This window comes from Pseudomonas sp. GYB4201 (genome assembly GCF_056312595.1).
Genome location: NZ_JBWGIG010000011.1, coordinates 57,135 through 110,460, shown reverse-complemented (window position 1 = coordinate 110,460; position 53,326 = coordinate 57,135). Strand labels below are relative to the sequence as shown.

Sequence of the window (53,326 nt, the reverse complement as noted above, 5' to 3'; positions counted from 1 at the left end):
CGCCACGCTGGTGCCATGGTTGATGGCCCGCCGCGGCCTGTGGCGGTTCTGGCTGACTATTACCTCCAGCGTGATGATGTTCCTGGGCCTGATGGAGCTGGACTTCTTCCGCGAGTTCCACCAACGCCTCAACGGCCTGGTGTTCCAGTACGTAAAGGAAGACCCCAAGACCGTGCTGAGCATGCTCTGGTACGGCTACCCGGTGGTGCGCTACCTGCTGGCCTGGGCCTTGGTGACCTGGCTGCTCAGCCTGGTGTTCAAGGGCATCGACCGCCTGACGCGCCCGCGCGTGGACTACGTGGCCAGCGGCCGCCGCCCGGTGGCGCCGTGGTATGGCCGCGTGGCCGTGTTCGTGGTGCTGCTGGCCGTGGCCGTGGTCGCCGCCCGTGGCACCCTGCGCCAGGGCCCGCCGCTGCGTTGGGGTGATGCCTACACCACCGATTCCAACTTTGCCAACCAGCTGGGCCTCAATGGCACCCTGAGCCTGATCGGCGCGGCGAAAAGCAGCTTCTCCGACGAGCGCGACAACATCTGGAAGGCCACCATCCCCCAGGATGACGCCCAACAGACCGTGCGCAACATGCTGCTGACCGCCAACGACAAGCTGGTGGACGCCGACACCGCCGCGGTGCGCCGTGACTTCACGCCGCCGGCGCAGAACGTCATGGGCTACAAGAACGTCGTGGTCATCCTGATGGAAAGCTTTGCCGGTCACTCGGTGGGCGCCCTGGGTGCACCCGGCAACATCACCCCGTACTTCGACAAGCTGGCGAAGGAAGGCGTGCTGTTCGACCACTTCTTCTCCAACGGCACCCATACCCACCAGGGCATGTTCGCCACCATGGGTTGCTTCCCCAACCTGCCAGGTTTCGAATACCTGATGCAGACCCCCGAGGGCGCGCACAAGCTGTCGGGCCTGCCGGAGCTGCTCAGCGCGCGCAACTACGATGACGTGTACGTGTACAACGGTGACTTCGCCTGGGACAACCAGTCCGGCTTCTTCGCCAACCAGGGCATGACCACCTTCATCGGCCGCAACGACTTCGTCAACCCGGTGTTCTCCGACCCCACCTGGGGCGTGTCCGACCAGGACATGTTCGACCGTGGCGCCCAGGAACTGGCCAAGCGCGACAAGGCCGGCAAGCCGTTCTACGCGTTGCTGCAAACCCTGTCCAACCACACCCCGTACGCCATCCCGTCGCCGCTGCCGGTACCCCAGGTCACCGACCGTGGCCCGCTGAACCAGCACCTCACGGCCATGCGCTACTCCGACTGGGCCCTGGGCCAGTTCTTCGAGAAGGCCAAGAAGGAACCGTACTTCAAGGACACCCTGTTCATCGTGGTGGGTGACCATGGCTTCGGCAACGAACAGCAGATCACCGAGATGGACCTGGGCCGCTTCAACGTGCCCATGCTGATGATTGGCGAAGGCCTGCAGCAGAAGTTCGGCGCGGTGAACCACACCGTGGGTACCCAGATCGATATCGTGCCCACAATCATGGGCCGTGTCGGTGGCGAAACCCGCAACCAGTGCTGGGGTCGTGACCTGCTGAACCTGCCGGATGGCGACAAGGGCTTCGGCGTGATCAAGCCTTCGGGCAACGAGCAGACCGTGGCCATCATCACCGGTGACCGCATCCTGGTACAGCCCAAGGACATGCCACCGCGCATGTTCCGCTTCCAGCTGGGCAGCGACCCGAAAGCCGAGCCGATCGCCGATCAGCCCGACCAGGCCGACCTGCTGCACAAGCTTGACTCGTTCATCCAGACGGCCACCAAGAGCCTGCTGGACAACACGGCGGGCGTGGCGGACTCGAAGAAGTAAGCTGACACCTGCAATGTAAAAAACCGATGCCAGCGATGGCATCGGTTTTTTTGTGCAAGCGATTACCGGGGCGTTGATGCCCCCGGCCGTTGGATCACCAGCCGGTTGAGGTAGATGCGCGAGCTTGCCAGGGTCTCGCCCACGTCCGCGATCACGATGGCGGGCACCAGCTGGTTCGCGGTGTATGCCCGCCGGATTGCCCGGCGCAGGTCGCCACGTGGCACGTTGCGCAGGATGTAGTGCGCCCAGGAACGATCAACCAGCCCCATCATCGGGCCGGTGAGGGTGATGGAGCCGAAATCCCAGAACATCAGCCGCGGGTAGACGATATACAGCGCCTGGGAAGAGGGGTGGCGGCACACCGGTATCTTGATGCCGCGGATGTCGATGTCGCCGAGCAGCGCGTAGCCTTGCTGGGCCAGCAACTGCCGGGCCAGCCGGGCATTGACCCGGCGTTGGCTGACCAGGTCCCGTTGGCCCAGCAGGGCGTTGTTGCGCAGGGTGCGCAGCCGGGCAAGGTCGCCGTCGTAGGCCAGCATCTGTTCTGCCGGGACTTGGAAGGGGTGGCGCAGGCCTTCGAGGGCAAACCGCGACACGTTGAGCTGGTCGATGGTCAGCAACCCAGGGGTCAATACCAGCGGTTCGCCGGCCTGCAGCAGGTCCGGGCGGGGCGGCGCAGGTGCCAACACTTCCTCTTCGTTGAACTGGAACTGGCCCTGCTCAAGCCAGTGCGCCGCCTCGGCAAACGCCGCTTCGTCCTCGGGTTCCAGCCCGGCCTGGGCCAGCAGTTGCGGCTCGACCCAGTGCTGCGGCTGCTCGACCACGGGCTGCTCAACCACGGGAGGTTCGGCCACGGGCAATTCGACCTCGGGCGCCCACAAGGCGGCCACGTGGGTGCGCCAGGCCAGGGAGTCGCTGCGCCGGACGGGCTGGCGCAGGGCATCGGGCTGCCGCGCGTCAAGGGCGCGGTAGCTGCCATGCACGGCGCTGTAGTCCACCTCGTGCTGGCGCACCTGGGTGGGGCTGTCGATGTGCCGTATGTAGTGGCGCCCGGCGTGGTGGTAGACGCCGTCGCTGTCGGGGCTGGCGTGGGCCAGGTCGACCTTGGCCTCGGCCAGGGCAGGCAGCGCTTCGGCAATTGGGCGAGGGCCGACTAGCCGCGCTTGCAGCACCTCGGGGCCGTGCCTGAACAGTGCCACGGGCGTGTGCGCCGGCCCCGGCAGGTGGCCGACGGGCACCAGCCCGGCCAGCGCGCCGCCGATTTCATCCACCGCCTGCTCGTGGTCGCCGCGCTTCCAGGCCCGCACGCCATCGGCCACGGCCCGGGCGCTGAGCAGGCCGTTGACGGCAAGGCCCAGCCACGGGTTGACGGCCATGGCCACGGCCGACACCGCGATGGTGCACAGGGTGACGGCCACGTGCAGGTCGCTTTCCCGGTCGCTGGTGGACGCTGCGTCCGCCGAGGCCATCAAGGTGTCGACCTGGGCCTCGAAACCGGCGTCCAGCGCGGCTTCGGTCAGCAGGCCGTCCTGCAGGGTCGGCTGCCAGGCGGGGTCGGGTGGGGCACCCATGCGGGTGCGCTGGCGGTGCACGGCATGGCGGGCACGCTGCAGCAGGGCAAAGGCGGTGTGAAATTGCAGCTGGGCGGCGTTGTCGATCTGCCCGCGGATAAAGGCCGGGTAGCTGCCGCCCACGTCCACCTCGCGCACCACCTCGCGGATCAGGTCGGCCTCAAGGCCTGGGACGATGTTGCGGTGCTGGTCCACCACCAGCCCGGTGAGCCGGTAGTCCAGGTCCAGCGGGCTGATGTTGGCCAGGGCCTTGTCGACGATCGGGGTCACGTCGCGGCCGCGCTTCACCTCGCTGTAGATCAGCCAGGGCAGGCCTTTCCATAAATTGGGGATGACGCCCAGCACCCGTGCCTCGCTGATGTACAGCTGGTCCACGTCGATGCGCCGCTTCAGCCGGCGTCGCAGTTCGCCTTCTACGCGGGCCTTGGCGAAGCCCTTGAGGCTGGGCAACCGGTGCATCAACTGCTGAAAGCGCAGGTGATGGCTGATCAGCGTGCGGGTACGGGTGGCGAGCGCTTCACGGGCCTGGGGCGTGGCCTGGGCCAGCCAAGGGGGTTCGATGGCACGCAGCAGGCTGGCAGTGCGGCGGGTGAAAAAGCCGTTGGGGCTGAACGCTTCGTGCAGGTCGGTGGCGCGGGTCAGGCCGATTACCCATTCCTCGCCCTGCAGCGGGCTGAGGTCGCGGTGGTGCAGGTGGTAATTGAAGTCGTCCAGCTGCTTGTCATGCCAGTGCTGCAACAACTGGGCAAACAGGTGCCCGGTTATTTCGCTGAAGGTCACCGGTGCATGGGGTTCGCGCTCCAGGTGTTTGTGGCCGCGGATGGGCACGCCGGGGCGCAGGGTGTCGAGGTTTTGCAGGCGCTGGCGCAGGCCGGCCAGGTCCGCGAAGGCTTCCAGGCCGCCACCGGGGGTGAACAGTAGCAACAGGCCGACTTCCTCGGCCTGGGCCAGGTTGACCAGCGGCACCCGCGCCGACTGTGCCAGCACGAAGCTGCCGATGGCTTGCACGCGTGTGTCGCTGGTATCCAGGTACAGGGCGTACGCGCGGGTGACGCGACCGTAATAGCGCGTACGCTCGGCCAGGTCAGGCCATTGGTAGACGCTTTTGGCCATCAGCCAGTGCTCTTTGCCCAGCAGGCCGTCGGCATGCAACAGTTCGGCCTGGGAATAGAAGTGGCTGCCCAGGGCGGTAGCGGCCACCGCTGCGTGAGCCTGGCCGCTTTCCGTGCGCCGGTAGTCGCGGCAGCGGCTGGGGTAGGCCTTGGGCAGTTTGTCCAGCGGTGTGCGTGGATCGTCGGGCTCAAGGCGCTGCCCCATGCGCCGGAACACCGACAGCGGCGTGGGAACCTGGGCCAGGGCGCCCAGCAGGGTGTGATAGTGAGCGAGCACATCATCGTAGTGCTTCATGGCAGCTAGGGTATCGGTCATGACCGTCTCCTTGGGTGGAAACGCTGCATTTCGCCCGTTCATCTGCTCGCCAAGGTGTTATCTAAATGAATCATTGCCACTGGTGGGCACCCGGCCGGAACGATGCCGGCCCTGGCCGGTCAAGTGAAGTAAGGCGCAAGCCTTGTGTCGTCGACTCCGTTCTGCCGAGGAGATCTAGATGAAAAAGTGGCAAATCACGTTTATCGATGAACATGGCCAGCAGTTGAACCTGCTGGTCGATGCGCAGGAGCGTCCCGACAAGGACGAGGCGGCCAGGCATGTGCGTGCCTATTACCGCCCGGTGCTGGAAAAGGCCGACCTCAACGATTTTGATAACCGTGCCGCGGAACCGGCGGCCAAGGCGCTCAAGGAGATGAATGCCATGGAAATCGTTTCTGTGACGCCAGTCGACTGATCCGCAATTGGTGCGCCTGACCCTCTGGCACAGGCGCCGCCTTCGCGCTACTCTGCAATCGAGAGCGGCCTGCCCCCTTTGGCCGTGCCCTCGTCTTGTTGTCAGCTCCATGCTTGTTTCCGGGTGACCCTTGAGTCGCGTAGTCCCATTGCAGTCGTTTTTCTGCTAACGGAGGTCCTGGAAGTACTGAAAGTCTATCCATCAATGATGAGGAGGACGATTCATGAGCACAGCCTATCAAGAAGACATCAGCACCCACGTGCTGCGCCGCATGAAGGAAGGCGGCTTCGATTTTGCCAGCATCCACCCCATCGAGTTCTATGCCGTGTTCCCGGACGAAAAGCGTGCGCGCACGGCAGCGGGCAAGTTCCAGGGCGAATCACTCAATGCCCAGGTCAGCGAACGTGACGATGGGGCCTGGTACCTGGAGTTGAGCAAGGTGATGTTCGCCACCTATGGCGGCATTGGCGAGTTCGAGCAGGACTTCGAAGCCGTGATCGAACCGCTGGGCGGGGAGATAGAAGGGTGGGGTGTGAAGCATCAGGTGCAGCGCCTGCAGGCTTGACTGACCCCCGCAGTACATGACGGCTGGCCCATGGGCTGGCCGTTTTAGTTTGCAGGCCATCCATCACACTACCTCCAGTTATTGCTGTTGCCCTGGCTTGTGATCTTGATCTGGCTTTTGATCTGGCTTTTGATCTGGCTTTTGATCTGGCTTTTGACTTGGCTTTTGACTTGGCTTTTGACTTGGCTTTTGATCTTGATTGTATGCCCCGTAAAGCGCCCGGGCCGACTGGAGGCGTCGATCAACGGGCTGCCCGAAGGGCCGAGGCCGTAGGCCGAAGAGACGGTAACCCGCAGGCTTCTATAGCGGGTGCCGTCTGCCCGTTGAGCGGCGCCGGAAGGAGGGGACCCGTAGCGCAGCGAAGGGCCCAAGCAGGGGCAAGCGTTTTTTGGTTACTTTTTTTGGCGTTTGAAAAAAAGTGACCCGCCGTAAGGGCGGAAAGGTGATTGTGCATCACCCGTGATAATGGATGTGGTCACGATAGTTGGATCCTGCTTTTGATGGTTTTGGACATATCCATTTTCGTGGTGCGCCCACCGACCGTTTCGCCCTTACGGCGACTCACTTTTTGGCAGTCGCCCCAAAAAGTAAGCAAAAAGGGCTTGCCCCTGCTTGGGCCCTCCGCTGCGCTACGGGTCCCCTCCCTCCGGCGTCGCTCAAGCGGACGACGGCCCGGAATAGAAGCGCCTCCGGTTCCGTCTCCCTCGGCTACGCCTCGGCCCGCTCGATCAACGCCTCCAGTCGGCCCGGGCGCTTAACGGGGCCAAGATCAAAATCAAAAGCCAGATCAAAAGCCAGATCAAGATCAAGAGCTTCAAGATCGAAAACTATGGGCGGCGGGTTGAATATTCATTAAAAAAACTGTCTGGCGCAGCGTTGCCGAAATCATCTCTGTCTATGCTGGTCATAGCAATTAGCCTTGAACTACCGCTTCGCAATGAAGCGTCCGGGGACGGGTTGGGGTCAATGACGCACAGGAATGGTGCGAGCGCGAATCGGGCGTTATCCAACCTGTTGTTATTTAAGCGTTTCTGCCGCTGGCACGAGCCTTGCGATGGGCTTGGTGTCCGGGTGACAAGGAGTACGGCATGATCCGCACCTTTTATGATGAGATGTACGATGCCGGCGGCGTGGTCCGCCCGCATTACCGGGAGTTCGCGCGCTGGCTGGCCGACACCCCCGAAGAGCTCCTGGCCCAACGGCGCCGGGAAGCCGATCTGCTGTTCCACCGGGCTGGCATCACTTTCACGCTCTATGGCGACGAGCAGGGCACCGAGCGGCTGATTCCGTTCGATACCATTCCGCGCAGTATCCCGGCCAGCGAGTGGCGGGTGGTGGAGCGCGGCTGTATCCAGCGGGTCAAGGCACTGAACATGTTCCTGGCCGACCTGTACCACGACCAGCGCATCATCAAGGCCGGCATCATCCCCGCCGAACAGGTGCTGGCCAACGAGCAGTACCAGCTGGCCATGCAGGGCCTGAACCTGCACCGTGACATCTACTCGCACATTTCCGGCGTCGACCTGGTGCGCGACGGCGATGGCAGCTACTACGTGCTGGAAGACAACCTGCGCACGCCCAGCGGCGTGAGCTACATGCTTGAAGACCGCAAGATGATGATGCGCCTGTTCCCCGAGCTGTTCGCGGCCCAGCGCATCGCCCCCATCGACCATTACCCGAGCATGCTGCTCGACACCCTGAAAAGCTCCAGCCACCTGGACAACCCCAGCGTGGTGGTGCTGACCCCCGGGCGCTTCAACAGTGCATTTTTCGAGCATGCGTTCCTGGCCCGCGAGATGGGCGTGGAACTGGTGGAGGGCGCCGACCTGTTCGTGCGCGACGACCGCGTGTTCATGCGCACCACCGACGGCCCCAAGGCCGTGGACGTGATCTACCGCCGCCTCGACGATGCCTTCCTCGACCCGCTGGCGTTCAACCCCGAATCGATGCTGGGCGTGCCCGGCCTGCTGGCGGCGTACCGCTCGGGCAACGTGGTGCTGGCCAACGCCATCGGCACCGGCGTGGCAGACGACAAGTCGGTGTACCCCTACGTCACCGACATGATCCGTTTCTACCTGGACGAGGAGCCGATCCTCAAGAACGTGCCGACGTGGCAGTGCCGCAACCCCAAGGAACTGTCCCACGTGCTGGCCAACCTGCCCGACCTGGTGGTCAAGGAGACCCAGGGGTCGGGCGGCTACGGCATGCTGGTGGGCCCTGCCGCCAGTGCGGCCGAGATCGAGAACTTCCGTGCCCGCCTCAAGGCGCGGCCCCATGCCTACATCGCGCAGCCGACGCTGTCGTTGTCGACCTGCCCGACCTTCGTCGAGAACGGCATTGCCCCGCGCCATATCGACCTGCGCCCGTTCGTCCTGGCCGGCCGCGAAACCCGCGTGGTGCCTGGCGGGTTGACCCGCGTGGCGCTGCGCGAGGGCTCGCTGGTGGTCAACTCGTCACAGGGTGGCGGAACCAAGGACACTTGGGTGGTCGAGGATTAAGGATGCCTGCCAAATGCTGAGTAGAACTGCCTCTGATCTGTATTGGATGTCACGTTACCTGGAGCGCGCGGAGAACCTGGCGCGCATGCTCGAAGTCAGCTATTCGCTGTCGCTGATGCCCCAGGATGGCCGTGGCGACGGCCTTGAAGAAATGGCCATGCCGCTGTTGATCACCGGCACCCTCGACGACTACCTGGAGCGCCACGGCAAGCTGCACGCCGAACGGCTGCTGCACTTCTTCGCCCTGGACGCCAGCAACCCGGCCAGCCTCTACAGCTGCCTGGGCGCCGCCCGCGCCAGTGCCCATGCCGTGCGTGGGCGCATTACCGCCGACATGTGGGAAAACATCAACGCCACCTGGCTGGAGATTCGCGGCATCGCCGAGCAGGGCCTGGGGCGCTACGGCCTGAGCCGCTTCTGCGAGTGGATCAAGGAACGCTCGCACCTGTTCCGTGGCGCCACCTACGGCACCATCATGCGCAATGACGCGTTCCGCTTCATTCGCCTGGGCACCTTCATCGAGCGCGCCGACAACACCCTGCGCCTGGTGGACGCGCGCTACGAGATGCTGGGCGACGAGGCCGAGCTGGTGGACGAAAGCTCGGCGCGCAGTTACTACCAGTGGAGCGCGCTGCTGCGGGCGCTGTCGTCGTTCGAGGCCTACACGGAGATCTACCGCGACGCGCCCTCGGCCAACAACGTGGCGGAGATGTTGCTGCTGCGCGCCGACGTGCCGCGGTCGCTGCGCGCCTGCACCGAGGAAATCGACCAGATCCTGGCCTCGCTGCCCGGCCTCAACGGCCGCCCGGCCCAGCGCCTGGCCGCCGAGCTGGACGCGCGCCTGCGCTACACCGGCATCGGCGAAATTCTCGACGAGGGGCTGCACGCCTGGCTCACCGAATTCATCCCGCTGGTGGCACAGCTGGGCAACGCCATTCACAGTTCCTACCTGGAGGCAGTATGAGACTCTCCATCAGCCACGAGACCGCCTACCACTACGATGACGAAGTGCGCGCCAGCATCCAGTACCTGCGCCTGACGCCCCACGACAGCGAGCGCCAGCACGTGATCAGTTGGCAGCTGGACCTGCCACGCCATGTGCGCGCGCAGATCGACCCGTTCGGCAACATCCTCCACGTGCTGACCCTGGACGAGCCGCACCACGACATCATCATCGGCGCCCGCGGCCAGGTCGACATCGACGAGACCCGCGAGGCCGAGCACGAATCGCAGTCGCCGTTGCCGTTCCGCCGCTTTACCCGCCTGACCGAGGCCGACGAGGCGCTACGTACGTTCGCCGCGAAAGAATGCGGGCAGCGTACTGACCGTACGGCGCTGATCGACCTGATGCAGGCGCTGAACCAGCACATCACCTACACCCCCGGCGCCACCGAGGTGGACACCAGCGCCGCCCAGGCCTTCGCCGCCCGTGCCGGCGTGTGCCAGGACCACACCCACGCGTTCCTGGCCTGTGCGCGCAGCCTGGGCGTGCCGGCGCGTTATGTGTCGGGGTACCTGTTCAGTGGGGACAGCGAGCACCTGGCCAGCCACGCCTGGGCCGAGGCCTGGCTGGACGACGCCTGGTACAGCTTCGACGTGACCAACCAGCTGGCGCGCCCCGAGCGCCACCTGAAGCTGGCCGTGGGCCTGGACTACCTGGACGCCTGCCCGGTGCGCGGCATGCGCCGTGGTGGTGGCTTCGAGCAGATGCACGCCAAGGTCCACGTGACCCCGACGCCTATGGTGCAAGTGCAGGTGCAGTAACCTGCGCCCGTAGCCGCTGCCGCCAGGCTGCGGCTACGCCAATTCCGCTGATCCCGCCCGCCTCAGCAGTAGAAACTGTCCTTCTGGCACAGCCGGAACAGCGCCGAGTTCAAGTCCATGTAATTGCCGCCGTTGACGATGGCCAGGAACCCGGCTTTCTTCAGCGCCGCTTCCGCCTTGTTGGCGTTCGCGTCGGTGTCGCTGTACAGCACCACGACCTGGGCCTTGTTCTGGATCGCCTTGCCCAGCTGGTAGGCCAGGCCGCGGGCGTCGGTGTCGCTGGAGGAGAGCGGGCGCAGCGACATGTCGACTTGCAGCGCATTATTGATGTGGCCAGCAGAGTACTGGTCATCGGTGCGCACATCGAGAATCATCACGCCATTTCCGATCTGGTCCACCGCCTCGTCAATGTCGACGTAGGCGTGGGCCTGGGTGCTGATCAGCAGTGAAAGGGAAAAGGGGGCAATCCATCTGCGCATGGGCCAATCTCCAGGAATTCAACCTGAAGATTGGCACAGATGCGCAGCGCCCGGTAGCAACGGGTGGCAAATTTTATTCGGCAACCGGTCGGTTGTGTTCAGCCGAACAACCGGGTGAGGTTGGGGAGGATGAGTAGCAGGGTGGTGATGGCGACGATAATGCCCGCCTGGCGTACTTTGTCGTGTTTGAACATGGTTGGCTGCCTTCTTGTTATTCTTCCTTTGCGCCGACTGCGGGCCTTGGGGCCGGGCGAAGACGTGCACCTTTACCGCGATCGCCCGGCGTGCTCGAAAAAGGCCTCGGGCAGCTGAAGCGATATTTCTAACAGTAGGGCCCGGGAAGGCGGTGGCTTAGAACGCTTTGGTCTGGCTTATGCGATAAACAATCGCCAATTTGTCTAGCAGTGGCCTGAACATCTGCTTGATACCCATGCTAGAGAGGCTGCCTGCCTCCGAAGTCAGGTTTGGTGGCTCCCCACCGTTCGTCAGGCGCCGCCCAACGGTACAAAAAGCGCGGTGATCAGCCTTCATGGTCTTGCAAGGCTGCGTCGATTCGCGCAGTCTCAGCGCCGTGCACTGTTGCCTCTAATCGTGTCGGGTATTCTTTCTATGTCGTTACGCATCTGCATCCTGGAAACCGATGTCCTGCGGCCTGAGCTGGTCGAGCAATACCAGGGCTACGGCCGGATGTTCGAACAGCTGTTCGCGCGCCAGCCCGTTGCCGCGCAGTTTTCCATCTATAACGTGCTGAACGGCGAGTACCCGCCCGGGGGCGAGGTGTTCGACGCCTACCTGGTCACCGGCAGCAAGGCCGACTCCTTCGGCACCGACCCTTGGATCCAGACCCTCAAGACTTTCCTGCTGGACCGTTACAAGCGCGGTGACAAGCTGCTGGGCGTGTGCTTCGGCCACCAACTGCTGGCGCTGCTGCTGGGCGGCCATGCTGAGCGAGCCAACCAGGGCTGGGGCGTGGGCGTACATGACTACCAGGTGGACACTACCGCCGAGTGGATGAACCCGCCCGCCAGCGAGCTGGCGCTGTTGATCAGCCACCAGGACCAGGTTACCGCGCTGCCCGAAGGCGCCACCGTGGTGGCCTCCAGCGCGTTCTGCCCGAACGCCGCCTACCATATCGGTGACCAGGTGCTGTGCTTCCAGGGCCACCCGGAGTTCATGCACGACTATTCCCGCGCGCTGCTTGACCTGCGCGTGCAAAGCTTGGGTGAAGAAGTGCACGGCAAAGCCGTGGCTAGCCTGGCGCGCGAACACCAGGGGACCCTGGTAGGCGAATGGATGATGCGCTTCGTCGCGCAGGGCCGCTAACGTTACGATCCCCCACCCATGCGTAGCCGCTGCCGCAGGCTGCGCTGGCTTCTGAGTACGCTGAAGATCTCCAGCGAGGCACAGGGCCAGCGCAGCCTGCGGCAGCGGCTACGCAGAGCGCGCGGCTTCTATAGCCAGCCAGAACGCTTGAAGCTGGCGTACAACGCCCCACACCCCACCGCAATCGCCCCCAGCACCACGAAGTAGCCGTACTGCCAGTGCAGCTCCGGCATGTTCTGGAAGTTCATTCCGTAGATGCCCGCCACCGCCGTGGGAAACGCCAGGATCGCCGCCCAGGCGGCGAACTTGCGCTGCACGATGCTTTGCCGCGACGACTCCAGCAGCATGCCCACCTCGATGGTCTGGCTGGCGATGTCGCGCATGGTGCCCAGGTCTTCCATCTGGCGCGTCACGTGGATCTCCACGTCGCGGAAGTAAGGGCGCATGTTCCGGTCGATGAACGGGAAGTCCAGGCGCTGCAGTTCCTCGCTGATCTCCACCATGGGCGCCACGTAGCGGCGCAGGCGCAGCAGCTCCCGACGCAGGCTGTGCAGGCGCTGCACGTCGGCCTCGCGCAGGCAGTCGGCGAGCACCGCGGCCTCGATCTGCTCGATCTCGGCGTGGATGGCCTCGCTCACCGGCTGGTAGTTCTCGGTGACGAAGTCCAGCAGGGCATACAGCACGAAGTCCTCGCCGTGCTCCAGCAGCAACGGCCGCGCCTCGCAGCGCTGGCGCACCAGCGAGTACGACGCCGAGTGGCCGTTGCGGGCGGTGATGATGTAGCCCTTGCCGGCAAAAATGTGGGTTTCGATGAACTCCAGCTTGCCGTCCTGGCGCACCGGCGAATAGGTGACGATGAACAGCGCGTCGCCGAAGGTTTCCAGCTTCGGCCGGCTGTGTTTTTCCAGCGCGTCTTCTATGGCCAGTTCGTGCAGGCCGAACTGGCGCTGCAGGTTGGCCAGTTCCGCGGCATTGGGCTGTTCCAGCCCGATCCACACGAAGTGCCCGGGCTTCTTGGCCCAGGCAGCGCCTTGATCAAGGCTGATATCAACGACTTTCTTCCCGGCGCTGTAGACCGCCGCGGCAACGACTCGACCCATGGTTTGGCTCTTGTTCTGGTGGCAGTGAATGCAGCTTGGCCTCAGTGTTGAGAGTCGGCAAGCGGCGCGGGGTTCAAGCGCTGCGCACGTCCTGGTCGAGGCCGTCGATGCACTGCTGCATCTGTTCGCGGCACTGGCGCATGAGTTCCGGGATGTCCTTGCTGGTCAGCCCCTGGGTGGAAATGGCCGGCAGCGAGCGCACGGCAACGCGCCCGGCGCGCCAGCGGTTCAGGCGCACGCTGCGGGTGTAGCGGCTCACGCACAGCGGCACGATGGGCACGCCGGCGTCGATGGCCATCTGGAACGCGCCCTTCTTGAACGGCAGCAGGTCGTTGCTGGCGTTGCGCGTGCCTTCGGGGAACACCCAGATCGAGGTGTCGCGCTGCAGGGTGCGGGTGGTGGTCTGCAACGCGCGGCGCGCCTGGTAGGCGTTGCTGCGGTTGATCAGCACGTTGCCGCCCAACCAGAACAGCTGGCCGAAGAACGGCACCCACTTCAGGCTCTTCTTGCCGATGCACACCGTGCGGCGTGGCACCACTTTGCCAAGCATGAACAGGTCGTAGTTGGACTGGTGGTTGGCGATGATCACGCAGCCGGGCGGCTGGTCGAACAGCGGGCCCACCTGGGCGTCCAGGTCGACCCCGAGGATCTTGAGGGCCGGTCGCGAATACAGGCGGGCGAACACCCGGCTGTTGTCGGGATGAAAGGGGCGGCACAGCCCTATCACCAGGCCCACGCCACCCACTGCAAGGAAATGCAGCCCCATCAGAAACATGCGAACGATAAAAAGCATCCAGCGACTCACCTTTGGCAGAGCGCTGGAGTTTAAGGGCGGGGCTGCGGTTGGATCAATTAACTATATGGATAGCCCTGACGCGGCCTGCGGCCGCTGCTACAGCGTAGCAGCGGTCGCAAGGCCGCGTCCGGCCACACCTCAACCTCATGCCGTAACCGAATGCTCCTGGTCGCGGATGATCGCGTCGTCCAGCAACTCCAGCAGCGCCTTGCGTACTTTCAGCTTGGTCTTGCGATGGGCGCTCATGTTGATCTTCTTCAATTGCTGCGCCGCCGCCAGCGCCTGCTCGCGCAGTTGCTCGGCCGGCACCACCACGTCGAGGAAGCCTGCGTCCACGGCGGTCTTGGGCGTGAACATCTCGCCATTGATCACCGAGCGGTGGAAAGCCGCCTTGCCCAGGCGGTCGCGGGCCAGCTCGATACCGGCGTGGTGCATGGTCATGCCGATCTGCACCTCATTCAGGCCAATGCTGAACGGCCCCTCGACGCCGATGCGGTAATCCACCGACAACAGCAGGAACGCACCCTTGGCCACGGCATGGCCCGGGCAGGCGACGACGACGGGGAAGGGGTGCGACAGCAACCGGCGCGCCAGGGTCGAGCCCGACGTGACCAGGCCGATGGCCTGCTGCGGGCCGGCGGTCATGACCTTGAGGTCATAGCCGCCGCTCAGGATGCCAGGCTGGCCGGTGATGATGACCACGGCGCGATCCTGCTCGGCACGGTCCAGCGCTGCATTGAAGGCGGCGATGACCTCCGGGGAAATCGCGTTGACCTTGCCGTTGCTCAGCGTCAGCGTGGCAATGCCATCTTCCAGGTGGTAATCGATCAACTCGCTCATGACGGTGTTCCTTGTTAGGGTTTTGCCGCTGACGTTACCCAGCCCGCAGGGCCAGGTAAAGCGCCGTGACTGACCCGCCAGTCACGCTTGCCGCCGCCACCCGCACCGGCCGGGCAACCCCCGCCCGCCATGGCCGGTTTGCCCCGAACACAGGCCGTTTTCCCCGGATCGGCATAACTGCATGAAAAAATTGAAAAAAATGTTTGCCATCAGAAAAGCTTTCGACTACATTAGCGCGCCTCGACAGACAGAACATGTTTGAAGAGAAAACGGTGAAGTGTCCGAGTGGCTGAAGGAGCACGCCTGGAAAGTGTGTATACAGGAAACTGTATCAAGGGTTCGAATCCCTTCTTCACCGCCATATTCGATACGCAAGAGACCCCTGAAACGGCAACGTTTCAGGGGTTTTTTGTTTGTGCTTGGTTTTCGATGCGGGCAATCGCTTACGTTCTTCCCCTGCATGAGCCCCATTTTTGACTAAGCGTCGATTTCCACCTGGAAATCGGCGTTTTTTGTTTCTGGGTATTGATGTAGGATTGAATGGGTGTAGCCTTTGGGCTACGGTCCGCCCATGACTGATATTCTCAAAAGCGACAGCTTCGTCCATTGGCTGGATGATCTGGCTGACCGGCGTGCTCGGGCGCGCATCCAGGTCCGAATCGATCGCATGGCTTCCGGCGCTATGGGGGACATGAAATCACTGGGGGCGGGCATCCATGAAGCTCGTATCGACTACGGCCCTGGCTACCGGCTGTATTTTCTGCAGCGTGGCGAGTTGTTCATTGTGTTGCTGTGCGGTGGTGACAAAAGCAGCCAGGCGCGCGATATCACACAGGCCAGGCTCATTGCGAAGACCTGGAAGGAGTTGTACCCATGACCGAAGCATTTACTCGCTGGGACTCGGCAGAGCACCTCAAGACCGAGGAAGACATGGCCTTCTACCTGGATGCTTGTATCGAGGAGGCGGGGGACGACCCCGCATTCATTGCCAGGGCGCTGGGCACTATTGCTCGGGCGAGGGGGATGACCCAGGTAGCGCGGGATGCAGGCCTTTCGCGGGAAAGTCTTTATCGCGCGTTGTCGGGAGAGGGGAACCCTGAGCTCGGTACCATTCTCAAGGTGATCAAGGCACTGGGATTGAAACTGCATTTCACCGCGCTGCACTCCTGAAAGCAGCCCCCCTCTCAATGACGGGGGCCACCACCCACTTCAAGCATGCAACCCCTGCAACCTCCCATTCAACTTCGAAAACGTCCGGCTATCCGCCACCGCCGTCAGCTTGCGGCCGTCCTTCAAGGTGGCGATGAACGTCACCTGTTCTTCCTTGCCGCCCAGCCACAGGCCTGCCACCAGCCCGATGGGGCCGGCGACCAGGGCGCCGGCGAAGCCCCAGCCGATGGCGCCGCCCAGGCTGCGGTTGACCTCGTGGTTGGCGACGGTGATGTTCTTGATGCGGTTGAGGGGGATCCGTTCCCCGGGGGAAGGGTGGTTGGCAGTCTTGAGTGTGAGCGATCCATTGCTGTACTCGCCTTCGCACTGCAAGAAATCACCGGCTTTTATTGTCAGCTTCATGGTGGGGATTTCCAGGTTGAATGCATTCATTTTCAAACCTTTGGAATAGCTCAACGCTGACGCAAGTCAATGTCGCGCGACGAGAGGCGACGATTTCGGGCTGCTGCGCCACAGCCACAGGCCGAGGGCCAGCAGGCTGATGGCGGCGCCTGCGGTGACGATGCCCGGCCAGCCGAAGCGGGCGAACAATTGCGTGCCGAGGGCCGAGCCCATGGCGCCGCCAATGAAGTAGCAGGTGATGTAGCCGGCGTTCAGGCGGTTGCGCGCCTGGGGGCGCAGGGCGTAGACGGCGTTCTGGTTGCTGACGTGGGTCAGTTGCACGGCCAGGTCGAGGATCAGCACGCCGGCCAGCAGGGCCCACAGTGATTGCCCGGCGAGTGCCAGGGGCAGCCAGGCCGCGAGCAGGGCGGCGAGGCCGATGAGGGTGGCCAGGTTGCCCTTGCCGCGGTCGGCCAGGCGGCCGGCAGCGCTGGCCGCCAGGGCGCCGGCGGCACCCGCCAGGCCAAACAGGCCGATGGCGGCATCTGAATAGCCGTAGGGCGGGGCGGCCAGCAGGAACGCCAGGGGTGTCCAGAACAGGCCGAACAGGCAGAACGACAGCAGGCCCAGCCAGGCGCGCAGGCGCAGCACCGGTTCTTCCACGAACAGGGTCAGCACCGAGGCCAGCAGTTGCGGGTAGCTGAGCCCGGCCGACTGTTGCCGGCGCGGTAGCGACAGCCCCAGGGCAATGGCGCACAGGCTCAGCAAGGCGGCAGCCAGCAGGTAGATGGTGCGCCAGTCGGCCAGTGAAGACACCAGCCCGGCCGCCGTGCGCGCCAGCAGGATGCCCAGCAGCAGGCCGCTCATCAGCGTGCCCACCACCCGGCCGCGATGCTCGGGTGCCGCCAGGCTGGCGGCCATGGGCACCAGCACCTGGGCCACCACCGAGAACAGGCCGGTCATGGCGGTGCCCAGCAACAGCAGCGGCAGGTTGGGGGCGAACGCGCTGATCAGCAGCCCGGCGGCGCTGAGCAGGGTCATGGTGACGATCAGGCGGCGCTGCTCCAGCAGGTCACCCAGGGGCACCAGCAGGAACAGCCCGGCGCCGTAGCTCAGCTGCGCGGTGATGACGATGGTGCCGGCGCTGGCGGCGCTCAGGCCCAGGTGCTGGGCAATGGTGTGCAGCAACGGCTGGGCGTAATAGTTGCTGGCTACTGTAAGGCCGGTGGCGATGGCCATCAGCAGGATCAGGGCGCTGCTCAACGGTTTTTCACGGGGCGAAGACATGGCGGCTTTCCAAGGCAGTGGCAGTCGGGGCAAGTATCGGTACTGGCTATCCATGACACCAATGTATTGTTGTCATCGAAATGATCGTGAAACGAGATGGGTGCCATGAACCTCAAGCAGATCGAATACGCCCTGGCGGTGGCCGACGAAGGCAGCTTCACGCGCGCGGCGGCGCGCTGCCACACGGTGCAGTCGGCGCTCAGCCACCAGATCGCGCGGTTGGAGCGCCAGCTGGGTGCGCAGTTGTTCGAGCGCACCTCGCGGCGGGTGGCGTTGACCCCGGCGGGCGAGGCGTTCGTGCGCAGCGCCCGTGCCGCGCTGGACGCCACCCGGCGCATTGGCGACGACGTGGCGGCGGCCTGTGGCCAGGTGCGCGGCCGGCTGAGCCTGGGCATGATCTCGTCGCTGACCGGCCTGGACCTGGTGGAGCACATCGCCGCTTTTCACCAGCAATATCCCCAGGTGGATATCCACCTGAATGTGGGGCGCAGTGAATGGATGGTGGAGGAGGTGCGCGGGCGGCGCATGGACGTGGCGATGATCGGCGTGTGGCCGGGTGCGCCAGTGGAGGGGGTGGCGCTCAGGGCGTTGGTGGATGAAGAACTGGTGGCGGTGCTGGCGCCGGGGCATCCGTTGGCGGCCGCGCAGCGCTTGCCGTTGGCGCAGTTGGCGGATCAGCCGTTGGTGGATTTTGCGGCGGGTACCGGCGCGCGGCGGCAGACCGACGAGACGTTTGCGGCCGCCAACCTGGCGCATCGGGTGCAATTCGAGATCACCGACATGCGCCTGGTGGAGCAATTCGTGCGCCGTGGCCTGGCAGTAGGGCTGGTGCCTGCTGCCGTGGCCCAGGGGTTCGAAGGGGTGGTGGCGGTGCCGATCAGCGATGCGCCGGTGCGCCGCGTCTACGCCATCTGGTCGAACACCCCGACCCCGGCCGCCCAGGCCTTTGTCGCGATGCTCGAACAGACCTTGGCCGATCAGGCGCCGAAGCCACCGTCGATGGTCAGGCTGGCGCCAGTGATGTAGCCCGCTTCCGGGCCGGCCAGGTAGCTGACGAAGCTGGCGATCTCGTCGGCATGGCCGTAGCGTTTCACCGCCATGAAGCCCAGCATGATGTCGGCAAAGTCGCCATTGGCCGGGTTCATGTCGGTGTCCACCGGGCCGGGCTGGACGTTGTTGATGGTGATGCCGCGCGGGCCGAGGTCGCGGGCCAGGCCTTTCACCAGGCCCACCAGCGCCGATTTGCTCATGGCGTAGGCGGCGCCGCCTTCAAAGGGCATGCGGTCGGCGTTGGTGCTGCCGATGTTGATGATGCGCCCGCCGTCGCCCATGTGCCTGGCCGCCGCCTGGCTGGCGACGAACACGCTGCGCACGTTGACGGCGTAGGTGCGGTCGAAGTCTTCCAGGCTGAACTCGGCCAATGGGCCGAGGGCCAGCACGCCGGCGTTGTTGACCAGGATGTCAAGGCGGCCGAAGGTTTGCACGGTCTGTTCCACGGCGCCGCGAATGGCGTCGGCGTCGGCGCTGTCGGCCTTGATGGCCAGGGCCTTGCCGCCCTCGGCGGTGATGCTGTCGGCCAGGGCCTGGGCCGGCGCCTGGGAGCTGACGTAGGTGAAGGCCACGGCAGCGCCTTCGCTGGCCAGGCGCTTGACGATGGCGGCGCCGATGCCGCGGGAACCGCCTTGTACCAAGGCCACTTTGCCGCTGAGTTTCGCTTGATTCGACATGAGGGTGCTCCAGTTGCCAAGGCGGAATGCCTTGGTTGATGGGTTCAGTATCGACTGCTGATTATGCTGCCGGTAGACCATGGTTGAGATAGGCTGTGTAAACCAACGGTATCGAATGGCGGCCATGGAAACCTTCAGCAGCATAGAGTGTTTTGTCCGCAGCGCCGAAGCGGGTAGTTTCGCCGAGGCGGCGCGGCGCCTGCACCTGACGCCCGCAGCGGTGGGCAAGAACGTGGCGCGGCTGGAAGCGCGCATGGGCGTGCGCCTGTTCCAGCGCAGCACCCGGCGCTTGACCCTGACCGAGGCGGGGCAGCGCTTCCTGGCGGAGGTCAGCGCCAGTTTCGGGGTGATCCAGAATGCGGTGGCCAACCTGGCCGGCGCCCAGGGGCAGCCGGCGGGCACCTTGCGGGTCAGCATGGGCACGGTGTTCGGGCGCCTGTACGTGGTGCCGCTGCTGGGCGAGTTTCTGCGCCGTTACCCGGACATTGCCCCGGACTGGCATTTCGACAACCGCCAGGTCGATCTGATTGGGCAGGGCTTCGATGCGGCCATCGGCGGCGGGTTCGAGCTACCCCAGGGCGTGGTGGCACGCAAACTGGCGCCGGCCCACCGGGTGCTGGTGGCGTCAGCCGGCTACCTGGCGCGGCGCGGACCGGTGCGCACCCCCGAAGACCTGGAGCAGCAGGACGGCATCCTGATTCGCTCGCCGCAGACCGGGCGGGTGCGCAGTTGGCCGTTGACCGGGCGCCAGCAGGCGCAGGCAGAATTGCGTTTGCCGGCGCGCATGACCCTCAGCGATTCCGATGCTGCGTGCGTGGCGGCGCAGCAGGATTTGGGCATTGCCCTGGTGAGCATGCCGTTCGCGGTGCCGTACCTACAGGCAGGGACGTTGCAGCGGGTGTTGCCGGACTGGTACGTGGATGATGGGCATATCTGGCTGTACTACGCCGAGCATAAATTGCTGCCGGGCAAGACCCGGGCGTTCATTGATTACTTGCTGGAACAGTTCACGGCCCAACGCCTGGCCGAGCGTTTCACCGCTTGAAAGCCCCGTAGCAGCTGCCGCAGGCCGCGTCCGCCCCCAACGCGGTATACCTGAAAAAGCGCGGTGCTTGGGGACGCGGCCTGGCGGCCGCTGCTACGGGTCATGCGGCGTGGATAACCCGTAGCAGCTGCCGCAGGCCGCGTCCGCCCCCAACGTGGTATACCTGGAAAAGCGCGGTGCCTGGGGACGCGGCCTGGTGGCCGCTGCTACGGGGCATGCGGCGTGGATGACCCGTAGCAGCTGCCGCAGGCTGCGTCCGCCCCCAACGCGGTATACCTGGAAAAGCGCGGTGCCTGGGGACGCGGCCTGGTGGCCGCTGCTACGGGTCATGTGACGTGGATGACGGTGTAGGCCTGGCGCACGGCTGCCACGGTGATGTTGACCTCGTCATCCTCGCGCTTGCCCAGCAGGCTCTGGCCCAGCGGCGAACGCGGGGTGATGACGGTGACCAGGCGCCCGTTAAGGGTGATCTTCAGCCCCGCCGCCTCGGGCCCCAGGAACAGCCACTGCAGCTGGCCGTTCTCGGCCTCCAGGGTCACCAGCGCGCCGACTTCGATGCCGCGCTGTTCGTCGTATTCCCGCAGGGTCAACTGCTGGTACAGCCCCTGCGCCTGGCGGATTTCTTCCATGCGCCGCGCCTGCCCGGTGGCCAGGTACGAAGCCTCCAGGCCCAGGGTGTCGTATTTGTTTTCGGCGACGTTCTCTTCGTGGGTCGCGGTTTCGTAGGCGGTCTGGGCGGCGCGCTGCAGCACGTCGAAGTCTTGCGCCAGGCGTTCGACGATCACCTGCCGCAGGGCGTGCTTGTCCATTTCAGTTGCAGAACTTGAGTACATTGGTGCGGCTCTTGTCGGTCGGGGCAGTGCGGTCCTGCTGCAGCCAGAACTGGCACTTGGGGTCCTGGCTGTGGTTCTGCGCGTCGCCCTGGCTCTGTTCCTGGCGGCGCAGGTTGTCCTTGTACTGGTCGAACATTGCCGAGCTGTCGTCCGGGGCGCGCATGGCCGGCGGCGGTGGCGCCGGGGTGGCCACGGCCAGCGGCGCGTTGAAGAACAGCTTGTAGCCCAGCCAGGTGGTCAGGGCGATGGCCAGGAACCCCAGCCAGATACCCAGGGCAATGCAGCCCACCAGTTGCGCGGGGTTGAGGGTGACGAGCAATTGGCGGTGATTGGGACGGTAGGGCATGACGGGCCTCCTGGCGGCGCGGGCAGGGTTATGATTGTCTCACGAGCGATGACTTTGCCTCTACAATGCCCGATTTTGCCCGGAGGGCGTGATGGAAGCGAACATGAAAGCCTCCTGGGACATTTTCTGCTGTGTGGTCGACAACTTCGGCGACATCGGCGTGACCTGGCGCCTGGCCCGGCAGCTGGCCGCCGAACATGACGTGGCCGTGCGCCTGTGGGTCGACGACCTGAAATCTTTCGAGCGCCTGTGGCCGGCGGTGCAGCCGAGCCTGGCCAGCCAACGCCACGAAGGCGTAGAGATTTGCCAGTGGCCGCAGCAGTGGCCCGCCGTGCAGGCCGCCGACGTGGTCATCGAAGCCTTCGGCTGCAAACTGCCGGCGGACTATCGCGCGGCCATGGCCGCCCGCGTTGTACCTGCCCTGTGGCTGAACCTGGAATACCTCAGCGCCGAGGGCTGGGTGTCGGGTTGCCATGGCCTGCCATCGCCGCAGCCGGACCGCTTGCAGAAGTATTTCTTCTTTCCCGGCTTTGTCGAGAAAACCGGTGGGTTGTTGCGTGAAAGCGGCTTGCTGGCGCGCCGCCAGGCGTTCCAGGCCGACCCCGAGGCGCGCCGCGCGTTCCTGGCCAGCCTGGGCGTGACAGTGGCACCAGGCGCCCGGCTGGTGTCGTTGTTTGCCTACGAGAACGCCAGCCTGGCCGGGTGGTTCGACGCCATGGCCGCCGATGCCTCGCCCACCCACGTGCTGGTGCCCCAGGGCCGTGTGCTGGGGGACGTGCAGGCGTGGCTGGCGGTAGATGAGCTGGCGGTGGGCGCCGTGCATCGTCGTGGCGCCCTGACCGTGCAGGTGGTGCCGTTCGTCCGCCAGGACCAGTACGACCTGCTGCTGTGGAGCTGCGACTTCAACGCCGTGCGCGGCGAAGACTCGTTCGTACGCGCGCAATGGGCCGGGCAACCACTGTTGTGGCACATCTATGAACAGGAAGAGTACGCGCACTGGGAGAAGCTCGAAGCCTTCCTGGCGCTCTATGTCGAGGCCTTGAGCCCGGCGGCGGGGCAGGCGCTGACCGACCTGTGGCGCGCCTGGAACCAGGGCCTGGCCATGGCCGACAGCTGGCGGCGGGTGCTGGAACACTGGCCGGAGCTGGCCGCCAATGCCCGCCAATGGGGCGAAAAACAGGCCGCTCAGCCTGATCTTGCGACGGCGCTGGTACAGTTTTACCGAAATTGGATATGATACGCGGCCTAGATTTTTGTAAATCCATCCAAATTCGGATATTCGCAATGAAAACTGGTAAAGAGCTTAAACCCGGTACCGTGATCCGTATCGACAACGACCCTTGGCTGGTTCAGAAAGCTGAATTCACCAAGTCGGGCCGTAACAGCGCGATCATGAAGACCAAGCTGAAGAACCTGCTGACCGGCTACAAGACTGAAACCGTCTACAGCGCCGACGACAAGCTGGACGACGTGATCCTGGATCGCAAGGAAGCCACCCTGTCCTTCATCAGCGGTGACTCCTACACGTTCATGGACACCACTGACTACACCATGTACGAGCTGAACGCCGAAGACATCGAATCGGTACTGCCATTCGTTGAAGAAGGCATGACCGACGTCTGCGAAGCCGTATTCTTCGAAGGCCGCCTGGTTTCCGTTGAGCTGCCGACCACTATCGTGCGTCAGATCGACTACACCGAAGGTTCGGCTCGTGGCGACACTTCCGGCAAGGTCATGAAGCCTGCCAAACTGAAGAACGGCACCGAGCTGAGCGTTGCCGACTTCATCGAGATCGGCGACATGATCGAGATCGATACCCGCGAAGGCGGTTCGTACAAAGGTCGCGCCAAGTAATTCTGGCCCTTCCTGCGTAACAAAAAGCCCGACCATGAGTCGGGCTTTTTTGTGCCTGGGATTCGTGCGCCGCAGGCTTACACCGCGACGTGCAGGCGGACGTCGACGTTGCCGCGGGTGGCGTTGGAGTACGGGCACACCAGGTGGGCGGCGTCTACCAGCGCCTGGGCGTCGGTTTGTTCCAGGCCCGGCAGGCTGATGCGCAGGTCGATGTCCAGGCCGAAACCGCCAGGGATCTGGCCGATGCCCACTTCGGCAGTGATGCGGGTGTCGGCGGGCAGGGCGCGCTTGGCCTGGCCGGCGACGAATTTCAGCGCGCCGATGAAGCAGGCCGAGTAGCCGGCGGCGAACAGCTGTTCAGGGTTGGTGGCTTCGCCGCCGGCGCCGCCCAGTGCCTTGGGGGTGGCCAGTTTCACGTCAAGGATGTTGTCGCTGGACACGGCGCGGCCATCACGACCACCGGTAGCAGTTACGGTTGCGGTATAGAGCGTTTGCATGGTGACACCTCAAGGCTGAATGTTTGGGGGTGTTGTCTGGGTACAGGGTTAGATTAGTGCGCCAATAGTTTGCGCGCAAGATAAATAATCGAAGGGCACGACGAACGGCGCACCCGTGGGCGGGGATCAGAGGCTTTCGTGCAGGTTGCCGCGCAGCTCCAGCAGGTCGCCCTGCAGCTTTTTCAGGCGTTCCACGGTCTCGCCGGTGGCGGCCAGGATGCAGCCGGGGATGGTCTTGGCCTTCTCGCGCAGGGCGCGGCCCTGGTCGGTGAGTTGCACGATCACCACGCGCTCGTCTTCACGGCTGCGGGTGCGGCTGAGCAGGCCTTCGGCTTCCAGGCGCTTGAGCAGCGGGGTCAGCGAACCGGGGTCGGTCAGCAGCCGGGTGCTGATTTCGCCCACGGTCAAACCGTCCTTTTCCCACAGCACCATCATGGTCAGGTACTGCGGGTAGGTGAGCTCCAGGGCTTGCAACAGCGGTTTGTAGACCTTGGTCATCAGCAGGGAGGTGGAGTACAGGGCAAAGCACAATTGGCTGTCGAGCAGCAGATCGTCGCAATGGCCTTCGGCAGCGCTGGAAGTGGGGCGGTCGGCGTTCATGCTGATCCTTGATTCAATTGAAGCGGGCGAATTTAGCGTCGAGGTGTTTAACGCGCCAGCTAATTCATCATGGCCGTATGGGCGGCTTCTTGAAAGGTTTGAGCCACGGACCGCGTCCATAGTTCGTTAAATTACAACTTGAAGCCCTCGGCGATATGGTCGGCCAGGCAGTCGGTGATCGCGTTCTGCGTGCTGTCGTTGCGCAGCAGCATGATGCTGGCCATGGGCAGCTGCGGCAGGCCCTCGGCTTCACCGAGGATGCGCAGGTCCGGGGTGATCAGGCTCTGCAGCTGCGCGGTCACCGCAAGGCCGGCGCTGACCACTGCCATGATCGCCGCCAGGCTGGGGCTGGAGTAGGCGATGCGGTAGGGCTTTTGCCGCGCGTCCAGGGCGTTGCAGGCCCAGATGCGGCAGAAGCAGTCGTTGTTGAACATGGCCAGCGGGATGGGGTTCTGCTCCACGGGGTTGAAGCCGATGGCCTGGGCCCACACGAAGCGTTCGTGGCGCAGCATCTGGCCGATCTCGCTGCCGGGCTCGCGGGTGACGATGGTCAGGTCCAGGTCCTGGCGCTGCATCAGTTGCTTGGAGCTTTCGCAATGCACCTCTACCTGCACCAGCGGGTAGGCCTGGGCGAACTGCGAGAGGATGCCGGGTAGAAAGCGCATGGCGTAGTCGTCCGGCGTGCCGATGCGCACTGTGCCGACCATGTGCGGCTCGCGCAGGGTGGTGAACACTTCGCTGTGCAGCTTGAGGATGCGCCGCGCATAGCCCAGCAGGATCTGGCCTTCGGCAGTCAGGCGTACCTGGCGGCCGTCGCGCTCGAACAGCTGGCGCTGGAGGATGTCTTCCTCCAGGCGCTTCATTTGCATGCTCACCGCCGACTGGGTGCGGTTGACGCGCTCGCCGGCACGGGTAAAGCCGCCCTCATCGGCGATGGCGACGAAGGTGCGCAACACCTCTGAGTCGATGCTCTGGTACTGGGACATTCATCAATCTCCGAGATGCTAGGCATAAGAAACATTCGTTGGATTGATCATAAGCCCGGCGCGACACTGAGTCATCCCCAACTGGAGGGTCGGATGATGAAAGGTCAAAAGGGTTATGTGCTGGTGATGCGGGTGCCGTTCCACGGTGTGTCGTTCCAGGGCCTGTTGCAGCGTGTGCGGCGCTGGCGGCAGTTGGCCTGGGAGCGTCGGCAATTGGCGGCCATGAGTGACGACATGCTCAAGGACATCGGCATGTCCCGGGCCGACGTCAGTCGCGAGACCGAACGGCCGTTCTGGGATGATCCACTGAAGAAATAAGCGCTGGCGAGGCGCCGGTGCCAGGGCTACCGTAGGGCAGGTTCACAAGGAGTGGTGCATGCCCGACTCATTGTCCATTGCCCAGGCCCGGCGCCTCGCGCTGGCCGCCCAGGGGTTCGCCCCGCGGCCGTTGCGCACGGCGCTGGGGCCCGGGCACCTGCTGAAGATGGTGCAGCGCCTGGGTGTGCTGCAGATCGACTCGGTGAACGCTGTGGTGCGTTCCCATTACCTGCCGCTGTTCTCGCGACTGGGCCCTTACTCCCACGGCATGCTCGATGACATGGCCTGGGGCCGTGGGCGCCAGCGCAAACTGTTCGAATACTGGGGCCACGAAGCCTCGCTGCTGCCCCTGGAGCTTTACCCGGCCATGGCCTGGCGCATGGCCAGGGCTGCCCAGGGCAAGGGCATCTACAAGCAGCTGGCGCGCTTTGGCCTGGAGCAGAAGCCGGTGCTGGCGCGGGTGCTGGATGCCGTGCGCGAGCAGGGCGCCTTGGGCGCTGGCAGCCTGTCCACCCGCCAGGAGCGCGCCGGGCCCTGGTGGGACTGGAGCGCGGAAAAACATGCGCTGGAATGGCTGTTTGCCGCCGGCGAGCTGACGGTGGCGGGGCGGCGTGGCTTCGAGCGTCTTTACGACTTGCCCGAACGGGTGATCCCGGCGGCGGTGCTGGCAGCGCCTGCGCCCGACCTGGCCCAGGCCCAGCGCCAGCTATTGCTGCACGCGGCCACCGCGTTGGGCGTGGCCACCGAGAAAGACCTGCGTGATTACTTTCGCCTGGAGCCTGGCGACACCCGCGCGCGCCTGGCCGAGCTGGTGGAAGACCGCCAGCTGCAGCGTTGCAGCGTAGAGGGCTGGGCGCAGCCGGCGTACCTGCTGCGTCAGGTGCGCATCCCGCGCCAGGTCACGGCCAGCGCCTTGCTGTCGCCTTTCGATTCGCTGGTGTGGGAGCGCGACCGCACCGAGCGGCTGTTCGATTTCCGCTACCGGCTGGAGATCTACACGCCGTCGCACAAGCGCGTGTACGGCTATTACGTGCTGCCGTTCCTGCACAACGAGCAGATCGTGGCGCGGGTGGACGTGCGGGCGGCACGCGCCACGGGTGAGCTGCGCGTGCTGGCGGTGCACGATGAACAGGGGCGCCTGGACGCCGAAGGCCTGGCGGCCCTGGCCGGGCAGTTGAAGGCGATGGCAGGGTGGCTGGGGCTGGCGTCGGTCACCCTGGAGTGCCAGCGCCATACGCCATTTCTGTAGCCGCTGCCGCAGGCTGCGCTGGACCTGAGCCACACCGAAAATCTTCAGTGTACCCAAGGGCCAGCGCAGCCTGGCGGCAGCGGCTACGGGGCTGCGGTGGCGGTAATCTAGCGGCGGACCTGCTTCAGCGTCTCGGCAATCATGAACGCCAGTTCCAGCGACTGGTCGGCGTTCATCCGTGGGTCGCAGTGGGTGTGGTAGCGGTCCGACAGGCCATCTTCGGTGATCGGCCGGGCGCCGCCGATGCATTCGGTGACGTTCTGCCCGGTCATCTCGATGTGGATGCCGCCAGCGTAGGTGCCCTCGGCCTCGTGGGCCTGGAAGAACTGCTTCACCTCGCTGAGGATCTGTGCGAAGTCACGGGTCTTGTAGCCGCTGCTGGCCTTGATGGTGTTGCCGTGCATGGGGTCGGAACTCCACAGCACCTGGCGGCCCTCGGCCTTCACCGTGCGCAGCAGGCGGGGCAGGTGGTCGGCGACCTTGCCGGCGCCCATGCGCGCGATCAGGTTCAGGCGGCCGGGGTCGTTGTCCGGGTTGAGGGCGTCGATCAGGCGGATCAGCTCGTCTGGCTGCATGCTCGGGCCGACCTTGACGCCGATGGGGTTGTTCACCCCGCGCAGGAACTCCACGTGGGCGCCGTCGAGCTGGCGGGTGCGGTCGCCGATCCAGAGCATGTGCGCCGAGCAGTCGTAGTAGTCGTTGGTCAGGCTGTCACGGCGCACGAAGGCTTCTTCGTAGTTGAGCAGCAGCGCCTCGTGGGCGGTGAAGAAGCTGGTCTCGCGCAGTTGCGGTGCGCTGTCCAGGCCGCAGGCGCGCATGAACGCCAGGGTCTCGTCAATGCGGTCGGCCAGCTGGTGGTACTTGTGCGCCAGCGCCGATTCGGCGATGAAGTCCAGGTTCCACTTGTGCACCTGGTGCAGGTCGGCGAAACCGCCCTGGGCGAAGGCGCGCAGCAGGTTGAGGCTGGCCGTGGACTGGTGGTAGGCCTGCAGCAGGCGCTCCGGGTCGGGGGTGCGGCTTTTCTCGTCGAAGCCGATGCCGTTGACGATGTCGCCGCGGTAGGCGGGCAGGGTGACGCCGTCGATGGTTTCGTCATTGGCCGAACGCGGCTTGGCGAACTGCCCGGCCATGCGCCCGACTTTCACCACCGGGCAGCCGGCGGCGAAGGTCATGACAATGGCCATCTGCAGCAGCACCTTGAAGGTGTCGCGGATCTTCGCCGCCGAGAACTCGGCGAAGCTTTCCGCGCAGTCGCCGCCCTGCAGCAGGAACGCGCGGCCCTGGGTGACCTCGGCGAACTGCCGGCGCAGCTCGCGGGCCTCGCCGGCGAACACCAGCGGCGGGTAGCTGGCCAAGGTCTGCTCCACGTGGGCCAGGCGCCTGGCGTCGGGGTAGAAGGGTTGTTGCTGGATCGGCAAGGCGCGCCAGCTGTCGGGGCTCCACGGAAGGCTCATGACAGGCTCTTATTCAAGGTGTTGATAGGTGAGTCGATGGTACCACCACGCACCTCCCGTAGCAGCGGCCGCAAGGCCGCGTCCATGGCCTGCGCGGTGCCTGTGACGCGGCCTGGGGCCGCTGCTACGGTGTGCGCTGGGCCAATAAATGCGACAATCGCATTTTTCCAGGCTTGATGAGCGCCCGTGGTGCAAGACAACGAACCCGAAGTAACCCGTGAGCGCGTCGAGCGTCTGCTGGCCGAAGTGCATGATCAGTTCGGCATGATCCGTGTGCTGGAAGTGGAGGATTACCGCTTCCTGGAGTTTGGCGATGCCATCGAGCAGAGCTGCGTGTTCACCGCCGACCCCAGCTGGCTGGAGTACGACTACACCCGCGCCATGCTGATTGGCGCGCTGTGCCACGAACAGCCCGAGAGCGCGCTGTTCCTGGGCCTGGGCGCCGGTACCCTGACCCAGGCGTGCCTGAAGTTCCTGCCGCTGGAGGACGTCGAGGCCATCGAGCTGCGCCCCGACGTGCCGCGCCTGGCCATCGAGTTCCTGGGCCTGGACGACGACCCGCGGCTGTACATCCGCACTGGCGACGCCATCGAGCTGTTGCCCACCGCGGAGCCTGCGGACCTGATTTTCGTCGACCTGTACACCGATCACGGCCCGGGCGTGGGCCACCTGGCCTGGCGTTTCCTGGAAGACTGCCAGAAGCGCCTGAACCCGGGCGGCTGGCTGGTCATCAACCAGTGGGCGGGCGATGACGGCAAGCCGTTGGGCGCGGCGCTGCTGCGCGGCCTGTACCACCGCCACTATTGGGAGCTGCCGGTGACCGAGGGCAACGTGATCCTGATCATTCCCGCCGAACTGGACCAGGACCTCGACTTCGACGGCCTGAAAGCCCGCGCCGATGCCCTGGCGCCGCGCCTGGGCTACTCGCTGCAGGCGCTGATCGCGCAGCTGCGCCCGGCCTCCTGAGTCACTGCCCGGTAAAGGTGCCGGGCCGGCGCTCGTGAAACGCCGCCAGCCCCTCGCGGGCGTCGTCGCTGCCCAGCAGCAGGTGCGCCTGGGCGTGCAGGGTGGCGACGCTGGCCGCCTCGCCCTCCAGCACCGCCAGCCGTGCCGAGGCCAGGGTGGCCTTGACGCCCAGCGGCGCCTGGGCGGCAATCCGTTCGGCCAGGTGCAGGGCGTTGGGCAGCAGGTCCTCGCTGGCCATCACTTCCTGCACCAGCCCCAGGCGCAGGGCCTCGTGGGCATCGAATTCGTCACCGGTCAGCAACCAGCGCATGGCGTTGCCCCAGCCGGCTATCTGTTGCAGGCGCACGGTGGCGCCGCCGAAGGGAAACAGGCCGCGCTGCACCTCCATCTGCGCGAAGCGCGTGTTGCTGGCGCACAGGTTGATGTCGGCGGCCAGCATCAGCTCGATGCCGATGGTCAGGCAATAGCCTTGGGCGGCGACGATCAGCGGTTTGCTCAAGGTCGGCCCCAGGCCCACGCGCCACGGGTCCAGGCCGCCTTCCGGCAGCTTCCAGCCCTGCACAAAGGCGGTGTTCACCGCCGCCAGGTCGAGGCCGGCGCTGAAGTGCTCGCCGTGGCCGTACAGCACCGCGGCGCGGGCGGCCGGCTCGCGCTCGTACTCGCCGTAGGCCAGGCTCAATTGTTCCAGCAGGGGCAGGTCGAAGGCGTTGCGCTTGGCGGCGCGGTCCAGGCCGATCAACATCACGTTGCCACGCAGTTCGCGGCTGACGTGGCCGGGGCAGGGTTGGCTCATATCGGCATCCTCGGGGGCAAGGGGTGAAACGATTAAGCCAGGGCGCCGGGCGCGCAGGTCTCTAGCAAAATAGACGCGCGGCCGATGTTGCGCAAAGCCTGTGACAATCGTGGGTTCAGCCGTCTGATAACGATAAAAAACTCTCACGTGCACGGCGATTTCAGGTATAGTGCGCGCCGGTCTTTAATCAGGCCACGTTTAGGTAGCGCAATCCCCCGAAGACAACTTCGACTGCACGTCCGTTCCGCGGACTCTTCCTAACGTTTCTTTTTTTTCATTCAATCGTTTTCGCAAATCCCCGCCGACAAAGCTGCCAGGGTGACTCTCGAGTCTTACAAGGCATGCGCAGCTTTGGAGCATGGGTCTTTGCGGATGCACTTAGAGGCAGACCCATGACCCAGGAAACCGGCGGCTTCGCCGCTCTCGGACTTAACCCGAACATTGTTGCAGCCGTCATCGCGACTGGCTACGAAGAGCCGTCGGCTATTCAGCAGCAATCGATCCCAATCATCCTGGAAGGTCATGACATGATCGGCCAGGCGCAGACTGGTACCGGTAAAACCGCTGCCTTCGCACTGCCGATTCTGAATCGCATCGACCCGAGCAAGCGCGAGCCGCAAGCCCTGATCCTGGCGCCAACCCGTGAGTTGGCGCTGCAAGTAGCCACTGCATTCGAAACCTACGCCAAGCAGATGCCTGGCGTAACCGTAGTGGCCGTGTATGGCGGTGCCCCGATGGGCCCGCAACTGAAAGCTATCCGCAACGGCGCGCAAATCGTCGTGGCAACCCCTGGCCGTCTGTGCGACCACCTGCGTCGTGACGAGAAGGTCCTGGCCACCGTGAACCACCTGGTTCTCGACGAAGCCGACGAAATGCTCAAGCTGGGCTTCATGGACGACCTGGAAGTCATCTTCAAGGCCATGCCCGAGTCGCGTCAGACCGTACTGTTCTCGGCTACCCTGCCGCAGTCGATCCGCGCAATCGCCGAGCGTCACCTGAAAGACCCGAAACACGTCAAGATCCAGAGCAAGACCCAGACCGTTACCGCGATCGAGCAGGCTCACCTGCTGGTTCACGCTGACCAGAAGACTTCCGCTGTCCTGCGCCTGCTGGAAGTGGAAGAGTTCGACGCCCTGATCGCCTTCGTGCGTACCAAGCAAGCCACCCTGGACCTGGCCAGCGCCCTTGAAGCCAAAGGCTACAAGGCTGCCGCCCTGAACGGCGACATTGCCCAGAACCAGCGTGAGCGCGTCATCGACTCGCTGAAGGATGGCCGCCTGGACATCGTCGTCGCTACCGACGTCGCTGCCCGTGGCCTGGACGTACCGCGCATCACTCACGTGTTCAACGTCGACATGCCGTACGACCCGGAGTCCTACGTTCACCGTATCGGCCGTACTGGCCGTGCCGGTCGCGAAGGCCGTGCCCTGCTGCTGGTCACCCCGCGTGAGCGCCGCATGCTGCAGGTTATCGAGCGTGTAACTGGTCAGAAGGTTGCCGAAGTTCGCCTGCCGAACGCCCAGGCTGTGCTTGATGCCCGCATCAAGAAGCTGACCAACGGCCTGGCGCCGCTGGTTGCCGACGCAGAAGCCACTCATGGCGACCTGCTGGACCGCCTGACCGCTGACATCGGCTGCACTCCACGTGCCCTGGCCGCTGCCCTGCTGCGCAAGGCCACCAATGGCCAGGCGCTGACCCTGGAAGCGGTAGAGCGCGAGCAGCCACTGGTGCCGACCAGCGCGCCGCGTGAGCGTACCGGTGGTGACCGTCCTGAGCGTGGTGACCGCGAGCGTCGCGCGCCAATGCCGCTGGGCGAAGGCCGTGCACGCTGCCGTACTGCCCTGGGTGCTCGCGACGGTATCGCCGCGAAGAACCTGCTGGGCGCTATCCTCAACGAAGGCGGCCTGGCCCGCGAAGCGATCGGCCGTATCCAGGTACGCGACAGCTTCAGCCTGGTCGAGCTGCCTGAGGAAGGCCTGGAGAAGCTGCTGGCCAAGCTCAAGGACACTCGCGTTGCCGGCAAGCAGCTGAAGCTGCGTCGTTATCGCGAAGACTGATCCTGCCTTGCGGCTGATCTGAAATGAAAAATCCCCGGCCTGGTGCCGGGGATTTTTTTTTGCCTGTGGTTGGAGTGGGACGCGGCCTGCGGCCGCTGCTACAGCGTTTGCCTGAAACCATGATGCCGTAGCAGCTGCCGCAGGCTGCGTCTTGCATGCGCGGTGGGTCAGGCTCACTGCGGCGCCCATGACGCGGCCTGCGGCCGCTGCTACAGCGTTTGCCTGAAACCATGATGCCGTAGCAGCTGCCGCAGGCTGCGTCTTGCATGCGCGGCGGGTCAGGCTCACCGCGGCGCCCATGACGCGGCCTGCGGCCGCTGCTACAGCGTTTGCCTGAAACCATGATGCCGTAGCAGCTGCCGCAGGCTGCGTCTTGCATGCGCAGTGGGTCAGGCTCACTGCGGCGCCCATGACGCGGCCTGCGGCCGCTGCTACAGCGTTTGCCTGAAACCATGATGACGTAGCAGCTGCCGCAGGCTGCGTCTTGCATGCGCGGTGGGTCAGGCTCACTGCGGCGCCCATGACGCGGCCTGCGGCCGCTGCTACAGAGGCCCTGTGTAGCAGCTGCCGCCAGGCGGCGTCTGTCAATCGAAGCGGTAGATGTCCATGCCCAGCGCGCCCAGGGTCCACCCTGCGTGGGCGAGGCCGAAGGTGTCGCCAGCGCCGCGGGCGAAGTACAGCGGCAGCAGGTGCTCGTCGCTGGGGTGGTTCTTCGCGGCGAAGGGCGCTTGCTGGCGGTAGTCGAACAGCGCGGCCTGGTCGTCGGCCTGCAGTTTTTCCAGCATCCAGTCGCGGAAGGCCTTGGCCCACGGCGTGGCGCTTTCCGGGCCGGCGTGCCAGTCCAGTTCGCGCAGGTTGTGGGTGATGCTGCCCGAGCCGATCAGCAGCACGCCTTCGCCGCGCAAGCCGGCCAGGGCCTGGCCCACCAGGTGTTGCAGTTGCGGCCCGAGGCGGCTGGGCAGCGACACCTGCACCACCGGAATGTCGGCCGCTGGGTACATCAGCGACAACGGCACCCAGGCACCGTGGTCGAACGGCCGCTGTGGGTCCAGGCGCGCCGGCAGGCCGGCGTCGGTCAGGCGCTGGGCAATGTCGGCGGCCAGGGCGGGTTCGCCGGGGGCGGGGTATTGCACGGCAAACAGCTCGGGCGGAAAGCCGCCGAAGTCGTGCCAGGTTTCCGGGGCCGGGCTGCTGGCCACCAGCAGCTCGCGGCTTTCCCAGTGCGCCGACACCACCACGATGGCTTTTGGGCGCGGCAGTTCGGCGGCCAGCCTGGCCAGTGCCGGGCCGCTGGCGCCGGGCTGCAGGGCGAGCATGGGCGAACCGTGGGAGATGAACAGGCTGGGCAGCATGATTGAAGTCCTGAGCGTTGAGATGGGATTATCATCGGCCAGTGATTGATCTAAATCTAATATAAGTTTTAGTGCCGTTTGATCGAATTGATGGGGTAAAGCATGCAGGCTGATTTTTGGCAGGAGCGCTGGCAGCGCAACCAGATCGGTTTTCACCAGGCGCAGGTCAATCCGTACCTGCAGCGCCATTGGCCGGCCCTGGGCGTAGCGCCTGGCGCCCAGGTGCTGGTGCCCTTGTGCGGCAAGAGCCTGGACCTGGCGTGGCTGGCGGGGCAGGGTGTGCGGGTGCTGGGCGTGGAGCTGGCGGAGAAGGCCGTGCAGGCGTTTTTCCATGAGCAGCAGCTGCTGCCCCAAGTACACGCGGAGGGCGCGTTCACGCGCTACCAGGCGGGTGATGTGCAGCTGTGGTGCGGGGATTTCTTCGCGCTGACGGCGCAGGACGTGGCCGGTTGTACGGCGCTGTACGACCGCGCGGCCCTGATTGCCTTGCCGCCGGACATGCGTCGCCGCTACGTGCAGCACCTGACGGCGATTCTGCCCAAAGGCTGCGCGGGGCTGCTGGTGACGCTGGATTACGACCAGGACGTGCTCCCCGGGCCGCCGTTCGCGGTGCCGGATGATGAAGTGCAGGCGTTGTGGGGCGGCCAGTGGCAGGTCGAGCAGCTGGAGTGCCGGGACATTCTGGGTGAGGGCGGCAAGTTCGCCGATGCCGGCGCCCAGCGCCTGCACGAGCGCGCTTACCACCTCACCTCGTAGCCGCTGCCGCAGGCTGCGCTGGCCCTTGTGTACGCTGGAGATCTCCAGTGTGGCTCAGGGCCAGCGTAGCCTACGGCAGCGGCTACAGGTGGTGTTGCGCCTCCATCAACCGCGGCGGCGCAACGCCTCGATGCGGTCTTCCAGCGGCGGGTGGCTCATGAACAGGCCAGCCAGGCCGTGCTTGAGGCCACCGTTGATGCCGAAGGCGGTCAGGGTGTCCGGCATGTGCACCGGCACGCCCTGTTCCGAGCGCAGGCGCTGCAGGGCGCCGATCATTGCCCCGGTGCCCGCCAGGCGAGCACCGGCCTCGTCGGCGCGGAACTCGCGCTTGCGCGAGAACCACATGACGATGACGCTGGCCAGGATGCCCAGCACCAGTTCGGCGAAGATGGTCGCGATGTAGTAGGCCATGCCCTGGCCTTCCTCGTTCTTGAAGATGACCTTGTCGACGAAGTTGCCGATGATGCGCGCGAAGAACATCACGAAGGTGTTCACCACGCCCTGCACCAGCGCCAGGGTGACCATGTCGCCGTTGGCCACGTGGCCGATCTCGTGGGCCAGCACCGCTTTCACCTCGTCGGGCGAGAAGCGCTCCAGCAGGCCCTGGCTGACCGCCACCAGGGCGTCGTTCTTGTTCCAGCCGGTGGCGAAGGCGTTGGCCTCGTAGGCCGGGAAGATACCCACCTCGGGCATCTTGATGCCGGCTTCGCGGGACAGCTGTTCAACGGTCGCCAGCAGCCACTGTTCGTGGCGGGTGCGTGGCTGGCTGATGATTTGCGTGCTGGTGCTCATTTTCGCCATCCACTTGGAGATGAACAGCGAGAACAGCGAGCCGGCGAAGCCGAACACGGCGCAGAAGACCAGCAGTTGTTTGAGGTTCAGATCCACGCCGTTGGCTGCCATGAACCCGTTGAAGCCAAAAAGGCTCAGGGTGATGCTGGCAATCAGCACGACCGCAAGGTTGGTGGCTAGGAACAGCAAGATGCGCATCATGGTTGTTACGTACTCCTGACGGAAGAAATTGTCGCGTTGACGGGTATATAAGGGGAGGGCCCCGGCGATTCAACAACGCGACTATTTCAAACTGTGTCACAACCATGATTCTAGACAGCAGGGCGCTACCGCCGTGGGGTGGCGGGATCAGTGGTTGTTCGGAGAAGTGTTACCAAATGCGTAGCAGCTGCCGCCAGGCTGCGTCAGGGCTCCACGCGGTGGCCTGACGCAGCCTGGCGGCAGCTGCTACGGGGAGGGGAGTTACTGCTTGTAGTTCTTCAGGAAGCCGCCGATGCGGCCGATGGCCTGTTCCAGGTCGTCCACGCGCGGCAGGGTGACCACGCGGAAGTGGTCAGGCCATGGCCAGTTGAACGCGGTGCCCTGCACCACCAGCAGTTTTTCCGACAGCAGCAGGTCCAACACGAACTTCTCGTCGTTGTGGATCGGGCACACCTTCGGGTCGATGCGCGGGAACGCGTACAGCGCGCCCATGGGCTTCACGCAGCTCACGCCAGGGATGTCGTTGAGCAGTTCCCAGGTGCGGTTGCGCTGCTCCAGCAGGCGGCCGTTGGGCAGTACCAGGTCGTTGATGCTCTGGTAGCCGCCCAGGGCGGTCTGAATGGCGTGCTGGCTTGGCACGTTGGCACACAGGCGCATGTTGGCCAGGATGTCGATGCCTTCAATGTAGCTCTGGGCGTTGTGCTTGGGCCCGGAGATGGCGATCCAGCCCGAACGGAAGCCGGCCACGCGGTACGACTTGGACAGGCCGTTGAAGGTCAGGCACAGCAGGTCCGGGGCCAGGGAGGCGGTGCACACGTGCACGGCGTCGTCGTAGAGGATCTTGTCGTAGATCTCGTCGGAGAACACCACCAGGTTGTGCTGGCGGGCGATTTCCAGCATGCCCAGCAGCACTTCCTTCGAATACACGGCGCCGGTGGGGTTGTTCGGGTTGATGATCACCATGGCCTTGGTGTTAGGGGTGATCTTGGCCTTGATGTCGTCCAGGTCAGGCCACCAGTTGGCCTGCTCGTCGCACAGGTAGTGCACGGCGTGGCCGCCGGCCAGGCTCACCGAGGCGGTCCACAGCGGGTAATCGGGCGCCGGTACCAGCACCTCGTCGCCGTTGTTGAGCAGGGCCTGCAGGGCCATCACGATCAGCTCGGAGACGCCGTTGCCCAGGTAGATGTCCTCGATGCCGATGCCTTCCACCTGCTTCTGCTGGTAGTACTGCATCACGGCCTTGCGCGCGCTGAACAGGCCCTTGGAGTCGCTGTAGCCTTGGGCGGTGGGCAGGTTGCGGATCACGTCCTGGAGGATTTCGTCCGGCGCCTCGAAGCCAAACGGCGCCGGGTTGCCGATGTTCAGCTTGAGGATGCGGTGGCCTTCCTCCTCCAGGCGTTTGGCGTGCTTGAGCACCGGCCCGCGAATGTCATAGCAGACGTTGGCGAGCTTGTTCGATTTGCTGACCTGCATGATGGAATCCCAAGGAAAAAAAGTGCCGCGAGATGGCGCGGTGAAAATGAAATTGAATGCGCCTGGCGTGGGTGACAGACTGGGGTCTGAACAAGGCGCAATCATACGTGCCACCCGATCCCCGGAAAAGGGACAGATCGGGGTTTTTCAGCTGCCGAGGTAACCCGATGACCAAGTTCACCAAGACCGAGGAAGAATGGAAGGCGATGCTCGACCCCGAGCAATACAACGTCTGCCGCCTCAAGGCCACCGAGCGCCCCTTCACGGGCAAGTACAACAGCACCAAGACCGATGGCGTGTACCATTGCGTGTGCTGTAATGCCGCACTGTTCGATTCGACCACCAAGTTCGATTCCGGTTGCGGCTGGCCGAGCTTCTACGCGCCGATCGAAGACAGTGCGATGATCGAGATCCGTGATACCAGCCACGGCATGATCCGCACCGAAGTCACCTGCGCGACCTGTGACGCCCACCTGGGCCACGTGTTCCCCGACGGCCCGCCGCCGACCGGCCTGCGCTACTGCATCAACTCGGTGTGCCTGGACCTGGTACCCCGCGAGTAACCCCCGCCCGTAGCAGCGGCCAAAGGCCGCGTCCCCAGGCGCCGCGCATTACTGGCCAGGACGCGGCCTGTGGCCGCTGCTACGGGGTGTTATTTAAATTGTGTGCAATTGAATTGCACGCTATGGTTATCCTTCCACCCACGGAGGACCTGCCATGAGCGACGCCCTGCTGAACATTCCTTGCGCCACCATCACCGGTGAGCAGAAAACCCTGGCCGATTTCGCCGGCAAGGCCATCCTGGTGGTCAACACCGCCAGCAAGTGCGGCTTCACCCCGCAATACAAGGGGCTGGAGCAGCTGTGGCAGGACTACAAGGACCAGGGCCTGGTGGTGCTGGGCTTTCCTTGCAACCAGTTCGGCAAGCAGGAGCCTGGCAGTGAAGACCAGATCTCGCAGTTCTGCGAGCTGAACTTCGGCGTTACCTTTCCTTTATTCAAGAAGATCGACGTCAATGGCGCCCACGCCCACCCGCTGTTCGTGCAGTTGAAAAAGCGCGCGCCGGGGCTGCTGGGGTCCCAGGGCATCAAGTGGAACTTCACCAAGTTCCTGATCGGCAAGGACGGCAAGCTGGTCAAGCGCTTCGGCCCCACCACCAAGCCCCAGGAGCTGGACGGCGAGATCCAAGCGTTGCTGAAATGACCGGCCTGCTGCTGGACGACCAGTTGTGCTTCAAACTGTACGCCGCCTCCCGCGCCGTGACCCGTGGCTACAAGCCGATGCTCGACGCCTTGGGCCTCACCTACCCGCAGTACCTGGCCATGCTGGTGCTGTGGGAGTGGCACGCCAGCGCGCCGGAACAGCCCACGGTGAAGGCCCTCGGCGAGCGGCTGATGCTGGATTCAGGCACCCTCACGCCGTTGCTCAAGCGCATCGAACAGCTGGGCCTGGTGGTGCGCCGCCGTGCCGTGCTCGACGAACGTGAAGTGCACCTGGGCCTGACCGATCAAGGCCTGGCGCTGCGCGGCCAGGCCGCTGCGTTGCGCGAGCGGCTGATCTGCGCCAGTGGCCTGGACCTCAACCAGTTGCAGCCCTTGCAGCAGGGGCTCGAGCACCTGCTGGCGCAGCTCACGGCGCGAGGTTGAGCGGTATCCAGTGGTCGATCAGGGTGATCAGCTCTTCGCGACGGAACGGCTTGGCCAGGTAATCGCTCATGCCCGCCGCACGGCAGCGCTCGCGCTCCTCGGGCATGGCGTTGGCGGTCAGCGCCACGATGGGCAGCTGCGGCCAGCGTCCGCTCTGGCGAATGCGCCGGCTGGCCTCGTAGCCGTCCATCACCGGCATGTTGCAGTCCATCAGCACCAGGTCGTATTCCTTGTCTTCCAGCGCCGCCAGGGCCTCGCCGCCGTGGGCGGCCACCGTCACCTCGCAGCCCAGCTTGCTGAGCATGCCCTTGGCCACCAGCTGGTTCACCGGGTTGTCCTCCACCAGCAAAATGCGCGCGCGGCGGGGCGGTGCCTCGCCGCGCTCCAGCGCCAGTTGCTGGCTGGGCTCGTCACCCAGCAGGGTGCGCCGCAGGGTCTGGTACAGCGCGTTGCGCGCCAGTGGCCGGGCCTGTTGTTGCAGCGGGCTGAGGGCCGTGGCCTGTTCGCTGGGGAGGAAATTGCCGTAGGCGGTCACCAGCAGGATCGGCGCGGTAATGGCCGGGCGCAGGCCGAACAGGCAGTCCAGGCAGTCGGTAATCAGCAGGTCGGGGTTCAGGCCTTCCAGCGGCGCGTCGGTGCTCAGCCGCTGGTAGTCCAGGCCCCAGCCGGGCAGCAGGCTCTGCAGCAGTTCGGCGAGGCCGCTGCTGGCCGGGCTGATGGCAATGACCTTGCCCTTCAATAAAGGTGGGGCGACGGCCGGCGTATGGGTCAGCAGTGGCAGGTCGGCGCTGAAGCGGCTGCCGAAACCGGCCTCGGAGCTGATGCTCAGGCGCCCCTGCATGGCCTCGCACAGGTTGTTGGTCAGCGCCAGGCCCAGGCCGGTGCCGCCGTACTGGCGGGTGATGCCAGCGCCGGCCTGGGTGAACGGCTGGAAGATCTTGACCTGGGCTTCCTGGGGAATGCCGATGCCGGTGTCGCACACCTCGATGCTGACGCCACCGGGGTAGGTGCTCAGGCGCACGTCCACGCGGCCGAAGCGAGTGAACTTCAGGGCGTTGGACAGCAGGTTGCTGACGATCTGCCGCACGCGGGTCGGGTCGCCCAGCACCATGGCGGGGAACCGGGGGTCGATCAGGCAGGCCAGCTCGACGCTGGGCGCAGCGTTCTGCGACAGCAGGTTGGCGGTGTCTTCCACCAGCGCGCCGAGGTCGAAGGGAATGCGCTCCAGCTCCAGCTGGCCGGCGTCGAATTTCGACAGGTCGAGAATGTCGTTCAGCAGTTCCACCAGCACCTTGCCCGAGTCATGGGCGATGGACAGCTGCTGGCGCTGCTCGGCGTTCAGCGGGCTGTCCAGCGACAGCGCGATCATGCCCAGCAGGCCGTTGAGCGGGGTGCGGATCTCGTGGCTCATGTTGGCCAGGAACGCTGCCCGGGCCTGGGCCATTTCCATGGCGGTGCGCCGGGCGTTCTCCAGCTCTTCGTTGGACAGGCTCAGGCGGATGTTGCTGGCCTTGAGCTCGGTGGTGCGCGCCGAAACGATATTTTCCAGCTCGGCCAGGTAGTCGGTGAGGCGGTTTTCGGCCGTGCGCCGCTGCTGGATCTCGGTGCTCATGCTGACGAACTGCTGGTTGGCCGCGCGCACCAGCACGCCGATTTCATCGTTCTCGTGGCCGGGCGGGTAGTCGAGCTTGGTGGGCTTGGCCGCGTGGGGGTTGGAGTTGCTCAGGGCACTGATCACCCGCACCAGCGGCTTGGTCAGCATGGTGTAGAACAGCGCCAGCATGATGGCCGCCAGCAGCAGGCTGCGCAGGAAGCCGGAAAACAGGGTGATCTCGGCGCGGCGCAGGAAGCGCGTGCCGAAGGCCAGGGTGTCGACGTCCAGGTGCAGGGTGCCCAGGCGCTCGGTGGGCATGTGGCTAAGGAACAGGGCATCGTCGTAGGTACGGCGCTCGCCGAACAGGAAGTCGCTGACGAAGCGGTAGCGGCTTTCCAGGCGCGGCCGGTTGACATTGGCCAGCACGGTATCGTTGTTATCGGACAGGCGTGCGCCGACAATCGATTCGGAATGCAGCAGCCCTGCGGCCAGTTCCTTGGCCAGCTCGGCGTCGATGTTGTAGGCGATGCGTGAAGCGGGGTTGTGGCTGATCTCGAGCAGCGAGACCATTTCGCGGTTGATGGCCGCGTCGACGTTGGCATAATCGATGCCGATCTGCACAATGCTCAGCAATGTCCCGATAATGAAACCGACCACTACTGTCAGTCGAGCCTGCTTGTATGACAGTCTGTGGGTGAACTTTATATCCATATATACCGGGCCAAGGGTTCGTTCCGTGCGCGCTGGGCAAGCATAGCTGATGTCGTGTCCTTATCGGCGCTGTGATTTCAGTATATCGACAGTGTTCGCGCGCGTTTTACTGTGAAAATGTGCAAAGGAGAAGTCATGGATTCGCGTCTGGAGGCATTCCTGCAACGCGCCGAATCGGTGCTGGCGCGCCTGGAGCCGTTATTGCCCGCCGTGCGCCCGGCGCTCGACTGGGACCAATGCCTGGCCGCGCGCTGGCAGCGCGACGGCCGCACGGGCTACCTGCTGCCGTTGCAGGTCAGCCTGAGCACGCGGCTCACCGACCTGATCGGCGTGGACCGCCAGCGCGACCAGCTGGGCGGCAATACCCGCCAGTTCCTCCAGGGCTTGCCGGCCAACCACGCCTTGCTGTGGGGCTCGCGGGGCACCGGCAAATCGTCGCTGGTGCGCGCGCTGCTGGCCGAATACGCCGGGCAGGGGCTGCGGCTGATCGAAATCGAGCGCGACCATTTGGCCGACCTGCCACGCGTGGTGGAGCAACTGGCGGGCCTGCCCCAGCGCTTCGTGCTGTTCTGCGACGATTTGTCCTTCGAGGCGGGGGAGGGTGATTACCGTATCCTCAAGAGCGTGCTCGACGGCTCATTGGAATCGGCACCGGACAACGTGCTGCTGTACGCTACCTCCAACCGCCGGCATCTGGTGCCGGAGAAGGAAAGCGACAACGCCCACTGGCAGAACGTCGATGGCGAGATCCACCCCAGCGAGGCGGTGGAAGACAAGATCGCCCTGTCGGACCGGTTTGGCCTGTGGCTGTCGTTCTATCCATTCAGCCAGGAGCATTATCTCAACGTGGTCGAGCACTGGATCGGCGAATTCGCCCGCCAGGCCGGCCTGCAGTGGCAGCGCACCGCGGAGCTGGACATCCTGGCGGCACGCTGGGCCACCGGCCGTGGCAACCGCAACGGCCGCTGCGCCTATCAATTTGCCCGTTACTGGGTAGGTCTCACATTACTGGAGCAACCGCAATGATCGATTTGAACAGCACCGGCCAGGGCCTCGAAGGCTACGCGATGCTGACCGCGCAACTGGAATCGCTGCTCGCCGACGAGCGCGACTTCATTGCCAATGCCTCGCAGTTCTCGGCGTTCCTCTACAACTATGTGGACGACCTGAACTGGGCCGGCTTCTATATCAACCGCAATGAAGAGCTGGTGCTGGGGCCGTTCCAGGGCCAGGTGGCCTGCGTGCGCATTCCGTTCAGCAAGGGCGTGTGTGGCGCCGCGGCGGCCACCCGCCAGACCCAGCGCGTGGAGGACGTGCACGCGTTCCCCGGCCATATCGCCTGCGACAGTGCCTCGAACAGTGAGCTGGTGATTCCGCTGGTAAAGGATGGCCGCCTGATTGGCGTATTGGACCTGGACAGCCCCCAGCTGGCACGCTTCAGCGAAGCGGACCAGGCGGGGATGGAAAGGATGGTGGAGATTTTCCTGCGTTCCACCGATTGCTGATTCGGTGACGCAACCCCTGTAGCAGCTGCCGAAGGCGGCGTCGGCAGCGACGCGGCCGTGGGGCCGCTGCTACAGGTCAATCGTAGATGACTTTCTTCTTCCACTCGGGCTCGACTTCCTTCAGGCCCTCGGTCAATTCGTTGTGGTCGTCTTCGCTCGGTGCATTGCTGTCCAGCACCAGGGCGTTGGCCCGCGCCAGCAATTTCTCCATGTACTTGAGCTGTTCCTGGTAAACCGCCGGCTCCGGCTGCTTGCGCAGGTACTGGGCGCCGCGCTCGAAGGCCAGGCGCGCCTGGCCCGGTTGTTCGGCCTGCAGTGCCGCCTGCCCCAGGTTGTTGAAGAACTCGATGTGCAGCAGCACCAATATATGACGAATCTCGCGGATCCAGTGCTTGGCCTCGTTGGCCGGCAGGAAGCCGTCCTGGGCCGCGCGGGTCACCTGGGCGTGCAGGGCTTCGAGCAGAAAGCGCACGTCCTTGGCCTTGACCTCGGTCTGGATAGGGATAGGTGCATTCTTTACCGCAATGCCTTCGCCCTTGGCGATTTCCGCTTCCAGCTCCACCAGGCGCGCCTTGATGGCGGCGTTGCCCTTGTCCTGGGCCAGGATGCGTTGGTTGAGGTTGAGTTCCAGGCGGGTCAGCAGCAGCTTCAATGCCGGCGTCATGAATTGCCCGGGGAAGGTCTCGGTGATCTCGCCACAGCGGCGCAAGCGGTCGGCCAGCTCATGCTTGAGCTTGGTCTTCTCCAGCTTGTTGGTCTCCACCACGTTATTGAGATAACCGATGGCGATCAATGCAACGATCCCCGCTACTATAATCAGGGTGATCATGAGTGGTGTCACCGTGTAAGCCTCGTCAGATTGTCGTCCATTTGAGTGTAGTGGCTAAGCCACGGCCCGGATAGAGGCTATCGCCCGAAGGCCGCCACGCCGGGCCGGTGAACGCCGCTCCCGGTCAGGCTATCGGCAGGGAAGTCATTGATTTAAATAAATTTATCATTGGGGGTTGACGACTTCCCAAACCACCCCTAGAATGCGCGCCACTTGCAGCGTAAAGCACACAGCGAAACGCAGCAGGGAGTGAATGTTGTAGCGTGTCCCCTTCGTCTAGTGGCCTAGGACACCGCCCTTTCACGGCGGTAACAGGGGTTCGAGTCCCCTAGGGGACGCCAATGCGGGAATAGCTCAGTTGGTAGAGCACGACCTTGCCAAGGTCGGGGTCGCGAGTTCGAGTCTCGTTTCCCGCTCCATTTTTAAACAGCTTCGCTTTCGGGCGGGGTTGAGTGAAACCAGAACCAAGCCTCAGGGTGCGGATCTGGGCACCGAAACACACACCATGTGTTCCGGGCAGCGTGTCCCCTTCGTCTAGTGGCCTAGGACACCGCCCTTTCACGGCGGTAACAGGGGTTCGAGTCCCCTAGGGGACGCCATTTGCGGGAATAGCTCAGTTGGTAGAGCACGACCTTGCCAAGGTCGGGGTCGCGAGTTCGAGTCTCGTTTCCCGCTCCATATTCATCAAGAACGCCGCTCATTGAGCGGCGTTTTTGTTTGTGCGAAAACAATAGTCATTGTTATGGGGGCGGACCGTAGCAGCTGCCGAAGGCTGCGTCCCGGGCGCGGACGGTGAACCTGACGCGGCCGAGACGCAGCCTTCGGCAGCTGCTACGGGGGCTTTTCACCGGCTATTTCGCTAACCCTGTGAAAAAAAACGATTTTTTTGAAAAAAGTGCTTGCCAAGATCTTCAAATAGCTTCAAAATCTGCCCCATCGAAACGCTGATGAACATCAACGGTTCGAACAAGATGGCTGATACACAAAGTTGTCTTCTGCGGGAATAGCTCAGTTGGTAGAGCACGACCTTGCCAAGGTCGGGGTCGCGAGTTCGAGTCTCGTTTCCCGCTCCAAATTAAATCAAGAACGCCGCTCACTGAGCGGCGTTTTTGTTTGCCTCGAGAAAATATCGCCGTCGCAGGCAAAAAAAAGCCGCTCATCGAGCGGCTTTTTCGTGAGCGGTGGCAATCAGTGCTTGCTGCTGTCCTGCAGCGACAGGGCCAGCAATTGCTTCTCCTGGTTCCAGTCGAACGGTTCCTCGTTCTCCTCCGCTTCGAAGCGGCGCTCTTCCAGGGCCTGGTACAGGTCGATCTCTTCGTCGGGCATGTAGTGCAGGCAGTCGCCGCCGAAGAACCACAGCAGGTCGCGGGGGATCAGGTGGGCGATCTGCGGGTAGCGCTGGATGATCTGGCACATCAGGTCCTGGCCCAGGTAGGCGCTGGCGACCGGATCGATAGGCAGTTCCATGCGCAGTTCGTCATAGCGCTCCAGGAACAGGGCGTGGCTTTCGTCGGGTACCTGTTCGGCTTCACCCAGGGCGACCAGGATGCCGCGCAGGTGATCGAGCAGCACAAGCTGGTGGTCGATGTAGGGGGTGGCCATGTTGAAGGTCCTCTTGGGTAAAACGGGCGCGGGAGTATACGCGCCCGGGAGGAGGTGTGTCATCGAACCAGGCCGTCGCCCGGCTTGAGTTGCGCCTTGTCGAAGTCGTCCACGTCGATAACCTTGCGCCGCGCGGCTTCGGCCTGGCGCAGGGTCTCGGCTTCGCCTGCCTGCAGCACGCCTGCCTGCAGGGCAGCGTCTATCAGGGTTTCTTCCGGGGCGGGGGTGAACTGGCCGGCCTTGTAGGCGGTGTGCAGTTTTTTCTGCAGGGGGTGGCTGGCGGCCAGCAGATCGCAGGCCGTCTGCAACGCGGCTACCGGGTCGCCTTCGGCGGTAGGGCGGTAGCAACCCGCCAGCAGTTCTTCCAGCGCCGGGTCACCCTTGGCGCGGCCGATCACTTCGGCTACTTCGGCGTCCAGGCGGTCGGAAGGCCCGGTGGGGCGGCGGCCGAACGGGAACACCACCACGCGCAGCAGGCAGCCGAGCACCCGGCTGGGGAAGTTCTTCAGTAGCTCATCCAGCGCGCGCTCGGCCTGGCCCAGGCTTTCTTCCATGGCCCAGTGCAACAGTGGTTGCAGGTATTCCGGCGAGCCTTGGTCGTGGTAGCGCTTGAGCGCCGCCGAGCCCAGGTAGAGATTGCTGAGCACGTCGCCCAGGCGCGCCGACAGGCGTTCGCGGCGTTTGAGCTCGCCGCCCAGCAGCATCATGCTCAGGTCGGCCAGCAGGGCGAATGCGGCGGCCTGGCGGTTCAGCGCGCGGAAATAGCCCTGGCTGATGGCGTCGCCGGGGGCGTGTTCGAAATGCCCCAGGCCCAGGTTGAGCACCCAGGTGCTGGCGGCATTGCCGATGGCGAAGCCGATGTGCTTGAGCAGCAGGGCGTCGAACTCCACCAGTGCCTGGGCCTTGTCTTCGCGGGCGGCCAGGGCCATTTCCTTGAGCACGAAGGGGTGGCAGCGAATGGCGCCCTGGCCGAAGATCATCAGGTTGCGCGAAAGGATGTTGGCGCCTTCCACGGTGATGAAGATAGGCGCCCCTTGCCAGTTGCGGCCCAGGTAGTTGTTGGGCCCCATGATGATGCCCTTGCCGCCGTGCACGTCCATGGCGTGGCTGATGCACTCGCGGCCACGCTCGGTGAGGTGGTACTTGAGGATCGCCGACAATACCGAGGGTTTTTCCCCAAGATCCACGGCGTTGGCGGTGAGCATGCGCGCCGCGTCCATCAGCCAGGCGTTGCCGCCGATGCGCGCCATGGCGGCCTGGATGCCTTCGAAAGCAGCCAACGGCACGTTGAACTGCTCGCGCACCTGGGTGTACTGGCCGGTGACCAGGCTGGTGTACTTGGCCGCACCGGTGCCCACCGCCGGCAGCGAGATGGAACGGCCCACCGACAGGCAGTTCATCAGCATCATCCAGCCCTTGCCGAGCATGGCCTGGCCGCCGATCAGGTAGTCCAGCGGCACGAACACGTCCTTGCCGGCGTTGGGGCCGTTCATGAAGGCGGCGCCCAGGGGCAGGTGGCGGCGGCCGATGGTCACGCCGGGGGTATCGGTGGGAATCAACGCCAGGGTGATGCCCAGGTCGGTTTCCTCACCCAGCAGGTGGTCGGGGTCGTGGGCCTTGAAGGCCAAACCCAGCAGGGTCGCGACCGGCCCCAGCGTGATGTAACGCTTTTCCCAGTTCAGGCGCAGGCCGATGACTTCCTCGCCCTGCCATTGCCCTTTGCAGATGACCCCGGTGTCAGGCATGGCGCCGGCGTCGGAGCCGGCCAGTGGGCCGGTGAGGGCGAAGCAGGGGATGTCGTCACCGCGGGCCAGGCGCGGCAGGTAATGGTTGCGTTGTTCGTCGGTGCCGTAGTGCAGCAGCAGTTCGGCCGGGCCCAGGGAGTTGGGGACCATGACCGTGGACGCCAGGTCGCCGCTGCGGGTGGCCAGTTTCATCGCCACCTGGGAGTGGGCGTAGGCGGAGAAGCCCTTGCCGCCGTACTCCTTGGGAATGATCAGGGCGAAGAAGCCGTGTTCCTTTATATGCGCCCAGGCTTCGGGCGGCAGGTCGAGGTCCTGGCCGATCTGCCAGTCGCTGACCATGGCACACAGCGCTTCGGTAGGGCCGTCGATGAAGGCCTGTTCCTCGGCGGTCAGTTGCGCCTTGGGGTAGCCCAGCAAGGTATGCCAGTCGGGGCGACCGCTGAACAGCTGGCCGTCCCACCACACGGTGCCGGCGTCGATGGCTTCGCGCTCGGTCTGCGACATGGGCGGCAGCGTGCGCTGGAACCAATTGAACAGCGGGGCGGTGAACAGCTTGCGGCGCAGGTCGGGCAACAGCAGGGGCAGGGCGCTGGCAATGAGCAGCACCCAGAATATCGCCAGCAGCCAGCCCGGCGCGTGGCTGAACATGCCCATGGCCAGCAGGTACACGGCAATGATGCCCAGGGCAGGCAGGGGCGCCACGCGCCGATGGAACAGCCAGGCCTTGCCGATGACCAGTACCACGATCCACAACAACAGCATATTCAGTCCTCCATGATGACGGGGCGGCGCACTGAGGAAGCGTAGACCGCTTGCCAGACTAGTGACCCCCGCATTGCCGGGGAGTTCGTTGCCAGCTGTTGCCGCCACGGGGTGGAAAAAATCATGGGGGGCGCTCGCCGACCGGTAGTAGACTCCTCGGACTATTCAGCCGGGAGACACAGAATGCTCAAGGTGTGGGGACGCAAGAACTCGTCCAACGTGCGCAAGGTGCTGTGGTGCGCAGAAGAATTGCAGCTGCCGTACCAGGCCATCGATGCCGGCGGTGCGTTTGGCCTGGTCAACGAGGCGCAGTACCGCAGCAAGAACCCCAACGGCCGGGTGCCGATGATCGAGGATGGGGCGCTGGTGCTGTGGGAGTCCAACGCCATCGTTCGCTACCTGTGCGCGCAGTATGGCGGTGAATCGACGTGGTTCAACGCCGATCCCGCCGCGCGCGCCAGCGCCGACAAGTGGATGGACTGGACCACCTCGACCCTGGCAGACCCCTTCAAGCCGCTGTTCTGGGGCGTGCTGCGCACCCCTGCCGAGCAGCAGGACTGGGTGCAGATCAACGCCGCGTTCAAGGCCGTGGTCGAGGTGCTGGCCGTGGCGAACGAGGCGCTGGCGCAGCAGCCCTACCTGTCGGGCAGCGAAGTGGGCATGGGCGACATACCCCTGGGCTGCTTCATCTATGCCTGGTTCGAGATGCCCATCGAACGGCCGCCCATGCCGCACCTGGAAGCCTGGTACGAGCGCCTGAAACAGCGCCCGGCCTACCGCAAGGCGGTGATGACCGCGTTGACCTGATAAGTATTATCGATGTTGATCACTGTACATGTGCGCCGCGTGCTAGCACCATTGGTCATGCCCGCCGCACCTTGTGACGGTGATCGGCGTCTTTATTAAGGTTTATCGACCCTTCCTTTCTTTTTTCGGTGCATGGTTCAACTATGAGTTCTGCTCTGTCCATCCGGCAGCTGACCAAGACCTACGGCAACGGTTTCCAGGCCCTCAAGGGCATTGACCTGGACGTGGCCGAAGGCGACTTCTTCGCCTTGCTGGGCCCCAACGGCGCTGGCAAGTCCACCACCATCGGCATTCTCTCCACCCTGGTGAACAAGACCAGTGGCACGGTGAATATCTTCGGCCACGACCTGGATCGCGACCCGGCGGCGCTCAAGCGCAGCATCGGCGTGGTGCCCCAGGAGTTCAACTTCAACCAGTTCGAGAAGACCTTCGACATCGTCGTGACCCAGGCGGGCTACTACGGCATCCCGCCGCGCATCGCCAAGGAACGCTCGGAGCAATACCTGACCCAGTTGGGCCTGTGGGACAAACGCGACGTGCCCTCGCGGTCGCTGTCGGGCGGCATGAAGCGCCGGCTGATGATCGCCCGCGCACTCATCCACAACCCGCGCCTGCTGATTCTCGACGAACCCACCGCGGGCGTGGATATCGAGCTGCGCCGGTCGATGTGGAGCTTCCTCACCGAGCTGAACCAGCAGGGCACCACCATCATCCTCACCACGCATTACCTGGAAGAGGCCGAGCAGCTGTGCCGCAACATCGGCATCATCGACCACGGCACCATCGTCGAGAACACCAGCATGCGCAACCTGCTGGGCAAGCTGCACGTGGAGACCTTCCTGCTGGACCTCAAGGCCGACCTGGCCGAGGCGCCCGTGCTCGAGGGTTACCCTTGCCGGTTGATTGACCCGCACACCCTGGAGGTGCAGGTGGACAAGGAAGTGGGCATTACCGCGCTGTTCGGCCAGCTGGCCTTGAAACACATCGAGGTGCTGAGCCTGCGCAACAAAACCAACCGGCTGGAGGAGCTGTTCGTGTCCCTGGTGGAGAAAAACCTGGCGAAGGTGGCCGTATGAGTTTCGAAGTCAAAGCCAACTGGGTCGCGCTGAACACCATCGTCTACCGCGAGGTGCGCCGTTTCATGCGCATCTGGCCGCAGACCCTGCTGCCCCCGGCCATCACTATGGTCCTGTATTTCGTGATCTTCGGTAACCTGATCGGCCGACAGATCGGCGGCATGGGTGGCTTCACCTACATGGAGTACATCGTGCCGGGGCTGATCATGATGTCGGTGATCACCAACTCCTATGGCAACGTGGTGTCGAGCTTCTTCGGCAGCAAGTTCCAGCGCTCCATCGAGGAGCTGATGGTGTCGCCGGTGTCGCCGCACATCATTCTGACCGGCTACGTGATCGGTGGCGTGCTGCGCGGGTTGATGGTGGGCATCATCGTCACCCTGCTGTCGCTGTTCTTCACCCACCTGCAGGTGCACCACCTGGGCATCACCCTATTGGTGGTGATCCTGACGGCGACGATTTTCTCGCTGCTGGGCTTCATCAACGCAGTGTTTGCGCGCAACTTCGATGATATTTCCATCATCCCGACCTTCGTGCTGACGCCGCTGACCTACCTGGGCGGGGTGTTCTACTCCATTACCCTGCTGCCGCCGTTCTGGCAGACCGTGTCGCTGGTGAACCCGGTGCTGCACATGGTCAACGCCTTCCGCTACGGCATCCTGGGCGTGTCGGACATTCGTATCAGCATCGCGGTGGCGTTCATGCTGGTGGCCACGGTGGTGTTGTACATTGGTTGCGCACGCTTGCTGGTGAGCGGCCGCGGCATGCGCAGTTAAGCACCACTCCCCCGGAGCAGCGGCCAAAGGCCGCGTCCCCCGGCGCCGCGCATCATCAGGCGCCGCGCCGACCCCGGACGCCGCCTGCGGCAGCTGCTACGGGGTGGTGTGGCGGCGGCGCCATTGGCGGGCCACCCACCAGCGCCAGTAGCCTTGGGTGGCCATGTACCCCAGGGCGCCCATTACCAGCCCCGTCACTACTGAACCCAGCACGAACGGCTGCCACAAGGTGGCCAGCTGGCTGCTCACCCATTCCCAGCTCAGGTCGTCCGGCAGGCTGCGCGGCGGCGTGCCCATCAGCCATGCACCCACCTGGTAGGTGACGAAGAACACCGGCGCCATGGTCAGCGGGTTGGTCAGCCACACCAGGCTCACCGCAATGGCCAGGTTGCCACGCACCAGCGCCGCCAGCGCGGCCGCCACCAGCATCTGCAAGGGGATGGGCAGGAAGGCAGCGAACAGCCCTACCGCCATGGCCCTGGACACGCCCCGGCGGTTCAGGTGCCACAGGTTCGGGTCATGCAACAGGCGCCCAAGAAAGCGTAGCGACTTGTTGCCGCGCAAGCGCTCGGGGTCGGGCATGTAGCGTTTGAACAGGCGGCGTGGCATCCAGGTTCTCGCGGCGCGGGCAGGGAGGGTGGCCCTCAGTATGCCCGGCTTTGCTGACAGCTCCGTTCAGACTTTGTGACAAATATTGAGCAGCGCTTCCCCGGGTTTGCGCGGATGCTGGTCGCCCTGCTGCTCAAGGATGAGTGTATGCGTACTGCGATGCTGGCACTGGCCACGGGCCTGGTGGCGCTGCGTTTTCTCCCGGTGCTGCCAGGCACCCCGCTGTTGCTGGGGCTCGTGGCGCTGGGCATGGCGCTGTGCTGGTGGCGTTGGGCGCGCCTGGGGCTGCTGGTGCTGGGCCTGGCCTGGGCGGCCTGGCAAGGGCAGCGCGCGCTGGATGACCGTTTGTCGCCCGCCTTGGATGGGCAGACCCTGTGGCTGGAGGGGCGAGTCAGCGGGCTGCCGGACAACCAGGGCGCCTCCGTGCGTTTCGAGGTGAGCGACCCGCAGGCGCGGCGCCATGGCTTGCCAGCCACGGTGCGCCTGTCGTGGTTCAACGGGCCGGTGGTCAATGCCGGCGAGCGCTGGCGCCTGGCCGTGACGTTGAAGCGGCCGCGGGGCCTGGTCAACCCGGCGGGCCTGGACGCCGAAGCCTGGATGCTGGCCCGGCGCATCGGCGCCACCGGCAGCGTCAAGGACGGCCAGCTGCTGGCCCCGGCGCAAGGAGCCTGGCGCGACGGCCTGCGCCAACGCCTGCTGGCGGTCGATGCCCAGGGCTACCAGGGCGTGCTGGTGGCGCTGGTGATGGGCGACGGTTCGGGCATCAGTCGCGAGCAATGGAACGTGCTGCAAGCCACCGGCACCGTGCACCTGCTGGTGATTTCCGGCACGCACATCGGCCTGCTGGCCGGCCTGGTCTACGGCCTGGTCGCAGGGCTGGCGCGCTTCGGGCTGTGGCCGCGGGCGCTGCCCTGGCTGCCCTGGGCGTGTGGCCTGGCCTTTGCCGCAGCACTGGGCTACGGGCTGCTGGCCGGGTTTCAGGTGCCGGTGCGGCGGGCGTGCATCATGCTTGGCCTGGTGCTGTTATGGCGCCTGCGTTTCCGCCACTTGGGGGTGTGGCTGCCGCTGCTGGTGGCGTTGAACGCGGTGTTGCTGAGCGACCCGCTGGTGAGCCTGCTGCCCGGGTTCTGGCTGTCGTTCGCGGCGGTCGCGGTGCTGATGCTGGTGTTTTCCGGCAGGCTGGGTGCCTGGCCGTGGTGGCGCGCCTGGACCCGCGCGCAATGGCTGATGGCCGTGGGTTTGCTGCCGGCGATGCTGGCGCTGGGGCTGCCCGTGAGCCTCGGCGGCCCGCTGGCCAATCTGCTGGCAGTGCCGTGGGTGAGCCTGGCGGTGTTGCCCACGGCGCTGCTGGGCGCCCTGTTGCTGCCGCTGCCATGGGTGGGGGAAGGGCTGCTGTGGCTGGCGGGCGGCCTGCTGGCCGTGTTGTTCGATGCCCTGGGCTGGCTGGCGGCGCGGGTGCCGGCGTGGCTGCCGCCGGCGTTGCCCCTGGGCGTGTGGCTGCTGGTGCTGGCCGGCACGTTGCTGTTGTTGCTGCCCGCGGGCATGCCCTTGCGCCCGCTGGGCTGGCCGCTGGTGCTGCTGGCGGCGCTCCCGCCCCAGGCGTCAGTGCCCCATGCCCAGGCCCAGGTGACTCAACTGGACGTGGGGCAAGGCCTGGCGGTGCTGGTGCGTACCCGCAATCACGCGCTGTTGTACGACGCCGGCCCGCGCACGCCGGGGCAGGACGCCGGTGAGCGGGTAGTGCTGCCCAACCTGCATGGTCTGGGCGTGCGGCGCCTGGACCTGATGCTGATCAGCCACGCGCACATGGACCACGCCGGTGGCGCCCCGGCGGTGATGCGCGGCGTGCCGGTGGCCGCCGTATGGAGCGGCGAGCCTGGGCAATTGCCGGCGCAGCTGGGCGCGCAGCCCTGCGAGGCCGGGCACCAGTGGCAGTGGGATGGGGTGCATTTCACCGTGTGGCGCTGGGCGGCGGCACGAGAGAGCAATCCGTCCTCCTGCGTGCTGCTGGTGGAGGCGAATGGCGAGAAGCTGCTGTTGGGTGGGGACATCGACGCCGCTGCCGAGCGTGCGCTGGTGGCCAGTGGCCTGGACCTGGCCGGGCACTGGTTGCAGTCGCCCCACCACGGCAGCCGCACCTCGTCATCGCAACTGCTGCTGACGGCCATGAAACCGCGCGGCGCGCTGATTTCCCGCGGCCATAACAACTCGTTCGGGCATCCGCACCCGCTGGTGGTCGAGCGTTACCGCGCCAACGGCATCGAAGTCCACGACAACGCCGTGCACGGTGCGCTGCACCTGCGCCTGGGGCGCTTCGACGGGGTGCGTGGCGAGCGCGAGCGGCGGCGCTTCTGGCGTGACCCGACATGACGGTCTACGACCCTCGGCCCCCCTATGTTAGAGTGGCGAACTTTTTCGAGGGGGTCCTTACTGTGTGGGAATTGGTCAAATCCGGCGGCTGGATGATGTTGCCGATCATTCTGAGTTCCATCGCCGCGCTGGGCATCACCGCCGAGCGCCTGTGGACCTTGCGTGCCAGCCGCGTGACCCCGCCGCACCTGCTGGGTCAGGTCTGGCGCTGGATCCGCGACAAGCAGTTGGACAAGGAAAAGCTAAAGGAGCTGCGCGCCGATTCGCCGCTGGGTGAAATCCTCGCCGCGGGCCTGGCCAACTCGCGCCATGGCCGCGAAATCATGAAGGAATGCATCGAAGAGGCCGCGGCCCGCGTCATTCACGAAATGGAACGCTACATCAGCACCCTGGGCACCATCGCCGCCATGGCGCCGCTGCTGGGCCTGCTGGGTACCGTGCTGGGCATGATCGAAATCTTCAGCTCGTTCATGGGCACCAACATGGCGACCAACCCGGCGGTGCTGGCCGGTGGTATCTCCAAGGCGCTGGTGACCACCGCCTCGGGCCTGAT

The 53,326-nt window shown here is 64.8% G+C and carries 51 protein-coding genes and 6 tRNA genes (2 of these 57 only partly in view); 34 read left to right on the top strand and 23 right to left on the bottom strand.

Annotated features, from left to right (window positions below):
* Positions 1–1,825, top strand: the 3' portion of a protein-coding gene (locus AC0Z2B_RS12960; protein WP_476297064.1) for an LTA synthase family protein. It extends 254 nt beyond the left edge of the window; 1,825 of the gene's 2,079 nt are visible here — the last part of the coding sequence; the start codon falls outside the window, past its left edge; it ends in the stop codon at positions 1,823–1,825.
* A 62-nt stretch (positions 1,826–1,887) separates the two neighbouring features.
* Here the strand turns inward: AC0Z2B_RS12960 and AC0Z2B_RS12955 are convergent, their stop codons facing one another.
* Positions 1,888–4,824, bottom strand: coding sequence for a hypothetical protein (locus tag AC0Z2B_RS12955; protein ID WP_476297062.1), 2,937 nt, complete (start codon positions 4,822–4,824; stop codon positions 1,888–1,890).
* 178 nt (positions 4,825–5,002) lie between these two features.
* Between AC0Z2B_RS12955 and AC0Z2B_RS12950 the strand changes: the two genes are divergently transcribed.
* The 5 genes from AC0Z2B_RS12950 to AC0Z2B_RS12930 all read left to right on the top strand — a co-directional run bounded on the left by AC0Z2B_RS12950 (position 5,003) and on the right by AC0Z2B_RS12930 (position 10,066).
* Positions 5,003–5,239, top strand: coding sequence for a hypothetical protein (locus AC0Z2B_RS12950; RefSeq protein WP_476297060.1), 237 nt, complete (start codon positions 5,003–5,005; stop codon positions 5,237–5,239).
* Between the two features lie 223 nt (positions 5,240–5,462).
* Positions 5,463–5,804 carry a ribonuclease E inhibitor RraB gene (locus AC0Z2B_RS12945; RefSeq protein ID WP_416423089.1) on the top strand — a complete coding sequence of 114 codons (342 nt, stop codon included), beginning with the start codon at positions 5,463–5,465 and terminating at the stop codon, positions 5,802–5,804.
* 1,088 nt (positions 5,805–6,892) lie between these two features.
* Positions 6,893–8,302 (top strand): circularly permuted type 2 ATP-grasp protein, encoded by a 1,410-nt coding sequence (locus AC0Z2B_RS12940; RefSeq protein WP_416423091.1) that lies wholly within the window; start codon positions 6,893–6,895, stop codon positions 8,300–8,302.
* A gap of 13 nt (positions 8,303–8,315) precedes the next feature.
* Positions 8,316–9,266 (top strand): alpha-E domain-containing protein, encoded by a 951-nt coding sequence (locus AC0Z2B_RS12935; RefSeq protein WP_416423092.1) that lies wholly within the window; start codon positions 8,316–8,318, stop codon positions 9,264–9,266.
* A complete protein-coding gene (locus tag AC0Z2B_RS12930) occupies positions 9,263–10,066 on the top strand; it encodes a transglutaminase family protein (RefSeq protein WP_476297058.1) in 804 nt (267 codons plus the stop codon). Before AC0Z2B_RS12935 ends, AC0Z2B_RS12930 begins: the two co-directional genes overlap by 4 nt.
* A gap of 62 nt (positions 10,067–10,128) precedes the next feature.
* On the opposite strand, the gene AC0Z2B_RS12925 is transcribed toward AC0Z2B_RS12930, so the two are convergent.
* Positions 10,129–10,545, bottom strand: a complete 417-nt coding sequence (locus AC0Z2B_RS12925) for a rhodanese-like domain-containing protein (protein ID WP_416423094.1) — start codon at positions 10,543–10,545, stop codon at positions 10,129–10,131.
* Between the two features lie 609 nt (positions 10,546–11,154).
* Here AC0Z2B_RS12925 and AC0Z2B_RS12920 point away from each other — a divergent pair.
* A complete protein-coding gene (locus AC0Z2B_RS12920; protein WP_476297056.1) occupies positions 11,155–11,868 on the top strand; it encodes an amidotransferase in 714 nt (237 codons plus the stop codon).
* Between the two features lie 128 nt (positions 11,869–11,996).
* Here the strand turns inward: AC0Z2B_RS12920 and AC0Z2B_RS12915 are convergent, their stop codons facing one another.
* The 3 genes from AC0Z2B_RS12915 to AC0Z2B_RS12905 all read right to left on the bottom strand — a co-directional run bounded on the left by AC0Z2B_RS12915 (position 11,997) and on the right by AC0Z2B_RS12905 (position 14,604).
* A complete protein-coding gene (locus tag AC0Z2B_RS12915; RefSeq protein WP_416423096.1) occupies positions 11,997–12,968 on the bottom strand; it encodes a magnesium and cobalt transport protein CorA in 972 nt (323 codons plus the stop codon).
* A gap of 73 nt (positions 12,969–13,041) precedes the next feature.
* A complete protein-coding gene (locus AC0Z2B_RS12910; RefSeq protein ID WP_476297054.1) occupies positions 13,042–13,761 on the bottom strand; it encodes a lysophospholipid acyltransferase family protein in 720 nt (239 codons plus the stop codon).
* Between the two features lie 147 nt (positions 13,762–13,908).
* Positions 13,909–14,604: a crotonase/enoyl-CoA hydratase family protein gene (locus tag AC0Z2B_RS12905; protein ID WP_416423098.1), complete on the bottom strand. Its 696-nt coding sequence runs from the start codon at positions 14,602–14,604 to the stop codon at positions 13,909–13,911.
* Between the two features lie 271 nt (positions 14,605–14,875).
* Between AC0Z2B_RS12905 and AC0Z2B_RS12900 the strand changes: the two genes are divergently transcribed.
* From AC0Z2B_RS12900 to AC0Z2B_RS12890, 3 genes are all read left to right on the top strand, one after another.
* A tRNA-Ser gene (locus tag AC0Z2B_RS12900) sits at positions 14,876–14,965 on the top strand.
* Between the two features lie 210 nt (positions 14,966–15,175).
* Positions 15,176–15,481 carry a type II toxin-antitoxin system RelE/ParE family toxin gene (locus AC0Z2B_RS12895; protein WP_476297052.1) on the top strand — a complete coding sequence of 102 codons (306 nt, stop codon included), beginning with the start codon at positions 15,176–15,178 and terminating at the stop codon, positions 15,479–15,481.
* Positions 15,478–15,774, top strand: coding sequence for an addiction module antidote protein (locus AC0Z2B_RS12890; RefSeq protein ID WP_476297050.1), 297 nt, complete (start codon positions 15,478–15,480; stop codon positions 15,772–15,774). The genes AC0Z2B_RS12895 and AC0Z2B_RS12890 overlap by 4 nt, the downstream gene beginning before the upstream one ends.
* 39 nt (positions 15,775–15,813) lie before the next feature.
* Here the strand turns inward: AC0Z2B_RS12890 and AC0Z2B_RS12885 are convergent, their stop codons facing one another.
* Positions 15,814–16,206, bottom strand: coding sequence for a hypothetical protein (locus tag AC0Z2B_RS12885; protein WP_416423100.1), 393 nt, complete (start codon positions 16,204–16,206; stop codon positions 15,814–15,816).
* Between the two features lie 36 nt (positions 16,207–16,242).
* A complete protein-coding gene (locus tag AC0Z2B_RS12880) occupies positions 16,243–17,442 on the bottom strand; it encodes an MFS transporter (protein WP_476297048.1) in 1,200 nt (399 codons plus the stop codon).
* 105 nt (positions 17,443–17,547) lie between these two features.
* Here AC0Z2B_RS12880 and AC0Z2B_RS12875 point away from each other — a divergent pair, with 105 nt between their 5' ends.
* Positions 17,548–18,468 (top strand): LysR family transcriptional regulator, encoded by a 921-nt coding sequence (locus AC0Z2B_RS12875; RefSeq protein WP_476297046.1) that lies wholly within the window; start codon positions 17,548–17,550, stop codon positions 18,466–18,468.
* Here the strand turns inward: AC0Z2B_RS12875 and AC0Z2B_RS12870 are convergent.
* Positions 18,420–19,169: a 3-oxoacyl-ACP reductase family protein gene (locus AC0Z2B_RS12870; RefSeq protein ID WP_476297044.1), complete on the bottom strand. Its 750-nt coding sequence runs from the start codon at positions 19,167–19,169 to the stop codon at positions 18,420–18,422. The two genes, AC0Z2B_RS12875 and AC0Z2B_RS12870, sit on opposite strands and share 49 nt — an antisense overlap.
* A gap of 124 nt (positions 19,170–19,293) precedes the next feature.
* Between AC0Z2B_RS12870 and AC0Z2B_RS12865 the strand changes: the two genes are divergently transcribed.
* Positions 19,294–20,214 carry a LysR family transcriptional regulator gene (locus tag AC0Z2B_RS12865; RefSeq protein WP_416423104.1) on the top strand — a complete coding sequence of 307 codons (921 nt, stop codon included), beginning with the start codon at positions 19,294–19,296 and terminating at the stop codon, positions 20,212–20,214.
* 326 nt (positions 20,215–20,540) lie between these two features.
* Here AC0Z2B_RS12865 and AC0Z2B_RS12860 read toward each other — a convergent pair whose 3' ends face one another.
* Both AC0Z2B_RS12860 and AC0Z2B_RS12855 read right to left on the bottom strand, forming a co-directional pair.
* A complete protein-coding gene (locus AC0Z2B_RS12860; protein WP_476297042.1) occupies positions 20,541–21,023 on the bottom strand; it encodes a GreA/GreB family elongation factor in 483 nt (160 codons plus the stop codon).
* Between the two features lies 1 nt (position 21,024).
* Positions 21,025–21,393 (bottom strand): hypothetical protein, encoded by a 369-nt coding sequence (locus AC0Z2B_RS12855; RefSeq protein ID WP_416423106.1) that lies wholly within the window; start codon positions 21,391–21,393, stop codon positions 21,025–21,027.
* A gap of 103 nt (positions 21,394–21,496) precedes the next feature.
* On the opposite strand from AC0Z2B_RS12855, the gene earP reads away from it, so the two are divergent.
* Both earP and AC0Z2B_RS12845 read left to right on the top strand, forming a co-directional pair.
* Positions 21,497–22,630: an elongation factor P maturation arginine rhamnosyltransferase EarP gene (earP, locus tag AC0Z2B_RS12850; protein WP_476297040.1), complete on the top strand. Its 1,134-nt coding sequence runs from the start codon at positions 21,497–21,499 to the stop codon at positions 22,628–22,630.
* A gap of 47 nt (positions 22,631–22,677) precedes the next feature.
* On the top strand, positions 22,678–23,247 hold the full coding sequence (locus tag AC0Z2B_RS12845; protein ID WP_008370499.1) for an elongation factor P: 570 nt from the start codon (positions 22,678–22,680) through the stop codon (positions 23,245–23,247).
* A 77-nt stretch (positions 23,248–23,324) separates the two neighbouring features.
* Here the strand turns inward: AC0Z2B_RS12845 and AC0Z2B_RS12840 are convergent, their stop codons facing one another.
* From AC0Z2B_RS12840 to AC0Z2B_RS12830, 3 genes are all read right to left on the bottom strand, one after another.
* A complete protein-coding gene (locus AC0Z2B_RS12840; protein ID WP_476297038.1) occupies positions 23,325–23,744 on the bottom strand; it encodes an organic hydroperoxide resistance protein in 420 nt (139 codons plus the stop codon).
* 126 nt (positions 23,745–23,870) lie between these two features.
* Positions 23,871–24,344 carry a MarR family winged helix-turn-helix transcriptional regulator gene (locus AC0Z2B_RS12835; protein ID WP_416423109.1) on the bottom strand — a complete coding sequence of 158 codons (474 nt, stop codon included), beginning with the start codon at positions 24,342–24,344 and terminating at the stop codon, positions 23,871–23,873.
* A 131-nt stretch (positions 24,345–24,475) separates the two neighbouring features.
* Complete coding sequence (locus AC0Z2B_RS12830) at positions 24,476–25,330, bottom strand: LysR family transcriptional regulator (RefSeq protein ID WP_416423110.1); 855 nt, start codon at positions 25,328–25,330, stop codon at positions 24,476–24,478.
* Positions 25,331–25,426: 96 nt separating this feature from the next.
* Between AC0Z2B_RS12830 and AC0Z2B_RS12825 the strand changes: the two genes are divergently transcribed.
* Entirely contained in the window at positions 25,427–25,648 is a 222-nt protein-coding gene (locus tag AC0Z2B_RS12825) for a DUF1127 domain-containing protein (protein WP_416427557.1), read from the top strand.
* A gap of 58 nt (positions 25,649–25,706) precedes the next feature.
* Entirely contained in the window at positions 25,707–26,897 is a 1,191-nt protein-coding gene (locus AC0Z2B_RS12820) for a winged helix-turn-helix domain-containing protein (RefSeq protein ID WP_476297036.1), read from the top strand.
* Positions 26,898–27,004: 107 nt separating this feature from the next.
* On the opposite strand, the gene AC0Z2B_RS12815 is transcribed toward AC0Z2B_RS12820, so the two are convergent.
* Complete coding sequence (locus AC0Z2B_RS12815; RefSeq protein ID WP_476297034.1) at positions 27,005–28,351, bottom strand: class II 3-deoxy-7-phosphoheptulonate synthase; 1,347 nt, start codon at positions 28,349–28,351, stop codon at positions 27,005–27,007.
* A gap of 264 nt (positions 28,352–28,615) precedes the next feature.
* Here AC0Z2B_RS12815 and AC0Z2B_RS12810 point away from each other — a divergent pair, with 264 nt between their 5' ends.
* Complete coding sequence (locus tag AC0Z2B_RS12810; protein WP_476297194.1) at positions 28,616–29,317, top strand: spermidine synthase; 702 nt, start codon at positions 28,616–28,618, stop codon at positions 29,315–29,317.
* Position 29,318: 1 nt separating this feature from the next.
* Here the strand turns inward: AC0Z2B_RS12810 and AC0Z2B_RS12805 are convergent, their stop codons facing one another.
* Positions 29,319–30,110 (bottom strand): crotonase/enoyl-CoA hydratase family protein, encoded by a 792-nt coding sequence (locus AC0Z2B_RS12805; RefSeq protein ID WP_416423113.1) that lies wholly within the window; start codon positions 30,108–30,110, stop codon positions 29,319–29,321.
* A 392-nt stretch (positions 30,111–30,502) separates the two neighbouring features.
* Between AC0Z2B_RS12805 and AC0Z2B_RS12800 the strand changes: the two genes are divergently transcribed.
* Positions 30,503–32,167 carry a DEAD/DEAH box helicase gene (locus tag AC0Z2B_RS12800; RefSeq protein ID WP_473005826.1) on the top strand — a complete coding sequence of 555 codons (1,665 nt, stop codon included), beginning with the start codon at positions 30,503–30,505 and terminating at the stop codon, positions 32,165–32,167.
* A gap of 584 nt (positions 32,168–32,751) precedes the next feature.
* Here the strand turns inward: AC0Z2B_RS12800 and AC0Z2B_RS12795 are convergent.
* Entirely contained in the window at positions 32,752–33,519 is a 768-nt protein-coding gene (locus AC0Z2B_RS12795; RefSeq protein WP_416423114.1) for a DODA-type extradiol aromatic ring-opening family dioxygenase, read from the bottom strand.
* A gap of 102 nt (positions 33,520–33,621) precedes the next feature.
* Here AC0Z2B_RS12795 and AC0Z2B_RS12790 point away from each other — a divergent pair, with 102 nt between their 5' ends.
* Positions 33,622–34,275 carry a thiopurine S-methyltransferase gene (locus AC0Z2B_RS12790; RefSeq protein WP_476297031.1) on the top strand — a complete coding sequence of 218 codons (654 nt, stop codon included), beginning with the start codon at positions 33,622–33,624 and terminating at the stop codon, positions 34,273–34,275.
* A gap of 105 nt (positions 34,276–34,380) precedes the next feature.
* Here AC0Z2B_RS12790 and htpX read toward each other — a convergent pair whose 3' ends face one another.
* Both htpX and AC0Z2B_RS12780 read right to left on the bottom strand, forming a co-directional pair.
* Positions 34,381–35,268: a protease HtpX gene (gene htpX, locus AC0Z2B_RS12785; protein WP_416423116.1), complete on the bottom strand. Its 888-nt coding sequence runs from the start codon at positions 35,266–35,268 to the stop codon at positions 34,381–34,383.
* Between the two features lie 261 nt (positions 35,269–35,529).
* Positions 35,530–36,741 carry a pyridoxal phosphate-dependent aminotransferase gene (locus tag AC0Z2B_RS12780; protein WP_416423117.1) on the bottom strand — a complete coding sequence of 404 codons (1,212 nt, stop codon included), beginning with the start codon at positions 36,739–36,741 and terminating at the stop codon, positions 35,530–35,532.
* 167 nt (positions 36,742–36,908) lie between these two features.
* Here AC0Z2B_RS12780 and msrB point away from each other — a divergent pair, with 167 nt between their 5' ends.
* The 3 genes from msrB (at position 36,909) to AC0Z2B_RS12765 (ending at position 38,387) form a co-directional block, all read left to right on the top strand.
* Positions 36,909–37,304 carry a peptide-methionine (R)-S-oxide reductase MsrB gene (msrB, locus tag AC0Z2B_RS12775; protein ID WP_416423118.1) on the top strand — a complete coding sequence of 132 codons (396 nt, stop codon included), beginning with the start codon at positions 36,909–36,911 and terminating at the stop codon, positions 37,302–37,304.
* 154 nt (positions 37,305–37,458) lie between these two features.
* Entirely contained in the window at positions 37,459–37,944 is a 486-nt protein-coding gene (locus AC0Z2B_RS12770) for a glutathione peroxidase (protein ID WP_416423119.1), read from the top strand.
* Positions 37,941–38,387: a MarR family winged helix-turn-helix transcriptional regulator gene (locus AC0Z2B_RS12765; protein WP_476297028.1), complete on the top strand. Its 447-nt coding sequence runs from the start codon at positions 37,941–37,943 to the stop codon at positions 38,385–38,387. The genes AC0Z2B_RS12770 and AC0Z2B_RS12765 overlap by 4 nt, the downstream gene beginning before the upstream one ends.
* On the opposite strand, the gene AC0Z2B_RS12760 is transcribed toward AC0Z2B_RS12765, so the two are convergent.
* Positions 38,371–40,692 carry a hybrid sensor histidine kinase/response regulator gene (locus AC0Z2B_RS12760; protein ID WP_476297026.1) on the bottom strand — a complete coding sequence of 774 codons (2,322 nt, stop codon included), beginning with the start codon at positions 40,690–40,692 and terminating at the stop codon, positions 38,371–38,373. The genes AC0Z2B_RS12765 and AC0Z2B_RS12760 overlap by 17 nt on opposite strands.
* A gap of 135 nt (positions 40,693–40,827) precedes the next feature.
* Between AC0Z2B_RS12760 and AC0Z2B_RS12755 the strand changes: the two genes are divergently transcribed.
* Both AC0Z2B_RS12755 and AC0Z2B_RS12750 read left to right on the top strand, forming a co-directional pair.
* On the top strand, positions 40,828–41,718 hold the full coding sequence (locus tag AC0Z2B_RS12755; protein WP_476297024.1) for an ATP-binding protein: 891 nt from the start codon (positions 40,828–40,830) through the stop codon (positions 41,716–41,718).
* Positions 41,715–42,197, top strand: coding sequence for a GAF domain-containing protein (locus AC0Z2B_RS12750; RefSeq protein WP_476297023.1), 483 nt, complete (start codon positions 41,715–41,717; stop codon positions 42,195–42,197). Before AC0Z2B_RS12755 ends, AC0Z2B_RS12750 begins: the two co-directional genes overlap by 4 nt.
* Before the next feature lie 76 nt (positions 42,198–42,273).
* On the opposite strand, the gene AC0Z2B_RS12745 is transcribed toward AC0Z2B_RS12750, so the two are convergent.
* On the bottom strand, positions 42,274–43,038 hold the full coding sequence (locus AC0Z2B_RS12745; protein WP_476297022.1) for a hypothetical protein: 765 nt from the start codon (positions 43,036–43,038) through the stop codon (positions 42,274–42,276).
* A 253-nt stretch (positions 43,039–43,291) separates the two neighbouring features.
* Between AC0Z2B_RS12745 and AC0Z2B_RS12740 the strand changes: the two genes are divergently transcribed.
* From AC0Z2B_RS12740 to AC0Z2B_RS12720, 5 genes are all read left to right on the top strand, one after another.
* Positions 43,292–43,367, top strand: a tRNA-Glu gene (locus AC0Z2B_RS12740).
* Positions 43,368–43,369: 2 nt separating this feature from the next.
* Positions 43,370–43,445: transfer RNA gene (locus AC0Z2B_RS12735), tRNA-Gly, on the top strand.
* A 104-nt stretch (positions 43,446–43,549) separates the two neighbouring features.
* Positions 43,550–43,625: transfer RNA gene (locus tag AC0Z2B_RS12730), tRNA-Glu, on the top strand.
* Between the two features lie 3 nt (positions 43,626–43,628).
* Positions 43,629–43,704: transfer RNA gene (locus AC0Z2B_RS12725), tRNA-Gly, on the top strand.
* Positions 43,705–44,023: 319 nt separating this feature from the next.
* A tRNA-Gly gene (locus AC0Z2B_RS12720) sits at positions 44,024–44,099 on the top strand.
* A gap of 115 nt (positions 44,100–44,214) precedes the next feature.
* Here the strand turns inward: AC0Z2B_RS12720 and AC0Z2B_RS12715 are convergent.
* Together AC0Z2B_RS12715 and AC0Z2B_RS12710 are read right to left on the bottom strand one after the other, a co-directional pair.
* Entirely contained in the window at positions 44,215–44,628 is a 414-nt protein-coding gene (locus AC0Z2B_RS12715) for a PA2817 family protein (protein WP_416423125.1), read from the bottom strand.
* A gap of 59 nt (positions 44,629–44,687) precedes the next feature.
* Positions 44,688–47,135 (bottom strand): acyl-CoA dehydrogenase, encoded by a 2,448-nt coding sequence (locus AC0Z2B_RS12710; protein ID WP_476297020.1) that lies wholly within the window; start codon positions 47,133–47,135, stop codon positions 44,688–44,690.
* A gap of 183 nt (positions 47,136–47,318) precedes the next feature.
* On the opposite strand from AC0Z2B_RS12710, the gene AC0Z2B_RS12705 reads away from it, so the two are divergent.
* The 3 genes from AC0Z2B_RS12705 (at position 47,319) to AC0Z2B_RS12695 (ending at position 49,794) form a co-directional block, all read left to right on the top strand.
* The gene (locus AC0Z2B_RS12705) at positions 47,319–47,942 is read left to right on the top strand and encodes a glutathione S-transferase (protein ID WP_476297018.1); all 624 of its coding nucleotides are present in this window, start codon (positions 47,319–47,321) and stop codon (positions 47,940–47,942) included.
* A gap of 143 nt (positions 47,943–48,085) precedes the next feature.
* Positions 48,086–49,018, top strand: a complete 933-nt coding sequence (locus AC0Z2B_RS12700; protein WP_416423128.1) for an ABC transporter ATP-binding protein — start codon at positions 48,086–48,088, stop codon at positions 49,016–49,018.
* Entirely contained in the window at positions 49,015–49,794 is a 780-nt protein-coding gene (locus AC0Z2B_RS12695) for an ABC transporter permease (RefSeq protein ID WP_416423129.1), read from the top strand. The genes AC0Z2B_RS12700 and AC0Z2B_RS12695 overlap by 4 nt, the downstream gene beginning before the upstream one ends.
* A 96-nt stretch (positions 49,795–49,890) precedes the next feature.
* Here the strand turns inward: AC0Z2B_RS12695 and AC0Z2B_RS12690 are convergent, their stop codons facing one another.
* Positions 49,891–50,403: a DUF2062 domain-containing protein gene (locus tag AC0Z2B_RS12690; RefSeq protein ID WP_476297016.1), complete on the bottom strand. Its 513-nt coding sequence runs from the start codon at positions 50,401–50,403 to the stop codon at positions 49,891–49,893.
* Positions 50,404–50,550: 147 nt separating this feature from the next.
* Between AC0Z2B_RS12690 and AC0Z2B_RS12685 the strand changes: the two genes are divergently transcribed.
* Both AC0Z2B_RS12685 and AC0Z2B_RS12680 read left to right on the top strand, forming a co-directional pair.
* Positions 50,551–52,773 (top strand): DNA internalization-related competence protein ComEC/Rec2, encoded by a 2,223-nt coding sequence (locus AC0Z2B_RS12685; RefSeq protein WP_476297014.1) that lies wholly within the window; start codon positions 50,551–50,553, stop codon positions 52,771–52,773.
* A 62-nt stretch (positions 52,774–52,835) separates the two neighbouring features.
* A protein-coding gene (locus tag AC0Z2B_RS12680) for a MotA/TolQ/ExbB proton channel family protein (protein WP_473005840.1) crosses the window boundary here: on the top strand, positions 52,836–53,326 show its 5' portion. It continues 145 nt past the right edge of the window; only the first 491 of its 636 coding nucleotides appear in the window; its start codon is at positions 52,836–52,838; its stop codon lies off the right edge, out of view.

Coding starts and splice junctions, on each gene's coding strand:
- AC0Z2B_RS12750 (WP_476297023.1), top strand. CDS start 41,715: ATGATCGATTTGAACAGCACCGGCCAGGGCCTCGAAGGCTACGCGATG.
- AC0Z2B_RS12865 (WP_416423104.1), top strand. CDS start 19,294: ATGGAAACCTTCAGCAGCATAGAGTGTTTTGTCCGCAGCGCCGAAGCG.
- msrB (WP_416423118.1), top strand. CDS start 36,909: ATGACCAAGTTCACCAAGACCGAGGAAGAATGGAAGGCGATGCTCGAC.
- AC0Z2B_RS12890 (WP_476297050.1), top strand. CDS start 15,478: ATGACCGAAGCATTTACTCGCTGGGACTCGGCAGAGCACCTCAAGACC.
- AC0Z2B_RS12860 (WP_476297042.1), bottom strand. CDS start 21,023: ATGGACAAGCACGCCCTGCGGCAGGTGATCGTCGAACGCCTGGCGCAA.
- AC0Z2B_RS12800 (WP_473005826.1), top strand. CDS start 30,503: ATGACCCAGGAAACCGGCGGCTTCGCCGCTCTCGGACTTAACCCGAAC.
- AC0Z2B_RS12940 (WP_416423091.1), top strand. CDS start 6,893: ATGATCCGCACCTTTTATGATGAGATGTACGATGCCGGCGGCGTGGTC.
- AC0Z2B_RS12765 (WP_476297028.1), top strand. CDS start 37,941: ATGACCGGCCTGCTGCTGGACGACCAGTTGTGCTTCAAACTGTACGCC.
- AC0Z2B_RS12835 (WP_416423109.1), bottom strand. CDS start 24,344: ATGAACGCCGACCGCCCCACTTCCAGCGCTGCCGAAGGCCATTGCGAC.
- AC0Z2B_RS12770 (WP_416423119.1), top strand. CDS start 37,459: ATGAGCGACGCCCTGCTGAACATTCCTTGCGCCACCATCACCGGTGAG.
- AC0Z2B_RS12885 (WP_416423100.1), bottom strand. CDS start 16,206: ATGAATGCATTCAACCTGGAAATCCCCACCATGAAGCTGACAATAAAA.
- AC0Z2B_RS12695 (WP_416423129.1), top strand. CDS start 49,015: ATGAGTTTCGAAGTCAAAGCCAACTGGGTCGCGCTGAACACCATCGTC.
- AC0Z2B_RS12915 (WP_416423096.1), bottom strand. CDS start 12,968: ATGGGTCGAGTCGTTGCCGCGGCGGTCTACAGCGCCGGGAAGAAAGTC.
- AC0Z2B_RS12925 (WP_416423094.1), bottom strand. CDS start 10,545: ATGCGCAGATGGATTGCCCCCTTTTCCCTTTCACTGCTGATCAGCACC.
- AC0Z2B_RS12875 (WP_476297046.1), top strand. CDS start 17,548: ATGAACCTCAAGCAGATCGAATACGCCCTGGCGGTGGCCGACGAAGGC.
- AC0Z2B_RS12830 (WP_416423110.1), bottom strand. CDS start 25,330: ATGTCCCAGTACCAGAGCATCGACTCAGAGGTGTTGCGCACCTTCGTC.
- AC0Z2B_RS12920 (WP_476297056.1), top strand. CDS start 11,155: ATGTCGTTACGCATCTGCATCCTGGAAACCGATGTCCTGCGGCCTGAG.
- AC0Z2B_RS12945 (WP_416423089.1), top strand. CDS start 5,463: ATGAGCACAGCCTATCAAGAAGACATCAGCACCCACGTGCTGCGCCGC.
- AC0Z2B_RS12880 (WP_476297048.1), bottom strand. CDS start 17,442: ATGTCTTCGCCCCGTGAAAAACCGTTGAGCAGCGCCCTGATCCTGCTG.
- htpX (WP_416423116.1), bottom strand. CDS start 35,268: ATGATGCGCATCTTGCTGTTCCTAGCCACCAACCTTGCGGTCGTGCTG.
- AC0Z2B_RS12820 (WP_476297036.1), top strand. CDS start 25,707: ATGCCCGACTCATTGTCCATTGCCCAGGCCCGGCGCCTCGCGCTGGCC.
- AC0Z2B_RS12705 (WP_476297018.1), top strand. CDS start 47,319: ATGCTCAAGGTGTGGGGACGCAAGAACTCGTCCAACGTGCGCAAGGTG.
- AC0Z2B_RS12685 (WP_476297014.1), top strand. CDS start 50,551: ATGCGTACTGCGATGCTGGCACTGGCCACGGGCCTGGTGGCGCTGCGT.
- AC0Z2B_RS12760 (WP_476297026.1), bottom strand. CDS start 40,692: ATGGATATAAAGTTCACCCACAGACTGTCATACAAGCAGGCTCGACTG.
- AC0Z2B_RS12755 (WP_476297024.1), top strand. CDS start 40,828: ATGGATTCGCGTCTGGAGGCATTCCTGCAACGCGCCGAATCGGTGCTG.
- AC0Z2B_RS12700 (WP_416423128.1), top strand. CDS start 48,086: ATGAGTTCTGCTCTGTCCATCCGGCAGCTGACCAAGACCTACGGCAAC.
- AC0Z2B_RS12690 (WP_476297016.1), bottom strand. CDS start 50,403: ATGCCACGCCGCCTGTTCAAACGCTACATGCCCGACCCCGAGCGCTTG.
- AC0Z2B_RS12845 (WP_008370499.1), top strand. CDS start 22,678: ATGAAAACTGGTAAAGAGCTTAAACCCGGTACCGTGATCCGTATCGAC.
- AC0Z2B_RS12715 (WP_416423125.1), bottom strand. CDS start 44,628: ATGGCCACCCCCTACATCGACCACCAGCTTGTGCTGCTCGATCACCTG.
- AC0Z2B_RS12910 (WP_476297054.1), bottom strand. CDS start 13,761: ATGCTTTTTATCGTTCGCATGTTTCTGATGGGGCTGCATTTCCTTGCA.
- AC0Z2B_RS12810 (WP_476297194.1), top strand. CDS start 28,616: ATGATCCGTGTGCTGGAAGTGGAGGATTACCGCTTCCTGGAGTTTGGC.
- AC0Z2B_RS12870 (WP_476297044.1), bottom strand. CDS start 19,169: ATGTCGAATCAAGCGAAACTCAGCGGCAAAGTGGCCTTGGTACAAGGC.
- AC0Z2B_RS12905 (WP_416423098.1), bottom strand. CDS start 14,604: ATGAGCGAGTTGATCGATTACCACCTGGAAGATGGCATTGCCACGCTG.
- AC0Z2B_RS12855 (WP_416423106.1), bottom strand. CDS start 21,393: ATGCCCTACCGTCCCAATCACCGCCAATTGCTCGTCACCCTCAACCCC.
- AC0Z2B_RS12840 (WP_476297038.1), bottom strand. CDS start 23,744: ATGCAAACGCTCTATACCGCAACCGTAACTGCTACCGGTGGTCGTGAT.
- AC0Z2B_RS12935 (WP_416423092.1), top strand. CDS start 8,316: ATGCTGAGTAGAACTGCCTCTGATCTGTATTGGATGTCACGTTACCTG.
- AC0Z2B_RS12710 (WP_476297020.1), bottom strand. CDS start 47,135: ATGCTGTTGTTGTGGATCGTGGTACTGGTCATCGGCAAGGCCTGGCTG.
- AC0Z2B_RS12815 (WP_476297034.1), bottom strand. CDS start 28,351: ATGAGCCTTCCGTGGAGCCCCGACAGCTGGCGCGCCTTGCCGATCCAG.
- AC0Z2B_RS12955 (WP_476297062.1), bottom strand. CDS start 4,824: ATGACCGATACCCTAGCTGCCATGAAGCACTACGATGATGTGCTCGCT.
- AC0Z2B_RS12790 (WP_476297031.1), top strand. CDS start 33,622: ATGCAGGCTGATTTTTGGCAGGAGCGCTGGCAGCGCAACCAGATCGGT.
- AC0Z2B_RS12805 (WP_416423113.1), bottom strand. CDS start 30,110: ATGAGCCAACCCTGCCCCGGCCACGTCAGCCGCGAACTGCGTGGCAAC.
- AC0Z2B_RS12895 (WP_476297052.1), top strand. CDS start 15,176: ATGACTGATATTCTCAAAAGCGACAGCTTCGTCCATTGGCTGGATGAT.
- AC0Z2B_RS12780 (WP_416423117.1), bottom strand. CDS start 36,741: ATGCAGGTCAGCAAATCGAACAAGCTCGCCAACGTCTGCTATGACATT.
- AC0Z2B_RS12950 (WP_476297060.1), top strand. CDS start 5,003: ATGAAAAAGTGGCAAATCACGTTTATCGATGAACATGGCCAGCAGTTG.
- AC0Z2B_RS12825 (WP_416427557.1), top strand. CDS start 25,427: ATGAAAGGTCAAAAGGGTTATGTGCTGGTGATGCGGGTGCCGTTCCAC.
- earP (WP_476297040.1), top strand. CDS start 21,497: ATGAAAGCCTCCTGGGACATTTTCTGCTGTGTGGTCGACAACTTCGGC.
- AC0Z2B_RS12795 (WP_416423114.1), bottom strand. CDS start 33,519: ATGCTGCCCAGCCTGTTCATCTCCCACGGTTCGCCCATGCTCGCCCTG.
- AC0Z2B_RS12930 (WP_476297058.1), top strand. CDS start 9,263: ATGAGACTCTCCATCAGCCACGAGACCGCCTACCACTACGATGACGAA.